Source organism: Aeromonas schubertii (assembly GCF_000820105.1).
Lineage (GTDB): Bacteria > Pseudomonadota > Gammaproteobacteria > Enterobacterales > Aeromonadaceae > Aeromonas > Aeromonas schubertii.
On sequence record NZ_CDDB01000001.1, the window covers coordinates 170,326 to 226,316 of the forward strand.

52 protein-coding genes, 5 tRNA genes and 2 pseudogenes (2 of these 59 only partly in view) are annotated in these 55,991 nt (G+C 60.4%); 36 read left to right on the forward strand and 23 right to left on the reverse strand.

All coding sequences use genetic code 11. The features are described from left to right. A protein-coding gene (gene der / locus BN1133_RS00685; RefSeq protein ID WP_050664644.1) for a ribosome biogenesis GTPase Der crosses the window boundary here: on the forward strand, positions 1-1,084 show its 3' portion. 410 nt of this gene lie to the left of the window's left edge; only the last 1,084 of its 1,494 coding nucleotides appear in the window; its start codon lies beyond the left edge, outside the window; its stop codon occupies positions 1,082-1,084. A 50-nt stretch (positions 1,085-1,134) separates the two neighbouring features. Next, positions 1,135-1,359, forward strand: a complete 225-nt coding sequence (locus tag BN1133_RS00690; protein ID WP_050664645.1) for a zinc ribbon domain-containing protein — start codon at positions 1,135-1,137, stop codon at positions 1,357-1,359. Positions 1,360-1,430: 71 nt separating this feature from the next. Here the strand turns inward: BN1133_RS00690 and BN1133_RS00695 are convergent, their stop codons facing one another. The 11 genes from BN1133_RS00695 to folD form a co-directional block, all read right to left on the reverse strand. Further along, positions 1,431-1,697: a GrxA family glutaredoxin gene (locus tag BN1133_RS00695; protein WP_005356030.1), complete on the reverse strand. Its 267-nt coding sequence runs from the start codon at positions 1,695-1,697 to the stop codon at positions 1,431-1,433. 78 nt (positions 1,698-1,775) lie between these two features. Then, the gene (gene dacB, locus BN1133_RS00700) at positions 1,776-3,206 is read right to left on the reverse strand and encodes a D-alanyl-D-alanine carboxypeptidase/D-alanyl-D-alanine endopeptidase (protein ID WP_050664646.1); all 1,431 of its coding nucleotides are present in this window, start codon (positions 3,204-3,206) and stop codon (positions 1,776-1,778) included. Positions 3,207-3,215: 9 nt separating this feature from the next. Continuing rightward, entirely contained in the window at positions 3,216-4,982 is a 1,767-nt protein-coding gene (locus BN1133_RS00705) for a DNA repair helicase RadD (protein ID WP_050664647.1), read from the reverse strand. 134 nt (positions 4,983-5,116) lie between these two features. Then, entirely contained in the window at positions 5,117-6,154 is a 1,038-nt protein-coding gene (locus BN1133_RS00710) for an HlyD family secretion protein (protein WP_050664648.1), read from the reverse strand. A gap of 2 nt (positions 6,155-6,156) precedes the next feature. Further along, complete coding sequence (locus BN1133_RS00715) at positions 6,157-6,492, reverse strand: DUF3302 domain-containing protein (RefSeq protein WP_050664649.1); 336 nt, start codon at positions 6,490-6,492, stop codon at positions 6,157-6,159. A gap of 169 nt (positions 6,493-6,661) precedes the next feature. Beyond that, entirely contained in the window at positions 6,662-7,747 is a 1,086-nt protein-coding gene (locus BN1133_RS00720; RefSeq protein ID WP_050664650.1) for an HlyD family secretion protein, read from the reverse strand. Then, entirely contained in the window at positions 7,744-8,184 is a 441-nt protein-coding gene (locus BN1133_RS00725; protein WP_050664651.1) for a hypothetical protein, read from the reverse strand. The genes BN1133_RS00720 and BN1133_RS00725 overlap by 4 nt, the downstream gene beginning before the upstream one ends. An 11-nt stretch (positions 8,185-8,195) precedes the next feature. Then, complete coding sequence (locus tag BN1133_RS00730; RefSeq protein ID WP_050664652.1) at positions 8,196-9,389, reverse strand: OmpP1/FadL family transporter; 1,194 nt, start codon at positions 9,387-9,389, stop codon at positions 8,196-8,198. Between the two features lie 50 nt (positions 9,390-9,439). Next, positions 9,440-11,467 carry an alkyl/aryl-sulfatase gene (locus tag BN1133_RS00735; RefSeq protein WP_050664653.1) on the reverse strand — a complete coding sequence of 676 codons (2,028 nt, stop codon included), beginning with the start codon at positions 11,465-11,467 and terminating at the stop codon, positions 9,440-9,442. A gap of 138 nt (positions 11,468-11,605) precedes the next feature. Continuing rightward, positions 11,606-12,526, reverse strand: a complete 921-nt coding sequence (locus tag BN1133_RS00740; RefSeq protein ID WP_050664654.1) for a LysR family transcriptional regulator — start codon at positions 12,524-12,526, stop codon at positions 11,606-11,608. Positions 12,527-12,537: 11 nt separating this feature from the next. Continuing rightward, entirely contained in the window at positions 12,538-13,392 is an 855-nt protein-coding gene (gene folD, locus BN1133_RS00745; RefSeq protein ID WP_050664655.1) for a bifunctional methylenetetrahydrofolate dehydrogenase/methenyltetrahydrofolate cyclohydrolase FolD, read from the reverse strand. Positions 13,393-13,604: 212 nt separating this feature from the next. On the opposite strand from folD, the gene BN1133_RS00750 reads away from it, so the two are divergent. From BN1133_RS00750 to BN1133_RS00765, 4 genes are all read left to right on the forward strand, one after another. Then, a tRNA-Pro gene (locus tag BN1133_RS00750) sits at positions 13,605-13,681 on the forward strand. A 38-nt stretch (positions 13,682-13,719) separates the two neighbouring features. Continuing rightward, positions 13,720-13,796, forward strand: a tRNA-Arg gene (locus BN1133_RS00755). A gap of 15 nt (positions 13,797-13,811) precedes the next feature. Beyond that, positions 13,812-13,887: transfer RNA gene (locus tag BN1133_RS00760), tRNA-His, on the forward strand. A 43-nt stretch (positions 13,888-13,930) separates the two neighbouring features. Then, positions 13,931-14,014, forward strand: a tRNA-Leu gene (locus BN1133_RS00765). 449 nt (positions 14,015-14,463) lie between these two features. Here the strand turns inward: BN1133_RS00765 and BN1133_RS00770 are convergent. Then, positions 14,464-14,540: transfer RNA gene (locus BN1133_RS00770), tRNA-Pro, on the reverse strand. 176 nt (positions 14,541-14,716) lie between these two features. Between BN1133_RS00770 and tadA the strand changes: the two genes are divergently transcribed. Both tadA and BN1133_RS00780 read left to right on the forward strand, forming a co-directional pair. Next, positions 14,717-15,244, forward strand: coding sequence for a tRNA adenosine(34) deaminase TadA (tadA, locus tag BN1133_RS00775; protein ID WP_050664656.1), 528 nt, complete (start codon positions 14,717-14,719; stop codon positions 15,242-15,244). A 103-nt stretch (positions 15,245-15,347) separates the two neighbouring features. Further along, on the forward strand, positions 15,348-19,022 hold the full coding sequence (locus tag BN1133_RS00780; RefSeq protein ID WP_050664657.1) for a DEAD/DEAH box helicase: 3,675 nt from the start codon (positions 15,348-15,350) through the stop codon (positions 19,020-19,022). Positions 19,023-19,031: 9 nt separating this feature from the next. On the opposite strand, the gene BN1133_RS00785 is transcribed toward BN1133_RS00780, so the two are convergent. Beyond that, complete coding sequence (locus BN1133_RS00785; protein WP_050664658.1) at positions 19,032-19,991, reverse strand: DNA replication terminus site-binding protein; 960 nt, start codon at positions 19,989-19,991, stop codon at positions 19,032-19,034. A 289-nt stretch (positions 19,992-20,280) separates the two neighbouring features. On the opposite strand from BN1133_RS00785, the gene BN1133_RS00790 reads away from it, so the two are divergent. The 6 genes from BN1133_RS00790 (at position 20,281) to BN1133_RS00815 (ending at position 25,422) form a co-directional block, all read left to right on the forward strand. Continuing rightward, on the forward strand, positions 20,281-20,490 hold the full coding sequence (locus BN1133_RS00790) for a DUF1127 domain-containing protein (protein WP_050664659.1): 210 nt from the start codon (positions 20,281-20,283) through the stop codon (positions 20,488-20,490). 113 nt (positions 20,491-20,603) lie between these two features. Continuing rightward, on the forward strand, positions 20,604-21,614 hold the full coding sequence (gene astE, locus BN1133_RS00795) for a succinylglutamate desuccinylase (protein WP_050664660.1): 1,011 nt from the start codon (positions 20,604-20,606) through the stop codon (positions 21,612-21,614). 234 nt (positions 21,615-21,848) lie between these two features. Beyond that, positions 21,849-22,937 carry a pyruvate dehydrogenase (acetyl-transferring) E1 component subunit alpha gene (gene pdhA / locus BN1133_RS00800; protein WP_050664661.1) on the forward strand — a complete coding sequence of 363 codons (1,089 nt, stop codon included), beginning with the start codon at positions 21,849-21,851 and terminating at the stop codon, positions 22,935-22,937. Further along, the gene (locus tag BN1133_RS00805; RefSeq protein WP_050664662.1) at positions 22,930-23,913 is read left to right on the forward strand and encodes an alpha-ketoacid dehydrogenase subunit beta; all 984 of its coding nucleotides are present in this window, start codon (positions 22,930-22,932) and stop codon (positions 23,911-23,913) included. The genes pdhA and BN1133_RS00805 overlap by 8 nt, the downstream gene beginning before the upstream one ends. Beyond that, positions 23,910-25,010, forward strand: coding sequence for a dihydrolipoamide acetyltransferase family protein (locus BN1133_RS00810; RefSeq protein WP_050664663.1), 1,101 nt, complete (start codon positions 23,910-23,912; stop codon positions 25,008-25,010). The genes BN1133_RS00805 and BN1133_RS00810 overlap by 4 nt, the downstream gene beginning before the upstream one ends. 202 nt (positions 25,011-25,212) lie before the next feature. Beyond that, complete coding sequence (locus BN1133_RS00815) at positions 25,213-25,422, forward strand: cold-shock protein (protein ID WP_005302803.1); 210 nt, start codon at positions 25,213-25,215, stop codon at positions 25,420-25,422. Positions 25,423-25,529: 107 nt separating this feature from the next. On the opposite strand, the gene BN1133_RS00820 is transcribed toward BN1133_RS00815, so the two are convergent. Further along, complete coding sequence (locus BN1133_RS00820; protein WP_050664664.1) at positions 25,530-25,778, reverse strand: TIGR02647 family protein; 249 nt, start codon at positions 25,776-25,778, stop codon at positions 25,530-25,532. A gap of 179 nt (positions 25,779-25,957) precedes the next feature. On the opposite strand from BN1133_RS00820, the gene BN1133_RS00825 reads away from it, so the two are divergent. Beyond that, positions 25,958-26,515 carry a hypothetical protein gene (locus BN1133_RS00825; protein ID WP_050664665.1) on the forward strand — a complete coding sequence of 186 codons (558 nt, stop codon included), beginning with the start codon at positions 25,958-25,960 and terminating at the stop codon, positions 26,513-26,515. A gap of 69 nt (positions 26,516-26,584) precedes the next feature. Beyond that, on the forward strand, positions 26,585-26,980 hold the full coding sequence (locus BN1133_RS00830) for a DUF2750 domain-containing protein (protein WP_050664666.1): 396 nt from the start codon (positions 26,585-26,587) through the stop codon (positions 26,978-26,980). Positions 26,981-27,029: 49 nt separating this feature from the next. Here BN1133_RS00830 and BN1133_RS00835 read toward each other — a convergent pair. The 4 genes and pseudogenes from BN1133_RS00835 to BN1133_RS00850 all read right to left on the reverse strand — a co-directional run bounded on the left by BN1133_RS00835 (position 27,030) and on the right by BN1133_RS00850 (position 33,067). Further along, positions 27,030-28,849: pseudogene (locus tag BN1133_RS00835) on the reverse strand (extracellular solute-binding protein). 70 nt (positions 28,850-28,919) lie between these two features. After that, positions 28,920-29,663, reverse strand: coding sequence for a DeoR/GlpR family DNA-binding transcription regulator (locus tag BN1133_RS00840; protein WP_050664667.1), 744 nt, complete (start codon positions 29,661-29,663; stop codon positions 28,920-28,922). Positions 29,664-29,733: 70 nt separating this feature from the next. Further along, a complete protein-coding gene (locus BN1133_RS00845; protein ID WP_050664668.1) occupies positions 29,734-32,166 on the reverse strand; it encodes a formate C-acetyltransferase/glycerol dehydratase family glycyl radical enzyme in 2,433 nt (810 codons plus the stop codon). Positions 32,167-32,170: 4 nt separating this feature from the next. Further along, complete coding sequence (locus BN1133_RS00850; protein ID WP_050664669.1) at positions 32,171-33,067, reverse strand: glycyl-radical enzyme activating protein; 897 nt, start codon at positions 33,065-33,067, stop codon at positions 32,171-32,173. A 123-nt stretch (positions 33,068-33,190) separates the two neighbouring features. Here BN1133_RS00850 and fsa point away from each other — a divergent pair, with 123 nt between their 5' ends. Together fsa and BN1133_RS00860 are read left to right on the forward strand one after the other, a co-directional pair. Beyond that, positions 33,191-33,844, forward strand: a complete 654-nt coding sequence (fsa, locus tag BN1133_RS00855) for a fructose-6-phosphate aldolase (protein ID WP_050664670.1) — start codon at positions 33,191-33,193, stop codon at positions 33,842-33,844. Between the two features lie 80 nt (positions 33,845-33,924). Further along, entirely contained in the window at positions 33,925-34,110 is a 186-nt protein-coding gene (locus tag BN1133_RS00860; protein WP_050664671.1) for a hypothetical protein, read from the forward strand. A gap of 2 nt (positions 34,111-34,112) precedes the next feature. Here the strand turns inward: BN1133_RS00860 and BN1133_RS00865 are convergent, their stop codons facing one another. After that, positions 34,113-35,288, reverse strand: coding sequence for an HD-GYP domain-containing protein (locus tag BN1133_RS00865; RefSeq protein WP_050664672.1), 1,176 nt, complete (start codon positions 35,286-35,288; stop codon positions 34,113-34,115). Positions 35,289-35,443: 155 nt separating this feature from the next. Between BN1133_RS00865 and rsuA the strand changes: the two genes are divergently transcribed. Further along, positions 35,444-36,136 carry a 16S rRNA pseudouridine(516) synthase RsuA gene (rsuA, locus tag BN1133_RS00870; protein ID WP_050664673.1) on the forward strand — a complete coding sequence of 231 codons (693 nt, stop codon included), beginning with the start codon at positions 35,444-35,446 and terminating at the stop codon, positions 36,134-36,136. A gap of 35 nt (positions 36,137-36,171) precedes the next feature. On the opposite strand, the gene BN1133_RS00875 is transcribed toward rsuA, so the two are convergent. After that, positions 36,172-37,062: a DMT family transporter gene (locus BN1133_RS00875; protein ID WP_050664674.1), complete on the reverse strand. Its 891-nt coding sequence runs from the start codon at positions 37,060-37,062 to the stop codon at positions 36,172-36,174. Between the two features lie 166 nt (positions 37,063-37,228). On the opposite strand from BN1133_RS00875, the gene BN1133_RS00880 reads away from it, so the two are divergent. Then, positions 37,229-38,806: a peptide ABC transporter substrate-binding protein gene (locus tag BN1133_RS00880; protein ID WP_231686219.1), complete on the forward strand. Its 1,578-nt coding sequence runs from the start codon at positions 37,229-37,231 to the stop codon at positions 38,804-38,806. A gap of 10 nt (positions 38,807-38,816) precedes the next feature. Beyond that, complete coding sequence (yfcE, locus tag BN1133_RS00885; protein WP_050664718.1) at positions 38,817-39,359, forward strand: phosphodiesterase; 543 nt, start codon at positions 38,817-38,819, stop codon at positions 39,357-39,359. A 3-nt stretch (positions 39,360-39,362) separates the two neighbouring features. Here the strand turns inward: yfcE and flgN are convergent, their stop codons facing one another. From flgN to flgA, 3 genes are all read right to left on the reverse strand, one after another. Continuing rightward, on the reverse strand, positions 39,363-39,779 hold the full coding sequence (gene flgN / locus BN1133_RS00890; protein WP_050664676.1) for a flagellar protein FlgN: 417 nt from the start codon (positions 39,777-39,779) through the stop codon (positions 39,363-39,365). Continuing rightward, positions 39,776-40,099 (reverse strand): flagellar biosynthesis anti-sigma factor FlgM, encoded by a 324-nt coding sequence (gene flgM / locus BN1133_RS00895; protein ID WP_050664677.1) that lies wholly within the window; start codon positions 40,097-40,099, stop codon positions 39,776-39,778. The genes flgN and flgM overlap by 4 nt, the downstream gene beginning before the upstream one ends. A 71-nt stretch (positions 40,100-40,170) precedes the next feature. Beyond that, positions 40,171-40,779 carry a flagellar basal body P-ring formation chaperone FlgA gene (flgA, locus tag BN1133_RS00900; RefSeq protein WP_050664719.1) on the reverse strand — a complete coding sequence of 203 codons (609 nt, stop codon included), beginning with the start codon at positions 40,777-40,779 and terminating at the stop codon, positions 40,171-40,173. A 226-nt stretch (positions 40,780-41,005) separates the two neighbouring features. Here flgA and BN1133_RS00905 point away from each other — a divergent pair, with 226 nt between their 5' ends. From BN1133_RS00905 to BN1133_RS00975, 15 genes and pseudogenes are all read left to right on the forward strand, one after another. Beyond that, on the forward strand, positions 41,006-41,917 hold the full coding sequence (locus BN1133_RS00905) for a chemotaxis protein CheV (protein WP_050664678.1): 912 nt from the start codon (positions 41,006-41,008) through the stop codon (positions 41,915-41,917). A 19-nt stretch (positions 41,918-41,936) separates the two neighbouring features. Continuing rightward, positions 41,937-42,761, forward strand: a complete 825-nt coding sequence (locus tag BN1133_RS00910) for a CheR family methyltransferase (RefSeq protein WP_050664679.1) — start codon at positions 41,937-41,939, stop codon at positions 42,759-42,761. A gap of 60 nt (positions 42,762-42,821) precedes the next feature. Next, positions 42,822-43,220 (forward strand): flagellar basal body rod protein FlgB, encoded by a 399-nt coding sequence (flgB, locus tag BN1133_RS00915; RefSeq protein ID WP_050664680.1) that lies wholly within the window; start codon positions 42,822-42,824, stop codon positions 43,218-43,220. Continuing rightward, positions 43,220-43,639, forward strand: a complete 420-nt coding sequence (gene flgC / locus BN1133_RS00920) for a flagellar basal body rod protein FlgC (protein ID WP_050664681.1) — start codon at positions 43,220-43,222, stop codon at positions 43,637-43,639. Before flgB ends, flgC begins: the two co-directional genes overlap by 1 nt. A 13-nt stretch (positions 43,640-43,652) precedes the next feature. Continuing rightward, positions 43,653-44,420, forward strand: a complete 768-nt coding sequence (locus BN1133_RS00925) for a flagellar hook assembly protein FlgD (protein WP_050664682.1) — start codon at positions 43,653-43,655, stop codon at positions 44,418-44,420. A gap of 12 nt (positions 44,421-44,432) precedes the next feature. Continuing rightward, on the forward strand, positions 44,433-45,800 hold the full coding sequence (gene flgE, locus BN1133_RS00930; RefSeq protein WP_050664683.1) for a flagellar hook protein FlgE: 1,368 nt from the start codon (positions 44,433-44,435) through the stop codon (positions 45,798-45,800). Between the two features lie 139 nt (positions 45,801-45,939). Next, positions 45,940-46,686: a flagellar basal-body rod protein FlgF gene (gene flgF / locus BN1133_RS00935; protein ID WP_050664684.1), complete on the forward strand. Its 747-nt coding sequence runs from the start codon at positions 45,940-45,942 to the stop codon at positions 46,684-46,686. Positions 46,687-46,700: 14 nt separating this feature from the next. After that, positions 46,701-47,489: a flagellar basal-body rod protein FlgG gene (gene flgG, locus BN1133_RS00940; RefSeq protein ID WP_050664685.1), complete on the forward strand. Its 789-nt coding sequence runs from the start codon at positions 46,701-46,703 to the stop codon at positions 47,487-47,489. Between the two features lie 13 nt (positions 47,490-47,502). After that, complete coding sequence (gene flgH / locus BN1133_RS00945) at positions 47,503-48,174, forward strand: flagellar basal body L-ring protein FlgH (protein ID WP_050664686.1); 672 nt, start codon at positions 47,503-47,505, stop codon at positions 48,172-48,174. 8 nt (positions 48,175-48,182) lie between these two features. After that, entirely contained in the window at positions 48,183-49,280 is a 1,098-nt protein-coding gene (locus BN1133_RS00950; RefSeq protein ID WP_050664687.1) for a flagellar basal body P-ring protein FlgI, read from the forward strand. Positions 49,281-49,329: 49 nt separating this feature from the next. Then, positions 49,330-50,367, forward strand: coding sequence for a flagellar assembly peptidoglycan hydrolase FlgJ (flgJ, locus tag BN1133_RS00955; protein ID WP_050664688.1), 1,038 nt, complete (start codon positions 49,330-49,332; stop codon positions 50,365-50,367). A gap of 3 nt (positions 50,368-50,370) precedes the next feature. Further along, positions 50,371-52,365, forward strand: a complete 1,995-nt coding sequence (gene flgK, locus BN1133_RS00960; RefSeq protein WP_050664689.1) for a flagellar hook-associated protein FlgK — start codon at positions 50,371-50,373, stop codon at positions 52,363-52,365. A gap of 5 nt (positions 52,366-52,370) precedes the next feature. Beyond that, the gene (gene flgL, locus BN1133_RS00965; RefSeq protein WP_050664690.1) at positions 52,371-53,576 is read left to right on the forward strand and encodes a flagellar hook-associated protein FlgL; all 1,206 of its coding nucleotides are present in this window, start codon (positions 52,371-52,373) and stop codon (positions 53,574-53,576) included. A 230-nt stretch (positions 53,577-53,806) separates the two neighbouring features. Next, positions 53,807-54,684: pseudogene (locus BN1133_RS00970) on the forward strand (flagellin N-terminal helical domain-containing protein). A gap of 638 nt (positions 54,685-55,322) precedes the next feature. Continuing rightward, positions 55,323-55,991, forward strand: partial view of a flagellin N-terminal helical domain-containing protein gene (locus BN1133_RS00975; RefSeq protein ID WP_050664691.1) — the 5' portion only. 195 nt of this gene lie beyond the right edge of the window; the window shows 669 of its 864 coding nt (coding positions 1-669); the start codon lies at positions 55,323-55,325; its stop codon lies beyond the right edge, outside the window.

Below are 55,991 nucleotides of genomic sequence, written 5' to 3' on the forward strand. Positions count from 1 at the left end.
GGGTGACGTTTACCAGATCGCGGCGGCGCACGGCCGCGGCGTGCTGAGCCTGCTCGAGCTGGCCCTGGCCCCCCACCTGGAGGCCCTGGTGGCCGAGGGCGACGAGGAGCCCGAGGAGGAGGAGTTCGACGAAGAGGCCCTGGTGCGCATGCTGGCGGAAGGGGAGTTCAACCCCTCCGACGAGGAGGAGAAGCAGGATCGCTACGCGGATCTGCCGGTCAAGTTTGCCATCGTCGGTCGTCCCAACGTGGGCAAGTCCACCCTCACCAACCGCATGCTGGGTGAAGATAGGGTCATCGTCTACGACATGCCGGGGACCACCCGCGACTCCATCTACATCCCCCTCGAGCGCGACGGCAAGAAGTATGTGGTGATCGACACCGCCGGGGTACGTCGCCGCGGCAAGGTGCACGAGACGGTGGAGAAGTTCTCCGTCATCAAGACCCTCAAGGCCATCGAGGATGCCAACGTCTGCCTGCTGGTGATCGACGCTCGCGAGACCATCACCGATCAGGATCTCAGCATCCTCGGTTTCGTGCTCAACTCCGGTCGCTCCGTGGTGCTGGTGGTGAACAAGTGGGACGGCCTGGATCAGAAGGTCAAAGACGACGTGAAGAGCGAGCTGGACCGCCGTCTGGGCTTTATCGACTTCGCCCGCGTCCACTTCATCTCCGCCCTGCACGGCAGCGGTGTGGGCCACCTGTTCGAGTCCATCGACGAGGCTTATGTGTCGGCGACCCGCCGTACCAGCACCGCCATGCTGACCCGTATCATGCAGATGGCCCAGCAGGACCACCAGCCGCCCATGGTGCGTGGCCGCCGGGTCAAGCTGAAGTATGCCCACGCCGGTGGCTATAACCCGCCGCGTATCATCATCCACGGCAACCAGGTGGACGATCTGCCGGACTCCTACAAGCGTTACCTGATGAACTACTTCCGCAAGTCCCTGAAGATCATGGGGACGCCGATCCGGATCGAGTTCCAGGAGGGGGCCAACCCGTTCGAGAACAAGAAGAACGTGCTGACCCTGAGCCAGGAGCGTCAGCGCAAGCGCCTGATGAAGCTCAAGGGCAGCAAGAAGTAATTCAGACGGCCGCCCCTCGGGGTGGCCGTTTACATTGAGGAGAAGTGACGATGAGCACGGTACAATGCCCCGGTTGCGGGGAGGGGATCGACACCCGGGGCCGGGAGGTGACCTGTGGTCACTGCCAGCGTCTGGTGCGGATCCTGCCTCTGTGCCCCGATTGTGGTGAGCCCCTGGAGCGGCTCAAGGCGTGTGGAGCGGTGGACTACTTCTGCAACCGCTGCAACAGCCTCATCTCCAAGTCGCGGGTCAGGTTTGACGCCACCCTGGCGTGAGTGGCCAGCCCCTGGCTCCTGATAGCAAAAGCCCCGGTCATCTGGCCGGGGCTTTTGCTTTGTGAGAGGGCTTACTCCTGGTAGAGCCCCAGGTTGGCCTTGGCATAGGCCTCAAAATCGGTGCAGCCACCGATGTGCACCTCGTCGAGGAAGATCTGGGGCACAGTGTTGACCGGCTTGCCGGCGCTCTTGGCCAGGTCTTCCTTGGTGATCCCCTCGGCGTGGATGTCCACGTAGCGGAAGTTGAAGTCGTCGCGTTGGGCCTTGAGGGTCTCGGCGATCTGCTCGGCGCGAACACAATAGGGGCAGCCGGGACGGCCGAAGATGACTGCAAACATGTTGATTCTCCAATTTCATCGGGCCCGCCCAGCATAGCGAGGGTAAGCCCGGTGGGGAAGTGCAAAGATCCGATGCCCTTATTCGGCGATCTGAATCGCCTGGTTCTGGTAGATGCTCTCGAGCACCCCCTTCTCGAAGGTGGTCCAGGGCCAGCGCGCCTTGCTGGCGCGATAGCGTTCGTGGGTGGCGGGATCGAGGGACAGGGAGTTTTGGAACATCACAAACGCCTTGCGCTGGCCATTGGCCGTGTCCATGAAGCCGGCCAGGTTGGAGGCCCCGGTGACGGTGCCGGTCTTGGCATGTACCCGGTTCTTCATGAAGGGGGCGGTGACCGAGCCACGCCAGGCCAGGGTGCCGTCCACCTGGGAGGAGGGGAGCAGACGAATGAAGTCCAGGGTGGCGTCGTTGCGCTGGATATAGGCGAGCACCTCCAGCATCTGGCGGGCGCTCACCAGATTGTGGGCAGAGAGGCCGGAGCCGTCGGCCAGGCTGGCGTTGTCCAGGTTGATCCCCACCTTGCCGAGGATGGCGCGCACCGCCTTGGTGCCGCTTCTGAAGCTGCCCGGCATGTTGTAGTAGTGGCGGCCGACGGTCTTGAGGAAGGTGTCGGCATAGAGGTTGTCGGAGCGCTTGAGCATGTGCGACAGCAGCTCAGGCAGGGCCTTGGAGCTGTGGCTGGCCAGCGTCTCGGCGCCGACCGGGGCCTGATGGGTCAGGCGCAGGGCTCCGTCGTGGCTAATGCCGGCACGATCCATGGCCCAGCGGATGTTGTCCCAGCCCCAGGCCTCGAGATCGTAGATGGCAAAACGCAGCCCCTGGGGATCCTTGCTCGGGGCGATACAGCCGCGCAGGTCGTAGTGGTTGCCGCGTGCCATCTCCACCTCGAGGGCGCAGGACTGGCGGGCCATGTCCCCGTAGGTCATCACATCCACCTCTTCTGCGCTGATGCTGATGGGCACGCCAGCCGGGCTGCTCGCGCTGGCGGGGCGGCCAATCTGGGTCGCGGTGACGGTACCGTAGGCGCAGTTCTTGTCGATGATGACGGCCCCCACAGGGGCGGTGAAGCAGAGGGATTGATCCCCCCACGACCAGCCGTTGCCGCGCTCATAGCCGTTGTAGGCGCCGGTGTTGACGTAGACGTTGCCGGTGATGCGCTTGATGCCGAGTTGTTTGAACAGGCTCAGCAGGTCCATGCGTCCCAGGGTGGGGTCACCGACGAAGTTGATCCAGAGATCCCCGTTAAGGGTATCGCCGCTCTTTGCGCCCGGCTTGGCCTGGATCTCGGTGACAAAGCGAAAGTCGGCGCCGAGCTCCAGGCGTGCCGCCAGGGCGGTGATCACCTTCATGGTGGAGGCCGGGGTCATGAGATCGTCGAGGTTGTGCTGATATTCGAGGCCGTTTGCGCCCATCACGGCGATGGCGGCATGGCCCCCCTTGGGAGGGGTCAGCGGTGCGGCCTGGACCGCGACGGAGGTGAGGGCGCAAAGCCCGATCAGAAAGCGCTGCATGAAGGATCCTTACTCGTCCCGGGCGCTGTCGGCAGTACGGTAGCGCCCCTGGTAGTCGAAAATTTTCTCTTTGATTTGCCAAAAGCGTCCCGACTGGCGAGCTATCACGAAGTCGGGATGCCGAAACTGCGGCTCGGCGGCCAGCACCGCATCGAGGGTGGCGAACTGGGGCTCCAGGCCGGGAGCGCGCCAATGATGACGCACAAAGACCTGCTGAAACAAGCGCCGCGCAGCCGGCGTGGCGAAAGAGTAGTAGTCGGTGAGGGTGGTACCGTCCTCGTCGTGGTAGGTCACCTCGAGCCTCTCCCCCTGTTTGCCCTCCCCCTTGGCAAGGGAGAGCCCGCTACAGCGGATCACCATGCACCCCTTGAGGTTGAGGGCCGCCTTGAGCTGGTCGTCCGGGTCGACCAACACCTGATCGCAGGCGTGGCAACGGCGCGCGGCGATGTCGTTTTCCGCGCCGCAGCCGGGACAAATCTTGGCGCGAAAACGGTAATCGCACTCCTCGCGCGTCCCCTCGTCATTTTCCAGAAAGCCCTGGCAGCGCCGGCCATAGTGTTCGATGACCTTGCCCTCTTCGTCGACCTTGCCCCAGAAGGTGTTGGCAAAGCCGCAGGCGGGGCAGAGCACCTGTACCGGCACATTGTCCCCCTTGGGGCGTGGCTCTCCCACCTCGGGGTCGAACAGCTTGATGTTGTTACCGGCGTAATCGACCACCAGGCAATCTTCCTTGCCGGGGGCCAGGCGCAGGCCGCGTCCGACGATCTGCTGGTAGAGGGAGACCGAATCGGTGGGGCGCAGCAGGGCGATGAGATCCACGTGGGGGGCGTCAAAGCCGGTGGTGAGCACAGAGACGTTGACGAGGTATTTGAGCTCGCGCGCTTTGAAGGCACTGATCAACGCGTCGCGCTCCGGCCCCGGAGTGTCACCGGTGACCAGGGCCACCGCCTCGCCGGCCTCGCTCAGACGGGTGGCAATTTCACGGGCGTGCTCCACGGTGGCGGCGAAGATCATCACCCCCTGGCGATCGCTGGCGTAGTCGCGGATCTGCTCGAGGATATGGGGGGTGACCCGGGCCTGGCGTTTGAGCTCCCGATTCACCTCGGCGTCGTCGAACAGACCACCCGGGCGAGCGGCCAGCTTGCTGAAGTCGTAGTGGACTATGGGGGCATCGATGAGGCGAGGCGGGGTCAGGTAGCCGTTTTTGATCATAAAGCGCAAGGGGAGCTCGAACACGCAATCCCCAAACAGACGCTCGCCACGGCTCTTGACCATGCCGTGATAGTGGCGCCGGTAGATCCACCCCAGCCCCATGCGATAGGGGGTGGCGGTGAGGCCGAGGATCTTGAGATCCGGGTTGGCCATGCGCAGGTGAGCGATCACCTGGTGGTACTGGCTCTCATCGTCCAGCGACACCCGGTGGCACTCGTCGATGATGAGCAGCGAAAACGCGCCGTCGAAGGCCTCCAGGTTGCGCGCTACCGACTGCACCGAGCCAAATACCACCTGGGCACTCGACTCCTTGCGCGAGAGCCCGGCGGCGAAAATGTCTGCCGTCACTCCCCAGGCCTCATACTTGGCGTGGTTCTGCTCCACCAGCTCCTTCACATGGGCCAGCACCAGTGCCCGGCCGCGCGCCTTGCGGGCCAGCTCGGCGATCACCAGGCTCTTGCCGGCGCCGGTCGGCAGCACCACCACGGCGGGATCCTGGTGACGGCGAAAGTGGCGGATCACGGCATCGACCGCGTCTTGCTGATAGGGGCGTAGGGTAAACATGCGCACCGCTCGGGCTGGAAAACAGGGGGGGCCATTATAGGCCAAGCGGGTAGCAGGGGAAGCCGCGGCGAAGGGGTTATCGACGCGAGACAGTAGGGAAAGAGGCGGCAGACGAGAGCCTGCCGCCGAGGGGATTAATGGAAGGGGAAGATGTAATTCATCCAGCTGGCCATGCGCAGCAACACCTTGCGCATCACGGAGACGTGATGGAAGTGATGGGTATAGATGGCCGCCTGGCCGCTGGCACCGGCGATCACCTGATACTCCTGCCAGCGCGGGTCGGTGATCTTGATGCGAACCGGCAGGCGACCGGGGCGCACCGCCGAACTCTGATCCAGCAGGGCGGCATTGGCCTGCACATTACCGGCGGCGATGGCGGGAATGACCGCTTCGACCTCGCCCTTGAAGATCATGCCGGGGATGCCGTCGATGACCACCTCGGCCTCGTCACCCACCGCCAGACGCTGCATGCTGTTTTGCCAGAACCAGCCGACATAGGCGTTATCCTCCTCGTGGATGAAGGTCATCACGGGACGGTACATAAAGGGGGTGGCGATCATGCCAGGACGCAGGGCCAACTGCACCACATGGCCATTGCTGGGGGCGTAGACCACGGTCTGCTCGAGCTGGTAGTTGGCTTCGCGCAGTTGGGATTGCACATCGACCAGGGTCGCCTGCTGCTGATCGAGCTGGGCCGCCAGATCGTCGACGTTGGCCTGGCTCACGTCCAGATCCCGTTGCTTGCCGATGCCGCGGCGCATCAGTTCGCTGGCACGATCCCTGTCGAGGCGTGCCGAGCGCAGGCGTGCCTCGATGGATCGGACATGTTCCTGATTGGCGTTAACCCGGGCTTCCAGACTGGAGACCTTCTGGCGGAAGGGCTCGTCGTCGATGCGAAACAGCACGTCACCCTTCTTCACCTTCTGGTCCGGTTTGACCGCCACCTCGGTCACCCGTCCCTTGACCAGAGGGACTATGGGGGTCGAAACGTAGTAGTTACGGGCCATCTCCGAGTAGGGGTGGTTGTAGTTCATCAACATGATGAGGGTGCCGATGATGGCGATCCCCCCCAGGACGGCGGTGGGAACTGTCCACTTGTTGAGGGGGATGCGGAAGATCTTGAAGATGGCGACGCACAGGGCCGTGTAGGTAAGAACCAGTAACAGATCCATGATTATTCCCCCTTGGCCTGGTTCATGTCGTCGAGGCGGCTGCGCAGGGCGGCGACCTCCTTCTGCAGTTCGGCCAGGGTATCTTCATCCTTCTGCAGGCGTTGGCCAAAGCCCCAACCTCTGTCTTCCCGGTAGAGGGTTGCCCAGATCCAGAGGAAGGGCCACAGCACATGCAGGGTAAAGAGACTTACCCAGCCGGCCACGTGGATTGCATCCTGATGGGGGTGGTTGCGGTGCTTGGCGATTTCATAAGGTATGTCGTGGATGACGATGATGCCGTAGAACATCACGATCGCCACGAAGAAAAGCAGCCCGAGGGCAAAGTAGTCCAGAGCCATCTCTGATTGTCTCCATTTCAAGCCAGGCCTGATCTCCTGTCAGGCGCTAACTTCATCATTACAGAAAGAAAATTTGACACAAGCGCTCTTAATCGGAGCTGTCTGTTTTATTGATAAATGTGATGTGAAAGGGAGAAGAGCGCGCGGGTGAGAGACCCGGCGCGCGCGTTTAGAGGGAGAAGAGGTAGGATTTCATCGCCTTCAGGCGGACGGTGGCGCCCCCTATGATGTCGATAAAACCGAGCAGTGGGTGAGGTTTGCGGGCCGATATCCAGGCCGAGCCCGTGGTGCCGATGGGCAGGGCGATCCCCTCCGGTTCGCTGAACTCCAGAATCACGGTACGGCCATGACTGGATGCGTTGTTGGCCACGTGCTGGCGAACGTGTTGATCCCCCTGCATGGCACTCTGCTGAGCCTCGCCCGTGCCGGTGCGCACCGAGTGAACACGAGCGCGAAAGATGCGTCCCGGATAGGCATCCACATAGAACTCGGCAAACTGCCCCGCCTCTATGCTGCGCACGCTCTGATCCGGCACCCGAAACTCGAGAAATTTGTGCCGGGTATCGTAGAGGTGCATGTTGCCGGTGCGGGAGCCGGCGGCGATATTGACCACCGACACCTGGCCATCGAAGGGGGCCCGGATCACCTTCTCCTCATCCCGGCGAGCCTGCAGGTTTCGTTCGACCGTCAGGTTCTGGATCCTGGACTCCAGGGCGCTGACCTTGGCCACACTGGCTGCGTATTGGGCCACGTCCGCATCGATCTGGCTGGCCAGCTGATCCCGACTCTGCTCGCTGGCATAGTCACCGAGACGTGTCAGCCGGGCCATCTCCCGTCGATTGAGCTGCAACCTGGCGTCGATGGCTTCCTGCTGGTGGCGCTCGGCGGCTATCTGAGCCCGCTCGGCGACGATCTGGTGGTCGAGGGCGCTAACCTTGCCCCGGCTCTCCCAGTTGGCCAGGGTGTAGAGGGGTTGCCCCTGGCTGACTGTCTGGTTGTGGACCACCTCTATGGTATCGATCTGATGAAACCGGGTGGTCCCCAGCAGGGGGCTCAGCACGGCATGGGGTGCCTTGATGGTGGCCGAGTCGGTGAAGTCAACCGGTGCCAGATGGCGTGAGATGGCCAGCAGGGTCAGGCCGATCAGGGCCCCCACAGTGGTACTCCAGAAGCCGGTCTTGAGGTTCCAGGGCAGGATGCCGAGTTTGACCAGCAGCCAGACCAGCAGGATATAGGGGAGCAGGATCTCTTTCATGCTTTCTCTCCCGTCGCCCGGCTCTGAAGGCCGCGCGAGATGATGTGGCTGAGTTTCTCGGAGATGAGGTCCCAGCGACCGAAGGCGATGATGATGGCCAGCACCCACCAGGTCTTGTCGATAAAGAGGCCGCACAGGGAGAGGGCAAACACCAGGGTGATGTGGGCCGACTCGGCCAGCTTGGCCTTGTGCACCGCCACCTCATGGAGCTGCCACAGCAGGTAGAGGGTATAGAGCAGCACATAGAGGGTGATGAGGGTGATCACTCCCATGAAGAGGGGAGAGTCGAGCAGGAGCATGATGGCAGGATGCGTGCTGGCCAGGCTCTTGCCTTCGGCCGGATAGATGACGGCGCCCCGGGTGAAGAGCCCCACCAGCCCCACGGAGACCAGGAGGAGGGCGAGGCGTCGCCCCCAGGTTTTGAGTGCAGTGATCATGGCCGCGTTACTCAGAATTGGTGATTGATGCCGATGTTGACGAAGTGCAGCCGGCTATTGTCATAGCGGGTGTGCAACTCTCCATTGGGACCGCTCAGATCGAGGGGAAGATCCCCCAGCCAGACCAGGGTGTAGCCGGCGCTGAGGCGAGTCGTCGGGGTGAGCCGGTAGTCGGCTCCCAGCCCCAGGCGCCAGGCCGCCGAGAGGGGCAGCGCTGCACTGCGATCGGCATCCTCGACGGGAGAGCTGTCGTAGGCGATGCCGGTGCTCAGCTGCAGCGCCTCTGTGGCCTGGAACTGGGTACCCAGGCTCAGGTGCCAGGTGTCCTTGTAGTTCAGATCCCGGGTCTGTTGCACCCGGCCGTTGAGCAGGGCCACATCCACTTCCCCGAAGCGTGACCACTGCTGCCAGTTGGTGCTGGCCAGCAGGGCCCAGCGATCGTTTACCTGCTGATAGAGGCTCAAGGTCAGGGTCTGGGGCATGGCCAGAGTGACCCCCAGTTGATTGAGGCCCCTATCCGGTTGCCATGGGCTGGAAGGGGTGAGGCTGGCTTCCCCTTGCAGGTTCCACTCAAGCTCAGAGGTATAGCTCAGACCCAGGCGGCTGGTCTGGCTTGGCTCATAGAGAACCCCAAGCATATAGCCATAGGCCCAATCACCCTCTTCATAGGTGAGTTGGCCGTCGCCACCAAGCAGACGGACGGCCTTGGCCGCCTCGACGGTGCCATGAGAGGCGAGCAGGCTGGCGCCGACCGACCACTGCTCATCGATGCGGTAGGAGAGGGCGGCGGTGGCCATGATACCGGTGAGGGTACCCTCCTGGCTTTGGTAGCGCCCCTGCCAGTTGGGTGCGTACTCGAGCCCAAGGCCATGGCTGCCGAAGAGGCCAACGCCCCCATGCCAGCGCTCATCGAACTCATGGGTCAGATAGAGGCTGCCGAGGGGAGCCGTCTGTACCGCGTTGCCGCCGTCGGCGGCCTCCAGATGGCCCTGAACCCAGCCACCGTTGACCTGGATCTGGGTGCCCTCGAGGCGACTCATACCGGCCGGGTTGCTGGCCAGGGTCGAGGCGTCCTGGGCGCGGGCAGCCGCGCCGGCGTTGGCCAGCCCCATATTCTGGGAGCCGGTCTCGTAGAGGGAGAGGCCCCCTGCCAGGGCCGGGGTGGTACTCAGGCAGAGCAGCAGGAAGGAGGATCTTGTCATCATGATTGACTCACAGTCGAAAGAGCCCGCCCTGGCGGGCGGGCTCAATGGGATTAACGGTTGATGGGAGAGACGCCGGTCTCGCTCAGACCGTGGCTGTGGCCCTTGTGATCGTTGGGGGTGACGATGTTGAACCAGAACTCGAAGCTGTCGAGGTAGCCGCCGAGCTTGCGCAGCTTCTGCTCGTCACCCACCAGGGTGAGGCGCCCCTGCTCATGCAAGCTCTTGAGGCTGGCTTTTTGCAGCATGAACTCGGTCAGGTCTGCCCGCTTGAGAGTGAGGTTGACGTCTGCCTTGTCATCACGATAGCCCTTGATGTGGCTGAAGTTACCGTTCTGCACCCGGATCTGGTACTCCTCCTTGGTGTCGGAGAGCACCAGGTTGGCGCTCAGGGTATAGCCCTCTTTGGCCACCCGGTTGCCATCCATGCGCACCGCCACATAGTCGAGGAAGTCGGAGATGGGCATGGCGGCAATCATGTCGGCACTGGCCCCCTTGGTGGCGACCCCTTGCGGCACGCCGTTGCGCAGCTCGAAGGCCCCCATCAGGAAGCTGTTACGCTCGCCGGCCGATTCGCTCTGATAACCCAGTTGCTCGAGGCAGTTGGCCTGCTGCTGACGGGCCTTGGCGTTGGTCGGCTCGGCGAAGACCGCGTGGTTGACCACCTCGGCACACCAGCGGTATTCCCCTTTATCGAAGGCGCGCTTGCCCTCGGCCACCACCTTGTCGATACCACCCATGGCGGCTACATAGCGTACGGCGGCCTCTTTGGGGGGCAGAGAGAGCAGCTTGGCCGGGTTCATGTCCGAGTAACCGAGGTAGCGGTTAACCACCGCCTTGGCGTTGCGATGATAGCTGCCGTGATAGCCGCGGTTGTACCACTCCTTGGAGAGGGCATCGGGCACCTTGAACTCGTCCTGGATCTCGTCGATGGTTACCCCGTGGTTGGCCAGACGCAGAGCCTCGTTGTGGATAAAGCCGTACATGTCGCGCTGCTTCTCGAGGAAGCTGACGATCTGGGCGTTGCCCCAGCGTGGCCAGGTGTGGGAGGCCATCAGCACCTCGGCCTGGTTGCCGAACATATGCAAAGACTGGTTGATGTAGCTGCTCCACCCCTTGGCATCGCGCACCGGGGCACCGCGCAGGGTATAGATGTTGTGCAGGCCGCCGACGGTGTTCTCGGCCGCCCAGTAGGTCTTGAACTGGGGTAGCCAGGTGTTCATCTCCACCGGCGCCTCTGTGCCCGGTGTGCTTTGCATCACCATGGTGATGCCATCGACGGTGATCTCCTCGATGCCGGCACCAATCTCTTTGGTCGGCTTGATCAGGGTCAGCTCACCCAGGGCGACGCTCTTGCCGATGGCCGCATCCACCTGGCCGGTGGCACTCTTGGGCAGCACGTTGCCGTACTGATAGGTGGCTCGCCGCGCCATGGCGTTGCCCGCCAGCACGTTCTCGCTGATGGCATGCTCGGTAAAGCCTTCCGGTGCGATCACCTGGACTTTGCCGGCGTCCACCTCTTGCTGGCTGATGACGCCCTTGACCCCGCCAAAGTGATCCGCATGGGGGTGGCTGTAGATGACGGCCACCACCGGGCGCTCGCCCAGATGCTTGTTGACCAGCGCCAATGCCGCACGGGAGGTCTCGGGGACGGTCAGGGGGTCGAAGACTATCCAGCCACTCTTGCCGCGCACGAAGGTGATGTTGGCGAGATCATAGCCACGCACCTGGTAGATGCCATCGGTGACTTCATAGAGGCCGTGGTTGAGGTTGAGGGTCGCCTGACGTTGCAGACTGGGGTGGACGGAGGCGATGGGGCCCGCTTTCTTCAGGAAGTCATAGGAGCCGAGTTCCCAGACCACCTTGCCGTCGGCATTCTTGATGAGCAGGTCCTTCTCCTGGGCGATCAGTCCCTTGGTCGCATAGTCGAAATCGTCAATCTTGTCGTTGGGGAGTGTCTTGCCAACCGATGCCAAAAACTGGGCGGTATGAGGAGTGGCAGAGCCCGGGGTGGCAGGGGCAGCCACGGCGTGGCCAATAGAGAGAGTCAGCAGGGTGAGGGCCAGGGGGGACAACTTCATGGGGTATCTCCAGACTTGGTTGTTTTGAGCCCAGTCTAGGGAGAGGGGAAGGCGGGATCATTCGGGTGAACGATAAACAACCATTAAGTGTGGATTAAATTGTGCTCAATGAGTCCCTGTCTTTTTTGTGGGTTTTCATCAGGGAAACTGAATCGCCCGGCACTGCTGGCGGATCTGTGTTTGCAGCCAGTTGAGGCCCGGGTCCTGGTCCTGGGATTGGTGCCAGCACATATAGAGGGGGCAGTCGTCGCTCGGCCAGGGGATGGGGAATCCCTTGAGCGCGAGGGCGTCGCTGACCAGGGCCAGGTGCCAGCTGCTGGTGATGGTCAACCAGTCGGTCTGGCCGACCATGACCAGGGCCGAGATGAGGGCGTTGCTCTCGTAGGCGATATTGCGCGGTGGCAGCTCTACATGGGCCAGGGTGCGAACGACCCAGTCATCCCGGCGCCGCACGTCCCACACCACATGTTCTTCGGTAAAAAAGTCCGCCATCTCGAGGTGATCACCAATCCTGGGATGATCCCGACGGCACACCACCCGGGTGGGATACTCGAGCAGCAGTTCGCTGCAAAATCCCTTCTCCTCATGGGGCGTGCTGCTGAGCACCAGATCGATATTGTGCAGACGCAACGCCTGCAGCCGGGAGGGCTCATCGAGCAGGCTGGCGACCGACTCGAGGCGACAGCGCGGTGCCTGTTCGGTCAGTGTCCTGAGCAGGGGGGGGAGCAACATCATGTCGAGATCGGGGTGGCTCGCGATACGAAAGTAGCGCTGGCTGGTGGCCGGAATGAACTGCTCGCTCTGGCGAATGGCCCGCTCCATGGTATGCAGGGAGTCGGACGTTTCCCGGTGCAGGCTGAGGGCGCGGGCGGTGGGAGTGATACCGCGCCCCAGCCTGACGAAGAGAGGCTCGCCGATCTGGTTACTCAGTCGGGTGATGGCCTGGCTGATGGCGGCAGGGGTCATCTCCAGCTGCTCTGCCGCCGCCGAGACACCACCGGATGTCATGACCGCATTGAAGACCCGAAACAGGTTGAGATCGAAATGGGTGCCTGACATCCGTTTGCTCCTTAGTCGTGATACTGCTCGCAGGCTTCGAGGGTGTTCTCGATGAGAGAGGCCACCGTCATGGGACCGACGCCGCCGGGGACGGGGGTGATGAAGCTGGCGTGGCTGCGGGCGGTTTCAAACTCCACATCGCCGACCAGGGTGCCATCGGCCAGACGGTTGATCCCCACATCGATCACCACAGCGCCCGGTTTGACCCACTCGCCGGGAATAAAGTTGGGCTTGCCGACGGCCACCACCAAGAGATCGGCGCGGCGTACATGGGCCTCGAGATCCTGGGTGAAGCGGTGGCAGGTGGTGGTGGTGCAGCCGGCCAGCAGCAGCTCGAGGGTCATGGGACGACCGACGATGTTGGAGGCACCCACCACCACGGCGTGCAGCCCATGGGTCTTGATGCCGGTGGTCTCGATCAGCGTCATGATCCCCTTGGGGGTGCAGGGACGCAGGGCCGGGATGCGCTGGGCCAGACGACCCACATTATAAGGATGGAAGCCGTCCACATCCTTGTCGGGGTGAATGCGCTCGATCACCAGGGTGGTGTCCATGTGGGCGGGGAGGGGCAACTGCACCAGGATTCCGTCCACCTCGCCGTCGTTGTTGAGGCGATCGATCAGATCCAGCAACTCTTCTTGAGTGGCGTCGGCACTGAGGTCGTAGGAGCGGGAGACAAAGCCCACCTCTTCACAGGCACGCCGCTTGCTGCCGACATAGACCTGGGAGGCGGGATCGCTTCCCACCAGGATGACGGCCAGTCCCGGGGCACGCTTGCCGTGTAACACCCGCTCCTTGACCCGGGCCGCCACCTGGCTGCGAATCGTTTGCGCCACCAGTTTTCCATCAATCATCTTGGCTGACATAATCCTCAACTCACCGTCATTTGAAGGGCGGCGCATTGTCGCATTTTTTGTCATCCGCTGACAGATGCTTTGTACGCGCGAAGGCCCGGCGCGTAAGAAGTAGCCACTTGAATTTACTGGCAGAAAAAGTCATTGACGCTGGCTTTCACGCTTGGGTATTATGCCGGCCCGTTGCCTGATACGACCTTGGTCGGTATGCTGGCAAGCGGCATCGGTGATTAGCGCAGTCCGGTAGCGCATCTGGTTTGGGACCAGAGGGTCAGAGGTTCGAATCCTCTATCACCGACCACTTTATACAGGTGGAATGCCTGATACGATGAAGACAGTGCGCCCTTAGCTCAGTTGGATAGAGCAACGGCCTTCTAAGCCGTGGGTCACAGGTTCGAATCCTGTAGGGCGTGCCATTTTTCATTGCTGTGGTGGCTGTAGCTCAGTTGGTAGAGTCCCGGATTGTGATTCCGGTTGTCGTGGGTTCGAGTCCCATCAGCCACCCCACCCTCTTTATGCAAGATGCCCTGGCCTCTTGCAGCCCTTCTCGGCGGAAGTGGCGAAATTGGTAGACGCACCAGATTTAGGTTCTGGCGCCTTAGGCGTGTGGGTTCAAGTCCCTCCTTCCGCACCATGTTTGAAATGAAAGAACCGGATCACTGTCTGTGATCCGGTTTTTTTTATCTCTGTTCTCAGCCACAGACTCCTCGCGAGCTCGTTTTGGCGAGCGAGACAAACAACCCGGCTTGATGCCGGGTTGCTGCGCTGGGTCATTCATCGTCCGGTTCGGCCAGATCGACGATGTCGAGTCGTACCACCTGGGTGTCGCTCTCTTCGTCAGGGGTGGGGGTGGTCGAAGGGGGGTTGGTCATCTAGCTTGCCTCGTCATCGTGAATAAGCAAGCCGGCGGGGTGGATTCCTGCCACCGAGTCACGTCCCTGGGAGCCAGCTCCGGCGTGAGAGCGCGCACATTATCGGGATGACCATGCAGAGTCAAGTGGTTCTGCCTAAAAAATCACCTGGTCAGAGGAGCAGGTAAAAGCAAAAGGCCCTCTCTTTCGAGAGGGCCTTTCGGGGGAATGATGGTCGGCGTGAGAGGATTTGAACCTCCGACCCCTGACACCCCATGACAGTGCGCTACCTGGCTGCGCTACACGCCGACGTGGTCAGCCTTGCTGACGGGGACGAACTCTAAAGGACTCGCTTCTCGAGCGCAAGTCCTTTTTTATCAAGGTCATGCCGTTTGCTTCTTTCTTGTTCAAGGCGCTCAAAACTTGGGTTGTCGAGCCGCTTTTGCCATAATCCCGCGACTCAATCACAGAGCCTGAACCACGAGATGAACGAGAGAGAAGAGTGCCGCGACGAGCGGTGGATGCGTCACGCCATGATGCTGGCCACCCGCGCCGAGGCGATAGGTGAGGTCCCCGTCGGGGCCGTGGTGGTGCTTGGGGAGGAGGTGATAGGGGAAGGGTGGAACCGCTCCATCACCACTCACGATGCCTGTGCCCACGCAGAGGTGATGGCCCTGCGCGCCGCCGGGGAGAAGATGGGCAACTATCGCCTGGTGGGGGCCGAGCTGTTTGTCACCCTGGAGCCCTGCTGCATGTGCGCCGGTGCCCTCATCCATAGCCGGGTTGCCCGGGTGGTCTACGGGGCCTGCGATCCCAAGACCGGAGCCGATACCTCGGTGTTTAACCTGCTGGCCGACCCGCGTCACAATCATCGGCTGACGGTCAGCCGTGGTGTGCTGGGGCAGGCGTGCGCCGCCCAGATCTCCGCCTTCTTTCAGCGTCGTCGCAGCGAGCAGAAAGCGGCGAAGGCGAAGGCCCGCGCCGCGGTACCCTCTGACGAGCAGGGGTTGTGAGCCTTGGCCCCGCATTTTTTGTGCTCTTTATCAGACAATAGGGTCGAGTCGAGGCGGCTTTGGCGCTAAAATCAGGCCTTTTACGCTGTCTGGATCCCGTTTCGTGTCACGCCTCTCCCCCCTGCAATACGATATCCTGACGACCCTGCTGGTTCGCCGTCCCCTCTCCACCACCCGTCTGGTCGCCCTCTTTCCTGCCTGTACCCAGGCGTTGGAGGCCCTGGTCCTCGAGGATCTGGTACGCGAGCGGGGGGAGGGGGTATGGGCCATCTCTGCCCTCGGTACCCTGACGCTGTTGCTGGCTATCCGGGAGGGCGCCGCGCCGGCTCCTCTCTGGCCCGAATCCTTGGGATGGATTGCCGCCCTGCTCGATGGCAAGGGCACTCCTCCCGCCAAATTGCCCCACGCCCTGTTTGAGATGCTCGATGAGAGCGATGCCCTGAGCCTGCTCGAGGGGGCCTCTCCCGCCTGGCAGCAACTGATGATCGACTATTGGTCGGCGCAGGCCCTGCTGGAGGCTCGCCCCATCGAACTGGATGGTCGCCGTCTTGGCAAGGGGGCGCAGAGCAGGCTGTCGCTCTGGCTGGAGGAGGAGTCCTGGTGGCTGGCCGACGGTCAGCATCTGCCCCATTGGCCGGATCTGGCCCAGGGCTGGCAGCAGGAGCTCGATCAGGGAGCCTGGGTCCAGCTCGGTGCCCAGCGTCCCCGCGAGCCCCTCTTCTCGGCCCTGGTGTGGCTCGGTGTGCTGCAGCAGCACGATCCGGCCCTGGCCGCCAGCGAGCGCAAGAGCGTGCTGCGTCAGTGTGGCCATCAGGCGGCCCTGCAAGATGCCCTGCGTCAGTGGGATGGCGAGCGCCACTCGGTGGGCTTGTTCGAGATGCTGCAACTGCCCCCCGACGAAGTCTTCTGGGGGCATCTGTGGATCGATCTCTGCGCCATGAGTCGTCATGGGGAGAGTGGCTCTGCCCTGCAGGCCCTGCGCAAGTGGTCCCTCGACGAGCTGCTGGCGGCCTCGCCCCGTCATCGACTGATGGGATTGTGCCAGGATCTGCTGCGCCTGCTCACCGGTCGCCCTGTGGTCGCGGGCCCCCTGGTCGGCATCGACACCTGGCAGGAGGAGGCCGAGCCGCTCAAGCCGGCTGGCTGGCTCAACTGGCTGCAGGGGCTGGGACGCAGTGCCGGTGCCAGCAAGGTCAAGGAGCGGCTGGTGTGGAACCTGCTGCTGGAGGGGCCCACCCTGGAGTGCCGGGTGCAGAAGCTGGGTGTCAAGGGGGAGTGGACCGCCGGGCGGCGGGTCGAGCTGGCGCTGGTCTCTTCCCAATACCCCGCCCTGTTGGGGGAGGAGGACTGGGCCCTGCTGCGCCAGTATGGCAAGGAGGAGCGTCACTGGTCCCACGACTTCTGGACGCTGCTGGCGGCCCATCCCCATCTCTACAACGCCCAGGGGCAACGCCTGCAACTGGCCCTGACCCAGCCCCTCATCTATCTGACTGCTACCGGCCAGGCCCGGCTCTTCCCCGAGGTGGGCAGCGGTGCCAGCATAGTGCCCCTGGCCGGGGATCTGTGGCAGGTGGTGCGCCAACCCGAGTCTCTGCGCGAGTTGCTTCCCGCCGAGCGTCGCTGGCCTGTGGAGCAACTGCCCCGGGTGGCCGAGGCCCTCGGACAGCTCGAGGGGCTGCACTGGTGCTGTGAGGACGCGGCCCTTGGCGGCAATGCCAGGCTGATTCCCTGGCCCGGTGAGGCCGGAGTGCAACTGGACTGGCGCAAGGGGGTGCTGCACCTGGCCTTCGTCACCCAGGGGGAGCAGACCCCGGCGTTGCCACTGGCCCACGGAGATGCGGTGGTACGCAGCGATGTGCGAGGCAATGACTACTGGCAGCGGGATCTGGTGGCCGAGCGCGAGGCATGGCGTGAACTGTGCCAGCGCCTGGCCCTCGATATGCCGCGCCTGAACTGGCAGCTTGAGGAGGAGGCCGCCATCGAGTTTCTCGCCGCTCTCCCCGAGTGGGTGGCCGGTGGCGTGCGAATCTTCTGGCACGAGGAGAGTCAGCGACTGCGCTCCCTCGATGAGACCACCCTGAGCCTGCGGATCGAGCAGCGTCAGGAGTGGTTTGCCCTGGAGGGGAGCCTGGCCCTCGACGAACATCAGGTGCTCGATCTGCGGCTGCTGTTGCGTCAGTTCCGCCCGGGCCAGAAGAGCATCATGCTCGACGAGCAGACCAGCGTCATCATCAGCGACAAGCTCTCGGAGCGGCTCACCCTGCTTGGCGCCATGCTCGATGATGAGCAGAGGGTCAGCCGCCGCCTCGCCTATCCCCTGATGCGCCTGCTCTCGGCGGTCTCGACCCAGGGGGACGAGGCGTGGAATCAACTGCAGGATGAGTGGGCCCAGCCGGCCGAGTGCCCGGATGAGCTGCTCACCCCGCTGCGGGACTATCAACGAGAGGGGGTGCAGTGGATGGCCTCCCTCGCCAGCCACGGTTTTGGCGCCTGCCTCGCCGATGACATGGGCCTTGGCAAGACCCTGCAGGCCCTTACCGTATTGCGACTGCGTGCCAGCGCGGGACCGGCCCTGGTGGTGGTGCCCAAGTCGGTGCTCACCAACTGGCAGGAAGAAGCCGCCCGGTTTGCTCCCGAGCTTGAGATAGTGACCCTGGATCAATCCTGGGGGGGGGCCCATCTGGTGCAGGGGGCCCATGCCGGCCAGGTGGTATTGATCAACTACGGCCTGTTGCCGAGCCTGGGGGATGCCCTGGAGCGGGTGAGCTGGGCCTCCCTGGTGATCGATGAGGCGCAGCAGATCAAGAATGCCGGCACCCAGCGTGCCAAGATCCTGACCCGGCTCGAGGGGGCGTTTCGTCTCGCCCTCTCGGGCACCCCGGTGGAGAACCACCTGGGGGAGCTGTGGAGTCTGTTTGCCTTCATCAACCCGGGCTTGCTTGGCAGCCAGCGTGATTTCAAACGCCGCTTCGGTCGTGCCAGCCGGGATCCCCAGCACATGGCCCTGCTGCGATCGGTCATTCACCCCTTCGTGCTGCGCCGCCTCAAGCAGGAGGTGCTCGCCGAGCTGCCCGAGAAGACCGAGATAGTCCACCACATCACCCTCTCCCAGGCCGAGCGTGAGCTCTATGAGGCGACCCGGCGCGAGGTGGTGCAGCAGATCCAGAGCAGCGACGGGCGAACCCTGATGCATGTGCTCAGCGGATTGACCCGACTGCGCCGCCTCTGTTGTTCGCCGAGCCTGCTACTGCCCGAGTGGCAGGAGGCCAACAGCAAGCTCGATGAGGCGATGGCCCTGCTCGAGGAGGCGATCGACGGGGGCCACAGGGTGTTGGTGTTCAGCCAGTTTGTGGATCTGCTCACCCTGCTGCGTCGCCGGCTGGAGGCGCGGGGTTGGGAGTACTGCTACCTCGATGGGGCCTGCTCCATGAAGGAGCGTCAGCACGCCATCGAGCGTTTCAGAAGCGAGTCGGTACCCCTGTTTCTCATCAGCCTCAAGGCGGGGGGCACCGGACTTAACCTGACCCAGGCCGATACCGTGCTGCACCTGGACCCCTGGTGGAATCCGGCGGTAGAGGATCAGGCGAGCGATCGGGCCCACCGCATGGGACAGACCCAGCCGGTGACCGTCTACCGTTTGGTGTGCGAGCAGACGGTCGAGGAGAAAATTGTGGCCCTGCACAGCGAGAAGCGTGCCCTGGCCGACAGCCTGCTGAGCGGCCAGTCCCAGGCCGGGCCACTGGATCTCGAGAGTTTGCGTAATCTGCTGCTGGGGTAGGTCGCCTATTCACTTCTCCGGGAGCGGCTCGTCGCGCACATAGAGGTGCAGTCGCTCTATCAGCAGCCGCTCAGCCCCGCGTCGGTCGTTGCGGGGCTGGCGTGGCTTGTTGGGGTAGTGTCCCAGCGGCTTGGCCTTGAGGGGGGCGTCACTGCAGACGATGAGTGGCAGGCTCGCCTTGACCTGCTGCTTGGCGCTCTCCCTGTCACCCCAACGCAGGTTGGCCATGGGGTGGGTCTTGACCGGACGACGAATGCGCAGCTCGGCCCCCGGGGGGAGGCGCTTTACATCCACTATCTCCCGCTCGACCCGTCCTATCCACTCCTCCTTGCCGATGATGGCCGGCACATATCCCTTGCTGCGCTCGAGCATGGCGATCACCTCCTGACGACCCAGCTTGCGGATAGCCTGCTTGTCGGCCCAGGTAAAACCGATGGTGAGCAGTTCACCACAGTAGAGCGGTAACTGGCGATAGACCTGCAGGGTGATGGTGCCCGGCAGCGCCTGATGGACCAGCTGAAACTTGTCATCCCGCTCTCCCGCCTGCTGCACTTCCTCCTGAAACAACCCCTTGAGGCAGTTGATCCGCTCGATAAGCGGTGCCAGGGTGACGGCCGCCGCGGCCGGGTAGTGGAGCAGGCCCGGCAGCCGCAAGGTGGACTTGGTGGAGCAGCCCGGACGCAGGGTATGCTCGCCAAAGGCGGCGATGGCGGCCGCCCTGGCCTCTTCTCCCTCCAGGGTGGCCACTTCGATGCGCACGATGGGATCTTCTTCTCCCCCCTCCGGTACCGGAGGAAGCGGGTGTACCCTGGCCATTTTCAAGGGGGCCTGGGTAAGCGCCTGGCCGAGCTCGACCAGAGTGCCCTCCAGCTCGTGCATCAGGTGGCGCAGACGGGCGACGGGGGTAAAGGTGACGGGCAGATTGACCGCCTCACCTGTTAAAAAAAGATCGTTTTCGTTTCTTTTCATTAACATATCTCTGTGGCGCCGCACTCGTGCCGGGAGGGCCGACAGGGAGGGCGGTGCATGCTTCCTGTCATCGAATGCATAGTTAACCACCTAGGTGCCAGCATAAAATGCTGACAGGGTCGTCCTGGCGGCATTGAATAATTAAAGTTCTTTTATATCAATTAATTGCACCCATTTCGAGGGGTGTCATTTTCATTAGTTTTACTAATGAATTGTATTAAAATTCGTCAATTGAGACAGATGAGCCCCTCTCCTAGACTTTGCCGCAACAACACCGAGGAGAATCATCATGGCTGACATCACCTATATCGAAGCCGGTTACGAGCACAAGGGCGAGCAGTCCGTGGTCGCCCGCATCAAACACACCCTGCTGACCTGGCTCGAGCGCAGCCGCAGTCGCCGCCAGCTGGCCGAAATGCCGGAATACCTGCTGCGTGACATCGGCCTGTGCGAGTCCGATCGTTATCAGGAGAGCACCAAGCCGTTCTGGCGTGGTTGATGGTCGGGGCACGGATGCCTCGTCGTTTCATTACTGTTTGATATTCTTGAATAAGTTGTGATGCCTCTGCGCCTGGCCCTATAATCGGCCAAGTTGCGTACAGTGAGGTAAGCATGATCCCCGATCACGACTTTCTGGCCCTGAGCCGCGCCAATGAGTGGCAGCTCGAGCCCTTCTCCTTCTCCCTGCCCCATGGTGACCGCGTCGAAGTGTGGGACACGGGAGTGCTCTGCCTCGAGCCAGCCTCCCCGGGCGCCAAGGCTCTGATCCTCTCCAGCGGCATCCACGGTAACGAGACGGCCCCCATCGAGATCTGCAACGATCTGCTGCGGCGCCTCCTCTCGGGTGAGCTGCGTGCTCGCCACCGAACCCTCTTTCTCTTTGGTAATCCGGCGGCGATGAACCTCGGGGTGCGTGAGGTGGAAGAGAACATGAACCGCCTCTTCTCGGGCGCCCACAGCCGGGGACCGGGTCTGTGCAACCGTGAGCGGATGCGCGCCAAACGCCTCGAGCAATATGTGGCCCGCTTCTACGAAGGGGCAGGGGAGGTGCGTTGCCACTACGATCTGCACACCGCCATCCGGGGCTCCCGTCACGAAAAGTTTGCCGTCTACCCCTTCCTCGGGGAGGGCCGCGAGTACAGCCAGGAGCAGGTGCGTTTCCTCGGTGCCTGCGGTGTGCGTACCTTTCTTCTCTCCGAGAGTCCCACTACCACCTTCAGCTACTTCAGCACGCGGGAATTTGGGGCCCATGGATTCACCGTCGAGCTGGGCAAGGTGCGCCCCTTCGGGGAGAACGACATGACCCGCTTTATCGAGGCCAAGTTGGCCCTCGAGGCGCTGGTGACCCGTGACCAGGTTCCCCTCGAACCCTGGCGTGCCGACGATTTTCTCTTCTTTCGTATCAGCCGGGTCATTAACAAACGCAGCGAGGCGTTTCGTTTTCTGTTTGCCGACGATGTGGAGAACTTTACCGAGTTCCCCCGCGGTTTTCTGCTGGCCGAGGATGGCGAGTTGCGCCACCAGGTCGAGGCCGAGCGTGAGGCGGTGGTCTTCCCCAACGCCAAGGTAGCGGTGGGCCAGCGTACCGTATTGATGGTGGTGCCGACCCGGCTGTGGCCATAAGCCTTCCCTTGTCGAGCGCCTGAGGGCGCTCTTTTTATGGGCGTGTCCCGGGCTTAAGTCGCACCATTTGCGGTATTGACGTGCCAAGATTGATAAAAATTCATTAACTTCACTTTTTTTAAGAACTTTCTACTGGTCTTACCTGGTCGAATCCCTTTGCTTTGTTGTTAACAAGGTATTTACATTCAAGGGGTCATCAGAATCGGTGACGATTTGAACGGCAAGGAGCCAGTTATGACCCATGTCGAGATACCCCTCCTGCGTTACCTCGATGAGGAGGGGCGCCCGGTGGCCGATCTGCCCACCTGGCTGGACAAGGCGTTGGCGCACACCTTCTACCGCAACATGGTGGCGGTGCGCAGCTATGACAAGAAAGCGATCGCTCTGCAGCGAACCGGCAAACTCGGTACCTTCCCCTCCCACCTGGGGGCGGAAGCGGTCGGGATTGGGGTCGGTCTCGCCATGGGGGAGCAGGATGTCTATGTTCCCTACTACCGTGACATGCCCACCCTCTATGTGCGCGGGGTGGGGATGGAGAAGAACCTGCAGTACTGGGGGGGGGATGAGCGTGGCAGCTATTTCACCAAGCGCGACGGTACGCCCTCCGAAGACCTGCCCATCTGTGTTCCCATCGCGACCCAGATCACCCACGCCTGTGGGGTGGCCTCTGCCTTCAAGTTAAGGGGAGAACCCAGGGTCGCCGTGGTCACCATAGGGGATGGGGGGACCTCCAAGGGGGACTTCCTCGAAGGGCTCAATTGTGCCGGTGTCTGGCACCTGCCCATGGTCATCATCATCAACAACAACCAGTGGGCTATCTCGGTGCCACGCAAGCTGCAATCGGCCGCGCCCACTCTTGCCCAGAAGGGGATCGGGGCCGGTGTGCACAGCCTGCAGGTGGACGGCAACGACGTGGTGGCCGTCTATGATGCGGTCAAACGGGCACTGGAGCGGGCCCGTACCGGCAAGGGACCGACCCTGATCGAGGCCATCAGCTATCGCCTCGGGGATCACACCACCGCCGACGACGCCACCCGCTATCGGGATGCCCAGGATGTTGAGGCCGCCTGGAACAAGGAGCCGGTCAAGCGGCTGCGCCAGTTCATGGCCGAGCGGGGCTGGTGGAACGAAGAGGCGGAGCAGGCCCTGCTGGCCGAGGCCGGTGCCGAAGTAGAGCAGGCTGTCGCCCGCTACGAGGCGCTGCAGGCCCAGCCGCCCGAGGCCATGCTCGACTACCACTACGCCGAGCTGCCGGCCGAGCTGCTGCCACAGCGTGAGCGCATTATTGCCAAGGCCATGCGGATGGAGGCGGGTCATGAGTGAGGTGAGTCTTCTCGAGGCCATCAACATGGCCCTGCATCACGAGATGGAGCATGACCCGGATGTGGTGGTGCTGGGTGAGGATGTGGGGGTCAATGGCGGGGTCTTTCGCGCTACCGTCGGTCTTCGCGACAAGTTCGGCTTCAAACGGGTTATCGACACCCCGCTGGCCGAGGGGTTGATCGCCGGGGTGGCGGTCGGCATGGCCACCCAGGGGCTCAAGCCCGTGGCCGAGTTTCAGTTCCAGGGCTTCATCTTTCCGGGCATGGAGCAGATCATCTGCCAGGCGGCGCGCATGCGCAACCGCACCCGCGGACGCCTGAGCTGCCCCATCGTCTATCGCTCTCCCTACGGGGCCGGCATCCATTCGCCGGAGCACCACAGCGAGAGCATCGAGGCCCTGTTTGCCCACATCCCCGGGCTGCGGGTGGTGATCCCGTCGAGCCCAAGACGGGCCTATGGCCTGCTCCTGTCTGCTATTCGCTGCCCGGATCCCGTGCTCTTCTTCGAGCCCGACCGCATCTATCGTTCGGTCAAGTCACGGGTGGAGGATGACGGAGCCGGTTTGCCGCTGGATGTCTGTTATACCTTGCGCCCGGGGCGTGACATCACGGTCGTGGGATGGGGGGCCTGCCTGCAGGAGATCCAGCGTGCCGCCACCGTGCTGGCCGAGCAGGATATCCAGTGCGAGGTGATCGATCTGGCCACCATCAAGCCGCTGGACATGGCTACCATCCTCGCCTCGGTGCGCAAGACCGGGCGCCTGCTGGTGGTGCACGAGGCATGCGGCAGCTTCGGCGTGGGGGCCGAGATCGTCGCCCGGGTCTGTGAAGAGGCCGCGACCGTCCTCAAGGCCCCCCCCAAGCGCCTGACCGGGGTGGATGCCGCCGTGCCCTACTATCGCAATGAAGCCTATTACCTCATCGACGAGCAGGACATCGTCGATGCGGCGCGCAATCTCATGGAGAGCTGGACATGAAATTCTTCAAGTTACCGGATCTGGGGGAAGGGCTGGCCGAAGCCGAGATCGTCGAGTGGAAAGTCAAGGCCGGGGAACGGGTCGAGGTGGATCAGGTGCTGCTCTCGGTCGAGACGGCCAAGGCGCTGGTAGATGTGCCCTCACCGGTGAGCGGCGTCATCGCCAACCTCTGTGCAAATGAGGGTGACATACTGCACATTGGTGCCCCTCTGGTCGAGTTTGAGGGGGGGGAAGACGATGGCACCGTGGTTGGCAAGGTGCACGGTAGTAGCCAGGTGCTGGAGGATCACTTCGTGGTCGGTGCCGTGGCTGCCGGTGGCAGCCTGACCCAGGCCATGCCGGCGGTGCGCCGGCTCGCCTTGCAGCTGGGGGTCGATGTGGAGCACCTCAAGGGCAGCGGCCCGGCAGGCCTGGTCACCGAGGCGGATGTACAGCAGGCGTTCGAGGCCCAGGGGGGAAGCCACAACGAGATCCTCAAGGGTGCGCGCCGGGCCATGGCCAAGGCGATGACCCTTTCCCATCAGAGTGTGGTTCCCGTCACCATCACCGATGAGGTGGACTTGCGCGCCTGGCGCAGCGACGAGGATGTCACAGTGCGTCTCATCAGGGGGATCGGGGTGGCATGCCGCGCCGAGCCGTCGATGAATGCCTGGTTCGACGGTGAGACCCTGACCCGCCGCCTGTTTGATGAGGTGAACGTCGCCATTGCCGTCGACTCCCGACACGGTCTCTATGTGCCCGTGATGGAGAACGTGGCCGATCGCGCCGGCGCGGATCTGCGCGGTGGGCTCGATCGCATGATTGCGGACGTGAAGGCGCGCGCCGTGCCGCGAGAGATGTTGCAGGGAGCGACCATCACCCTCACCAACTTCGGTGCCATCGCCGGTCGCTACGCCAGCCCCATCGTGACGCCACCCCAGGTGACCATAGTCGGTGCCGGCAAGTTGTTTGAGAAGGTGGTGTTCGTCAACGGTGAGGCGCGCCCGGTGCGAGCGTTACCCCTTTCGGTCACCTTCGATCACCGTGCTTGCACCGGTGGCGAAGCGGCCCGTTTCCTGCGTGCGCTGGTCAATGCGCTCGAGTCGGCAAACGGTTAAATACTGCCCCGCATTTAAGCGGGGCAGAATTCGTTTGCTAATTGGCCAAGGCCACGTATAATCAACCGAGCTTGAAAAAGGCGTCATTTATGTCAATGAGTTCGATGTTCTGCATCTCTTCCTGTTGTTCATAAGTCACTCCCGTTTCGAAGCTTTGTCCGCCGAAAGGCACGAGTTATTTTTGAATACAGGTTTAAAAGATATGTCTAACATGATCACCGGTACCGTTAAGTTCTTCAACGAAACCAAGGGCTTCGGCTTCATCCAGCAAGAAAACGGCCCGGACGTGTTCGTACACTTCAGCGCCATCCAAGGCAACGGTTTCCGTACCCTGGCTGAAGGCCAGCGTGTACAGTTCTCCGTGACCCAAGGCCAGAAAGGCCCGCAGGCTGAGAACGTAACTGCTCTGTAATTGCACAGAATTTAAAAAAGCCGCTGCCTGGCAGCGGCTTTTTGTTTGTCCTCTTTCGGGGGGAAAGAGAGAGGGGGTCGCATTGCGACCCCCTCTTTTATTCGTTTTCAGGCCCCTTTCAAGGCGGCCAGCAGATGCTGAAGGTGTTCGAGTTGGGTGCGGCCGAAGGGGGTGAGATAGCCGCCATCGGGAGAGGCGATCAGGCCACGATCGTAGAGTCGGCGCGCCGCATCATGCAGTCCCTGGGGGCTCTCCTTGTGCAGTTTGACCCCTTGATCCAGATTGGCCGGGTCGTAGCAGGCGAGCACTTTGAGCTCATCGACCAGTTCGTGGGAGATGTGATTAATGCCAAGCATGGCGTTACTCCTTAAATGGGATCCTGTGGGCACCTTAGCACCCCGAGCGCGGGTGGAATGAGGGCTGCCTCAAACTATTGCAGATGTCCGGTGCGATCGCTGCTTTATTGACCCGTCGCGGGCCGGGTGTGCGGGCTTTCATGCTATGATGCCCCCCTCGACGAATTCCGGAGTTTTCCATGCCTCGTATCGTGCTGGTTTCCCTCTTGCATCAGCTCTCCCCCCGTTTTCCCCACTACGCCAATTCGCGGCTGATCAAGCAGCTGGACATTCATGGCGGCCGCCTCTGGCTTCCCCCCCTCGGGAGCGCCGATGTGAGGGCGTTGCGCCAGGGGGCCGGTGCGCGCACGGTGAACGAACTACCGGATCTCAAGGGGGGGTGGAGCTCCGTTACCCCGGTGGCCAAGAGCCGGGACGAGGGAGTGGTGGCGCTCGCCCAGTACGATGAGGAGCTGCTCGGTAACCTCGACATCTATTGGCAGTCACCGGAGAAGATCAATCGCCCCATCACCGACAACCTGTTCGAGCTGCGTCGTGAGCTGGTGGATGAGGCCATGCCCATGCTGAAGAAGGGGTGGCAGCTGGGGCTCGAGGCCCGTCTCAAAGGGATTCTGAGCGCGGCTCGGGGCGGCGAGGATCAGTTGGTGTTTGCCGAGGTGGAGTGTGCTTACTGGTTGCGCAGCCGTCTCTGTGAAGAGGCTGGCATCGAGCTGGTATGGCCCGAGATCGCCGGCTGATCTGGACAAGGGGACGGGGTCGTGTGACCATAGCGCCCCGATTTTCTCCCCCTTAAACGGATGGCCACCATGAGCTACACCCTGACCGATACCGAGCGCAATGCGGCGCTCAGCCTCAACGCCGACTATCGCTACGATCACTTCATCACCAAGCTGGTGGAGCACGGTGAGCTCTACGTGCTGACCGATGAGCACGGCGTCATGATGCTGACCACCGAGGATGAGGACTGCATTCCGGTGTGGCCGCACCCCGAATACGCCGAGGCGTGGGCCGACGGCGAATGGGCGGATTGCAAGCCCCAGGCCATCACCCTCAAGGTGTGGATGGATCGCTGGATCGCCGGCATGGAAGAGGACGAGCTGTGCGTGGCCGTGTTCCCGACCGTCGATCAGGAAGGGATCGTGGTCGAGCCGGGCGAAGTGGCCGATGCCATCGAGAAGAAGCTGGCCAAGCGCACCAAGTAAGCGTCACCGCCCATCAAATGCCCCGCATCGCGGGGCTTTTTTGTGCTCGTCACTTGTCGAGGCGATAGGTCTCGTCGACCCGGGTGACTGGCTCGAAGGCTCTGCCCTCCTTGATGGCGGCACGGGTCTCCTCCTTGACTCTGGGGTCGATCCAGAACAGCCCCCCGTAACTATATCCTGAGCTGGCGCCGTCAAGGGGCCAGTAGAGAGTATCGGATTGGGGCGTACCCGGGACCTTGGGCAGGCGTACCCAGCGCCAGGCTCCCTCTCGGGTGTAGGGTACCTGATAGGCGGGCACGAAGCTGGCAAGCTCATAGAGGCGTGCCTGGATCTGGCGGGAGAGCTCGGCCTTCCTGGCAAAGTCGAACTCCTTGTCGTAGCGCTCCACCAGGGCCGTCATGGTCTCGTCGTCGATATTCATGATGTTGTTGGTCTGGCTCTGGTGGGCATTCACCTTGTGGAAGAACTCCCAATAGGCCGGATAGCGGCTACCCGACCAGGCCATCCAGGCACTCTGGTGCTTCTTCTCGCGCATCGCCTTGAAGCCGGCGGAGGCATCCATCAGGTTGAGTTCGATGCCGAGCCCGGCCTTCTTGGCCTCTTCCCGCAGCAGGGTCAGGCGCTGGGTGTGCTCGCCGGTGGTGTAGGTGACGGTGAGAGTCAGCGGTGTGCCGGCGGCGTTGCGCAGTATGCCGTCTGGCCCCGGCTGGTCGAAGCCTGCCTTGGCAAACTCGGCGCGCGCCAGCTTGGGATCGAACGGGCGGGCCCTGAGGTCTGTGTTGGTGAAAAGGCCCTGGCCACTGCCGTAGCTGTTGAGGCGCTGGTAGTCGCCGCGCAGCAGCTGATTCAACATCTTGTCGACATTGAGGGCGTAGTGGATGCCGGTGCGTACATGGATATTGCCCAGCAGGGGATCGTCATTGTTGAGGTAGAGTCCCATGGGGGATTGGGGAGTCTGGTTATAGAGCCAGGTGCGCTCTATGTACCCCTTCCTGAACTCGGCAGTCTTGCTCTTGTCGTGCCACCAGGCCGGGATCACCATGGTGAAGGTATCGATATCCCCGCGCAGAAAGTGCTGCCAGGCGATGTTGATGTCGCGCAGCACCAACACCCGCACCTGATCGACATTGAAGCGGTGCTGGAAGTAGCGCTCATTCTGCCCCCACCAGTTTTTCACCTTGCTGAAGGTGATCGATTTTCCCTTCTTCACCTCGCTGATGCGATAGGCACCGCTCACCGGCAGCACGGTCCAGTTGGTCTTCTTCACCCAATCCGGGGTGAGGGTGATGGCATGGCTCGGCTCCGGCGAGAAGGGGAGTGAGTCGAGCAGATCTTCGCGGCTCTTCTCGGTGCCGCTGGTGATGGAGAGGGTGCGATCGTCAAACTTGGTCACGTCCACTATCTGGGTCGAGTAGTAGTTGTTGTACCAGGGGTCACCAATCTCCTTGCCGCGCAGCATCTTCAGGGTAAACAGGAAGTCGTCGGCGGTGATGGGCTCGCCGTCGGACCAGGTCGCCTTGGGGTTGATGCGAAAATACATGGTCTTGTGATCGCTGCCAAATGCCCACTGGCTGGCGATCATCGGTATCGGTTTGCCGCTGACGGGATGGCTCGCCAGCAGTGGCAGCCGACTGTCGCGCAGGAAGGCGGCGAAGCCGCCGTTGGCATCCGGTCCATAGTTACGAAAGGTCAGGGGAAAGCTGGTCATGAAGGTGGTGAAGACCCGCCCGGGATGGCGGCCGGATCGGCGAAGGTGGTGTCGTTGTCGTTAGTCTCCCAGACCAGATCGGGGGGGAGGGTGGCGCTCCAGCCGAGGCTGGCCCAGCAGAGGGCCAGAGCGGCAGTCAAACGGGGAAGAGAGAGAGGCATATCCATTGCTCACTGGTGAAAACGAGTCCCCATGATGAGCAGTCGACGGGCCCCGGTCAATCAAGCTGACTCAGGCGGTGACCAGAGAGAGGATGGTGCCCTGCGCCGCGAGTTCATGACGCATGGCCTGGGGGAGGGCATCGTCGGTGACCACTCTGGCGATGGGACCTGCATCGAGGCGGTATGGCTGGATCGCCCCAAATTTGCTGCTGTCGGTGATAACGATGTTCTCGACCCCCTTGGCCAGAACGGCATTGACCACTTCACAGCGCATGGCGTCGCGGCTGGTGAAACCACTCTCTCGTTGAAACCCGTCCACGCCGACGAAGGCCCTGGCGAAGTGCACCTGCTCGATGCAGACCCGGGTGAGGGGGCCGACCACGCTCTCGCTTTCATGCTGATAGAGGCCGCCGAGCAGGATCACCTGGGCGTCCGTCTCCTTGAGCAGGTGGGCGATATAGCTGCTTACCGTGATGATGGTGACCCGCTTGCGCCTGGCCAGATGGCGGGCCAGCAGGGCGTTGGCGCTCCCCCCTTCGATAAAGACGGTTTCTCCCTCTTCCACCAGCTGAGCCGCGCGTTCGGCGAGGCGTTCCTTGAGGGGGTAGTTGATGCTGATGCGGGCGTCCAGGGCATCGGTCTCGGTTGCGACGGCAAAGCCGTGTACCCGCCTGAGCAGGCCCAGCTTCTCGAGGGCATTGAGATCGCCCCGTATGGTTACCTCAGAGACGCCGGTATGGCGTGCCAATTCGGCCACGCTCATCTTGCGGGCCTGATGGACCAGGGTGAGGATCTGTTGATGGCGTGGATTCATAGGGTCACTCGGTTTAGGGCTCCCATACCGTCATGGCGGCCGTGGCCGCCATGAAGACCCGAACTTGGGTCTAGAGGGTATGCTCGGTGCGGGCGATGATATCATCCTGCGCCTCGGGCGATAAGGCGGTAAAGAAGGCCGAGTAGCCGGCCACCCGCACCACCAGATCCCGATAGCGATCCGGATCTGCCTTGGCCGCCAGCAGGGTGTCTCGCGAGACGATGTTGTATTGCACGTGCCACCCCCGGTGCACCTCGAAGAAGGTGCGCAGTAGCGCCATCAGCTTCTGTTTGTCGGTCTCATGGGCCAGGCTGGCGGGGCTCAGCTTCTGGTTGAGCAGCACGCCACCGAGGATGGCGCCGGTCGGCAGCTTGCCCACCGAGTTGAACACCGCCGTCGGCCCCAGTCGGTCAGAACCTGACGCAGGGCTCGCCCCCTCGGCCAGGGGAGTGCCGGCGTGACGCCCGTCCGGGGTGGCGGGGGTGGCGGCACCGAAGGGCACGTTGGCCGAGATGGAGGAGGTGCCGGCATAGTAGGTGCCGCCGATCGGGCCACGTCCGAAGCGGGTGTTGTGCAGCCCCGCCAGCTCATCCAGGTAGCTATGGTAGGCGCGCACCAGCAGGGGGTCGACCCCGTCGTCGTCGTTGCCGTACTTGGGGGCCCCGTGTTGCAGTCGCTGGCGCAGCAGCTCTCCGTCGGGGCCGGCAAAGTCCTGCTCGAGGGCGGTGGCGAGGGCCTGCTGGCTCACGCTCTCCTGCTCGAACACCAGGCGCCGGATTGCCGCCAGGCTGTTGCCGAGATTGGCGATCCCCACCTGCAGCCCCGATACCCAGTCGTAGACGGCGCCCCCCTGCTTGATGGTTTTGCCCCGCTCGATGCAGTCGTCCACCAGGGTCGAGCAGAGGATGTCGTGGGCCTGCTGCTCGAGCACGGTGTCGACCACACAGTCGATTTCCACCGACTTGCGGGCGAAGTAGCGCACCTGGCGATCCCAGCTTGCCATCACCTCGTCAAACGAGGCGAAGCTCCCCTCACTCAGGCGCCGCGCCTCGGGCAAGAAGACCCGCTTGGTATTGGCATCGCGTCCACCATCCAGGGCCGCGAGCAGGATGCGGGCGAAGTTGATAAAACTCATGCCGGTGCAGCGATAGCCCCACCTGCCCGGCACCGCCGTCTCGATGCAGCCGATGGCCGCATAGTGGTGGGCATCCTCTTCACTCACCCCGAGACGAATAAACTCCGGGATCACCCGCTCGTCGTTGTTGAAGGCCGGCATGCCGAAGCCACAGCGGATCACCTGCAGGCAGGCCTCCAGGAAGTCGTCGCTCATGCCGGCGTGGTAGCGCACCGAGAGGTTGGGCTGGGTCGAACGCAGCCGGCCGCAGGACTCGAGGATGGCGTAGGAGAGGCCATTGACGGCATCAAGGGCCTGCCCATTGACCCAGTTCTGGCCGCCGATGGTGACGTTTTGGTAAAGGGGGCTGCCGGCGGAGGCCTTGGAGTGGGAGCCGGAGCGGATCTTGTTGACCTCGAGCAGCTTGAGCCAGCAACTCTGCAGCAGCTCCAGGGCGTGCTCCCGGGGGAGGGTCTTACCGAGCTCAACCTCGCGGCGGTACCAGGGGTAGAGGTATTGATCCATGCGGCCGAAGGAGACCGAGTGTCCGTTGGACTCTATCTGTAGCAGCAACTGGATGAAGTAACAGAGCTGCAGCGCCTGCCAGAAGGTTTCGGGAGGGCGGTGGGCAATGTGGGCGCAGTTGGCGGCGATCTGGCGCAGCTCGCCCTGTCGCCAGGGGCGCGTCTCGGTGCTGGCCATCTCGGCGGCGAGGCGGGCGTAGCGTTTTATCTGCTCGCTCACCGCCGTCAGGGTAATGGCCACCGCCTGCAAGAACTGCTCGCGTTCGAGATCGCCCTGATCGCTTAAATCCAGCCGGGTGCGGCGCGCGGCGACCTTGTCGGCGAGACCATCGACTCCCAGAGTGAGCAGGGTCGGGTAGTCGACCGCCAGGTGGGCATCCCCCGAGGTCATGTTGCCCTCGGCCTTGATGATGCCGCTCTCCAGCAGCGCTTTTTGCTCGTCGGTGAAGATGCCGAGGCAGCGATCCTGTACGGTGCGGCCACGCCAGAAGGGGATGAGGGCGTGGATCGTCAGCTTGTCCGCCTCGCTCACGGCGAAACCGGCGCCGGGACGGTCGGCCAACTCGTCGATCTCCTTTTCAATCCAGCCCACCGTGTATTCGGGAAAGAGCGGCGCGGCGCGCACCTGGCTTGCCTGGTTACCGACGATGAGCTCATCGTGGTCGATCCACAGGGTTCGCTCGCGCAGGTGGTGGGCCAGGGCCAGGGCTCGGCGCACCGGCAACGGGCGTGCGGCGTGGGTCTGGTAGGCCTCGGTATAGTGGCGGGCGCGCTCGGTGCAGAGCGGCGGGCGAGTGATGTGGACGAGGCGCGCCTTGTGGGTACGAATGCGGTCACTGAGGGTGGTGAGATCGAGCTGGGTCATGGTCTTATCCTCGCAAGACAGGGGTGAGGTGGTGGCGTTTGGCCTCGGCCTCGGCGAAGGCAAGCAGGGCCGGATCATCGAGGGGGGTGAGCGGGGCCTGGTAGGGGAGGCCGAGCTGGGCGTACTTGCCCATGCCCAGGATGTGGTAGGGGAGAAAGTGGATCTCGCGTACCGTGCCGAGCCGGGCTGCGGCGGCGACGATGGCACTCACACTGGCACGGTCGGCATTGAAGCCCGGGATCAGGGGTACCCGGATCTGCATCGGCACCCCCTCGGCGGCCAGGCGTGCCAGGTTGTCGAGCACCCGGCTGGCATGGCCGCCGGTCCACTGGTGAAAAGCGGGCTCCTCTACGTGCTTGAGGTCGGCCAGCAGCAGATCCAGGTAAGGCAGACTGGGGGCAATGTGGGACCAGGGAATGTGCAGGCAGCTCTCTACCGCCGTGTGGATCCCCGCCTCCTTGCAGGCGGCGAGCAGGTCGCGGCAGAGGATATGCTGCAGGAAGGGTTCGCCTCCGGAGAGGGTGACGCCCCCGCCGCTGCGCTCGAAGAAGGGGCGGTCACGCAGCACCCTGGCCAGCAAGGTTGCCACCGGTTGACGCTCACCGCAGACGCGCAGCGCTTCGCTCGGACAGAGGCCACGCAGGCGCTCGGCTGCCTCCTGGCCGGGTCGAGTGAGTCTGCGTGGGCCCTCGCTGTCACGCACGATTGCCTCGGGGCAAGCGTCGGCGCAACGCCGACAGCCCTCGATGCAGCGTTCCGGCTCGAGTAGGATGTCGGGGCCGGGCGCGCGGCTCTCCGGGTTTTGACACCAGCGACAGGCGAGGGGGCACCCCTTGAAGAAGACGAGCGTACGGATCCCGGGGCCGTCGTGGGTCGAATAGCGTTGCAGGTCGAAGATCATGGGGCCTCCTTGTGTCTTTATCTTCATCTTTCGTTCGAAAGCTGACTTGATCTCGATCATTAAAATGTGCGATGCCTTGGGCCAAGATGTGCCCGGTTGTTTCGCTTCTGAAGGGAGAAAAAGATGGAGCTCTATCTCGATACTGCCGACCTGGCCGCCGTGCGCCGCTGGGCCCGCATCCTGCCGCTGGCCGGCGTTACGACCAACCCGTCCATCGTGGCGCGTGCCGGTTTGCCGCTGCGCGAGTTGCTGCCGGCCCTGCGCGATCTGCTGGGACCCAAGGCGCGACTGTTTGCCCAGGTGATGGGAAAAGGGGAGACAGAGATGGTGCGTGAGGCCTTTGCCTTGCGCGAGCTGGACCCGGACCTGGTCATCAAGGTGCCGGTGTGCGAGGAGGGACTGGCGGCGATCAAATGTCTGGCCGGCAATGGGGTGCCGACCCTGGGCACTGCCGTCTACACCCCGCAGCAGGGGTGGCTGGCGGCGCTGGCCGGCGCTCACTACGTCGCACCTTACGTCAATCGCCTCGACGCCCAGGGTGGGGATGGTCTCAAGACGGTCGATGAGCTGCAGCGCTTGCTGGCTCTGCACGTGCCGGGCAGCAAGGTGCTTGCCGCTTCGTTCAGAACGCCGCGTCAGGCTCTCGATTGCCTGCTGGTGGGGTGTCAGTCCATCACACTGCCGGTCGATGTGGCCGAACAACTGCTGGCCGTGCCGGCAGTGGAGGAGGCCATCGCCCGTTTCGATGCCGACTGGCGGGGAGCGTTTGGAGGCTGATCTCCCTTTGTGATACGCCCCTCGTCGGGGGGGCGTATCAACGGCTAATCTTGAGGAAGAGCAACCTCAAGGAGGCCGGTATGAGCGAGCATACTCTACTTCCCCATGGGGAAGACTTGCGACGGGCCGTGCGTTGGCTCAATGAACAGCACCGCTACGACGGGCATGCCATCGAGGAGGCGAGTCAGCGTTTCTGCCTCTCGCCTCTGGATGAGGAGTTTTTGTTGCAACACTGGCTGCAACCCGGCGCCGATGCCGGGCGCTGAGCTCAGGAGATAAATTTCTCGAGAGAGATGCCGTAGTCACGGGGCTCTACTACCGCCTCTATGGTCTCGGTCGAGCGGGTCAGATCGAGCAGTTTCACATCCAGATAGTGGCGCGCGGTAGCGTGGTAGATCACCTTGACCAGAGGCTTCAGGGGCTCTTCGTCGTTACGCTCCATGACGATGGCCAGCCTCTGGTTGGAGAGCAGAACCAGAGTACCGACCGGATAGACGCCCAGGCACTTGATAAACTTCTGTACCAGCTCGGTATCGAAGTGGGTTCCCGCTCCCTTGAGCAGGATGCGAAAAGCCTGGGTGGGCTGCATCCCTGCCTTGTAGACGCGATCCGCCGTCAAGGCATCGTAGACATCGACAATGCCGCTCATGCGGCTATGCAGTGACAGGGCTTCCCCCTTGAGCCCCAGCGGGTAACCGCTTCCATCCAGCCGCTCATGATGGTTGCCTGCCACCTCCAGCATGACGGGGGTGATCCCCGGTGTTTCACTCAAAATCTCGCGACTGTGTACCACGTGCTGGCGCATGATCGCGAACTCTTCGTCGGTCAGCTTGCCCGGCTTGTTGAGGATGGCGTCCGGAGTCATGATCTTGCCCACGTCGTGCAGCAGTCCACCCAGGGTCAGCTCCTGCAGGGTCGTGCGCTCAAGCCCGAGATAGCGCCCGAAGTTGGCCAGCAGGATGGCCACGTTCATGGAGTGCTCCATGAGATAGGCATCCTTGGCGCGGATGCGGGCGAGGCAGAGCATGGCATCCCCATGGGTGAACATGGTATCGACCATCTCCTCGGCCACTTGCGCAAGGGGGGCTATGTCGATGGGCTCCCCTTGTTTGAGCTGGCTGAGCAGCTTCACTTGCAGGGTGCGTGCCTCTTTGTAGAGACGCCGGATCCGCAGTGCCCCGGCCTCACGACTGCGCTCGTTGCGCTCGGTGGCGGCTTCGTTTTCTGCGGGAAGGGGGTTTTGCTCTTCCAGGCGACTGCGGGAGAGATCGACCGTGACCTCGAGAACCCCAGAGTTGATCAACGCCGTGATCTGATGGGGGGTGCGCACAAATCCTCTGCTGGAGATCGCCTTGCTACCACTTTGCCGGACGATTTCAACGACATACATGCCGGGACGCAGTGTGGAGACGGGAAGGGTAATGAGTGAATTCGCACGGGTCATGAATGGTGTCGCAGGTTGCGCCGTTAAGTGAGATCACTGTGAAGAAGTTTAACATGATGCGACTGGTAAACCGCATTTATCCATCGCTGGAGTTGTCGTGGTCACGCCGTATAATGTCGGACCTTTTATATAGCGACAGGATCACGGGGAAGCTGATGCGTCTCGATAAATTTATCTGTGATTGTTCAGATTTGACGCGCTCCCAGGCGGGCAAGGTCATTCGTCAGGGGGAGGTCAAGGTCGATGGCGAGGTGATCAAGCAGCCCGCCTTCCATATCGATGAGCAGAGTCTCATCGAGTTCGATGGCATCGAGCTTACCCTCTGCCTGCGTCAGCGCTACTTCATGCTGCACAAGCCCGAGGGCTATGTTTGCTCCAACGACGATCCGGATCACCCCACGGTTTTCTTCCTGATGGATGAACCCTCCATGGGCAAGTTGCACGTGGTGGGCCGACTCGACCTCGATACCACCGGGCTGGTGCTCATCACGGATGATGGCCAGTGGTCGCACCGCATCACCTCACCGCGCCACGAGTGTGCCAAGACCTATCACGTCTGGCTGGCCGATCCGATCGCGCCGGGAACTACCGAGCAGTTTGCACAAGGCATCCTGCTGCGCTCGGAGAAAGAGAAGACCCGTCCCGCCCGGCTCGAGATCCTTGGGGAGTGTGAGGCTCGCCTGACCATCCACGAAGGCAAGTACCACCAGGTCAAGCGGATGTTCGCCGCGGTCGGCAACAAGGTGGTCGGTCTGCACCGCGAACAGATCGGGGCGCTGCGTCTGGATGACGATCTGGCACCCGGCGAGTATCGTGAGCTGACGGCTGACGAGATTGCCGTCTTCTGATGGCCAGGGCCCCGCACTGCGGGGCCCTTTCGTATTCAGGTGCCGAGCACCAGGGCGATGCCGCCCGAGGTGAGCAGGGCGCCCAGCCAGGCGGGCAGAGCCGGCCGTTGACCGGTGTGCCACCAGAGCAGGGGCAGCAGTACCACCGGGGTGGTGGAGGAGAGGATGGAGACCATGCCCACGTCTCCATAGCGCAGGGCGACCAGGATCAGGGTCATACCCAGAGCCATGGCCAGAAAACCGTTGAGGCTGATAAGGCCGAGGATTTCCCGGTTGAGGGGGCGCAGCGGCATGGTCAATGGAATGCGTAGCCATCGTAGCAGGCTGTGGGCCATGAGGGCTGCCGACATCCGGGCCAGGGAGGCGGTAATGGGGTCTATGGTCGGATCGCTCATCACTGGCTTGGCGATGACGGCACTGCTGCTCTGGCACAGGGCCGCCAGCAGGCCGAGCCCGACGCCGGTCAGCAGAGAGCCGCGAACCGTCTCCCACTCATGGCCCTGACCGCGCCGCCCGAAGGTGATGGCGAGCCAGACGCCGCAGAGCACCAGCGCGGCTCCCCAAAGGCGAGGGCCGGCCAGTGTCTCGCTAAACAACCAGACCCCGAGCAGGGCCGAGAAGAGGGCGTGGCAGGAGAAGAGCAGACCGCTGCGGCGTGGCCCCAGGCGGTTCATGCAGGCAAACAGGGCTGTGTCGCCGATGAAGATGCCGATAAGGCCGGAGAGAGCCAGGGTGGGCCAGGCGCCGAGTGGCAGGCTCTGCCAGCCACCGGTTAGCAGGCTGCCAAACCCCAGCATCAGCGTCACCATCAACATGCGCCAGCGGCTGTAGGCGAACGCGCCCAGATGGCGGGCCGGCTTGACCGAGATGAGGGCGGCGATGGCCCACAGGGTGGCTGCTGCCAGGGCGCACCACTCGTAACCCATAAAAAAACTCCTGAAATATGCCCGAAGGACTCCCTCTTCGGCGCGAGCCCGCTACAATACGGCCCCGCCGTTGGTAGAACAAGCGCCATCGTGGTGGTTGATGGGATTCAGTGATGTGGTGAGAGGTAGTAAGGTGCGAATTTCCGGACTCTATGGCGTGGTATTGCTGGTGGCTGGCCAGTTGCTGGCGGCCGAGTCGGCGACAACACCCATCCCCCAACCGGAGCGGCAGGTTCTGGTCAGAGGGAATGGGGCAGAGCCGGATTCACTTGATCCGGCACAGATGCGCAGCGGCTTTGCCGCCGAGGCGATCCTGACGGATCTGTTCGAGGGGCTGGTGAGCGAGAGTGGCGAGGGGGGGATAGCGCCTGCTCAGGCCCTGCGTTGGGAGCAGAGTGACGATGGTCTGGTATGGCGTTTCTTCTTGCGACCCGGTTTGCGCTGGTCCAATGGAGAGCCCTTGGGGGCGTCGGACTTTGTCTATGCCTGGCGCCGTCTCATCGACCCGGCCACGGCCTCGGCGTCAGCTTCCCTGATGTTGGCGACAGGCATCAACAATGCGGCGGCCATTTATGGGGGGGCACTGGCACCGACGGATCTCGGCGTTGAGGCCGAGAGTGAGCAGGTGTTGCGGGTCACCCTGGAGCGACCCGTGCCTTATCTTTTGCATCTGCTGAGTCAGCGCGCGTTTGTGCCCCTTCCGGGCGCGGTGATCGGTCGTTTTGGCAGAGCCTGGACCCAGCCAGCCCACATGGTGAGCAACGGCGCTTACCGCCTGAGTGCCTGGATACCCAATGAACGGATCGAACTCACCCGTAACCCCCATTATTGGGATCCGGCCAGTGGTCGCATCGGGCAGGTGAACTATTTGCCCCTCTCTTCCCTCAACGAAGAGCGGCTGGGCTACGAGGCGGGCCGCATTCAAATGACGCACCGGGTGCAACCCGAGTATTACCAGCAGATCTTGCAAGCGGCCCCCGAGCGCCTCTGGCGGCTCCCCCTCTTTGGCACCTACCTCTACAGTTTCAACCTGCAGCGCCCCGAATTGGCCCGTATCGAGGTCCGGCGAGCGCTCTCCCTGGCCATCGACCGGGAGGTGCTGACCCAATACGTGACGGGGCAGGGGGAGCAGATCGCCTGGTCTCTGCTGCCGCCCATGCCGGGTTATGTGGCCGCCGCCAGAGAGGAGGCGGACTTGCCCCGTGCCGAGCGGCTCAGGCAGGCGGCAGCGCTGCTCAAGCGGGCAGGGATCGGGCCCGATCACCCCTTGCATCTCTCATTGACCTACAACCACTCTGAGCTTCAGAAAAAAATGGCGCTTGCCGTCGCCGCCATGTGGAAACCGCTGGGAGTCGAGCTGGCCTTGCGTGGCAGGGAGTGGGATGCCTATCAGGAGGCCAAGGATAGCGGGGACTTCACCATAGCCCGCTCCTTTGCCTTTGGTGATTATGTAGAGCCTTCGGCGCTGCTCAATCTCTTTCGCTGTGGTGATCCGCAAAACGAGAGCGGCTACTGTAACCCCGGCTACGATGCGTTGCTGGATCAGGCATCGAACACCCTGGATGAGGCCGGGCGGACCCGTCTCTATCAGGAGGCAGAGCGGCGCTTGCTGGCGGATCAGCCGATTATCCCCATCTATCACTATCACCAGATGCGGCTGGTGGATCCCGCCCTGCGGGGGCTGCCGACTCAAAATCTCAAGGGAGAGGTCGCCTCCAAGGATCTCTATTTCATCAAGCAGTGAGGTAATGATGATGAAGATTGCCCTGTTAGCCGACATACACGGTTGCTTGCCTGCACTGGCGCGCGTATTGGCCCATCTTGAGCGGCGGGCGCCGGACCATATTGTCCTGCTCGGCGACCTGCTCAATCATGGACCCCGCAACCCGGTTCCCGAGGGGTATCAGCCTGCTGCCGTGGCCGACCGCCTCAACGAGCGGGCCGGGCAGATGATCGCGGTGCGCGGTAACTGCGATTCCGAGGTCGATCAGATGTTGCTGCGTTTTCCCTGCACCGCCCCCTATAACCAGATGCTGGTAGACGGGCGGCGCTGGTTTGTGACCCACGGCCATCTCTATCGCCCCGATGAGGTTTCGTTGCCTGATGGCTCACTCTATATCAGTGGTCATACCCATGTTCCCCAATTGGAATCGCAAGGAACTCGAGTACGGCTCAATCCGGGATCGATCACCTTCCCCCGTGGGGAGTGGCCGGCCAGTTTCGGTTGGTATGAGGAGGGGAGAATGCAGATCCTCGAGGTCGCGTCGGGAGATGTTATCGCCGAGCTGGTGTTGTGAGGATCAGGCTTTGATACCGCGGGTACGAGTGCCCGCGTGGGTATTACCCTTGGCGTCGTAGGTGAGACTGCTGCGATCTTTGAGCTGGGTGAGCAAGCCTGCGAGACGGCGGTTGGCGGTGATGTTGAGCTCGAGCAGCTTGCCGTTGATGTCATTTTGTTCCTGACAGGCCTGTAGCTGCGTGGTCAAACTGTTGATCTCGTTCTGAAAACGGCTCAACACCGTCTTGATGTCGGGTTGTGCGGCAATCAGGTGGTCGATGGCCTGGATCTGGTTGGCCAGCTCCTGCTTGCGTTTGAGGAGATCGGGGAGAGAGAGCGCCTGACGCTGCTCGAGGAGGGCGTGTTCCTCTTTGAGCAGCGTCAGCATATCCGCAAGATGGGTACTTTGAAGCGTCAGCAGAGAAGGAAGGTCGTTCATCCGAGCAACTTGTCCAGTTGTCCCTCGAAGGAGGCCATCTTCTTGGCTACCCGCTGGCTGTCGACCTGATATTCACCCGAGGCGATTGCCTTCTTGAGGCTCTCGACACGGCTTTCGTTGCCACCGGCCCCGCTGGAGAGTGTCTTTTGCATCTGCTGTAATTGCTGTGCTTCGCTGGTCAGAGAGACCGAATCCTGGCGTGTTGCGCTGGTACGGCTATCGCTTGCAACGCCGTTTCCTGCCTTGTTGGCGGCAGACTGGCCAGTGCCGCTGCTTTGCAGGCGACTGTTAGCCAAGTTGTTGATGTTGTTGATAGCCATAATCTAATCCTTCGTCTGCTGAGTCTTGCTTACCCAGTATATCGGCGTTCGGCGAGCAACCTTTAGCAAAATTAATGCAGTACGATTACGGCCTGGCCGACGGCGATCACCTTGGCCTTGACCTCGCGACCTGAGTGAAGGTTGGTGACACGGATCATGTCTCCGAAGCTTCCATCTTGCAAGGCACTGACCATTGATTTTATTTGTAAATTTTCCGTTTGAGCAACCAGGGTGATCTGGTCGCCTTTACAGATGACACAGAGTTGGCTGGTCCGCACCGGTTGTCCCGGTCGCAGCTCTCGCTTGCTACGCGCCCCATAGAGGCGCTCCGGCTCGAGGGCGTAGTCACCGCGCAGCATCTGCTCATCCTGATAGGTGATGGTCAACTTGTCGGCGGTCAATAGCTCTCCCTTGCCGACCACTTCGGTGACGGTCACAAAGGGCTTCTGAACCGACACTCTGACGGGAAGGTAGAGATCCCACGTCGGCTGCTCTTCGCATTTCAGGTAGACCGTCGTGTTGCGGCGGATCGTCATGTTGCCGGGCAGGGTAACCGACAGATGCTCAATGCATTCGCTCAAGGGCAGCCGGTTATCGATGGGGCCAGCCTTGACATCAATCCTGGCAGTGGGGGCGCTCTCTATGTTGGCCAGCACGAAGCCTTCGGCCGCACTCTGCAGTCTGCTGATGGTGGATTCTGCCACCTGCGCCACGGCACAGGCCGGAATCAAGAGTAAGAACAAAAGCTTGCTAATCATTTGAAACAGCTGGCCGATAAAGAAATTGTTAACCCACATCAGATCAATTAACTATGCTTGCTCAAAGACGGGTAACTGAACTTTGACGCCAAGCAGTCTCAAATGCCCATGCATGAATGGTGCCAATGCTTTGTTAAGGGAGCTTCCTATGGCCAGTATTCTGGACTCGGTCAACCAGAGAACCCAGTTGGTGGGTCAGAACCGACTGGAGTTGCTGCTGTTTCGGCTTAATGGTCGTCAACGGTTCGGAATTAACGTCTTCAAGGTTCGCGAGGTACTGCAATGTCCGCCGCTCACCGTGATGCCAAAAATCCATCACTGTATTCGCGGTGTTGCGCACATTCGGGGCCAGACGATTTCGGTCATCGATCTCAGCATGGCCACCGGTGGCCGTCCCATTGCCGATCTGACCAAGTGTTTTATGATCATTGCCGAGTACAACCGGTCGGTGCAGGGTTTCCTGGTCAACTCGGTCGAACGCATCATCAATATGAATTGGGAATCTATCCTGCCTCCCCCCAAGGGGGCTGGACGTATCAACTACATGACAGCGGTCACTGAGGTCGATGGTGAGTTGGTCGAGATCCTTGACGTAGAAAAGATCCTCAACGAGATCTCTCCCATCTCCACCGATGTGAGCGAGGAGATCCGTGAGGCCAGTGCAGCCCTTCCCCCGGCAGATCGCCCCGTGTTGGTGGCCGATGATTCCTCGGTGGCTCGCAAACAGGTGCAACGGGCACTCGAGGCTATCGGTATGAAGTGCATCCTGGCCAAAGATGGTCGTGAGGCACTCGACATGCTGATCGACATGTCAAAGCAGGGCCCTATCAGGGATCAGATTGCGTTGGTGATCTCGGATATCGAGATGCCCGAGATGGACGGATATACCTTCACAGCAGAGATCCGTAACAATCCTGCGCTCAAGGATTTACATGTTATCCTGCACACTTCCCTCAGTGGTGTATTCAACCAGGCCATGGTGCAAAAGGTGGGGGCCAACGATTTTATCGCCAAGTTCCAGCCCGATGTATTGGCCAAAGCGGTCCAGAATGCACTCTAGACAAAGAAGAAAGAACTGAATGAAGACACTGTCAGATGATGTATACAAACAGTTCAGTGCCTTTCTGGAGAGCCAGAGCGGTATTGTACTGGGTGATAACAAACAGTATCTGGTCAAAAGTCGCCTCTCCCCCTTGTTGAGTCAGCACGGGGCTGCGAGTCTGGACGAGCTGATCACACGCTCCATGAACATTCGTGAGCGTGACCTGAAGATGGCGGTCGTTGATGCCATGACCACCAATGAAACCTTGTGGTTTCGTGATACTTACCCTTTCCAGCTGTTGACCGAGAAACTCTTTCCCGAACTGGGCAAGAGCGGGCGAGTGGTAAAAATCTGGTCTGCGGCATCATCCTCGGGCCAGGAGCCTTACTCTATCGCCATGACGGCCATTGAGCAGCAGATGAAAAAGCCGGGCACCCTGCCGGGCGGGGTACAGATCGTGGGCACCGATATCTCGGCCTCCATGCTCAATCAGTGCAAGGAGGGGATCTATGACAGCCTTGCTCTGGCACGTGGCCTCTCTCCCGAGCGCAAGAAGATGTTCTTCGAGCCTCACGGAGATAACAAGATGAGGGTGGTTGAGCGAGTCAGAAAATTGACATCTTTTCGCTACCTCAATCTGCTGGAGAGCTACAGCCTGCTCGGTAAGTTTGACATTATCTTCTGCAGAAATGTGCTTATCTATTTCTCACCCGAGGTCAAATCCAAGATCCTCAATCAGTTTGCAAGCAGCCTGAATCCGGGTGGCTATCTGATGCTTGGTGCATCCGAATCACTGGCAGGCCTGACCGATCGTTTCGAGATGGTGCGCTGCAATCCCGGCATCGTCTATAAAGTCAAATAATCCCTTCGTGTAGATCTTGGCATGCCTCTTGCTGCTCATTGAGCAAGCAGGAGGTGTGTCATGGCCATATCATTCGACAAGGCATTCGGAGTTCATCAATACACGCTGGGGATCCGTTCCCGACGTGCCGAGGTGATCGCCAGTAATATCGCCAATGCAGATACTCCGGGCTTCAAGGCTCGGGATCTCAACTTTGCAGATGCGCTCAAAGAGGCCAAGTCGGGTCAGGGCTTTGCACTCGCCACGACCAATGAGCGGCACATTCCCCTCTCGCTGGGGGGGGGCGCCGCACTTCAATATCGTTCGCCCCTGCAACCTGATACGGGTGATGGCAACACGGTGGATCTGCAGCAAGAACGTAGCGATTACATGCAAAACAGCCTCGAGTACCAGACTTCGCTGGAGTTTATGAACAGCAAGATCTCGGGTTTGCTCAAGGCCCTGAAGGGAGATCAGTGATGAGTCTGTTCAAGGTCTTTGATATCGCTGGCTCTGCCATGAGTGCCCAGTCGGTGCGTCTCAATACCGTGGCCAGCAATATGGCAAACGCCGATAGCGTGAGCTCCAGTGTTGACAAAACTTACCGCGCACGCCGGCCAGTTTTTGCCGCTCAGCTGGAGCAGGCCATGTCTGACAAACAGTCCTCCGTCGGGGTGGATATCAAGGGCATAGTGGAGAGTGATGCTCCCCTGCTCAAGGAGTTTAATCCCAATCATCCTCTGGCGGACAAAGACGGTTTTATTTACAAGCCCAACGTCAACATGGTGGAGGAGATGACCGATATGATCAGCGCCTCACGCAGTTATCAGACTAATGTGCAGGTGGCAGATGCGGCAAAGAAGATGCTGCAGCAGACCCTCAATATGGGCAAAGGCTGAGGGGGAGTAATTCATGGCCGATATTAATAGCCTTAATAGTGCGTTTTCGACGGCGAATGCCACCTCTACCTCGGGGACGCTACCCAGTGGCAGCACTCCGACTGGCAAGACGCCCAAGAAGGAGCTGGATCAGGCTGATTTTATGAAGATGCTGACCATGCAGCTCTCCTATCAGGATCCCTTCAAGCCGGTGGACAACTCCCAGATGATCGCCCAGATGTCGTCCATGGCCACGACCGATGGCATCAACCGTCTCAATACCGCGATCGGGGGGCTCAACTCAGTAATGACCTCCAGCCAGGCGCTGCAAGCTTCTTCTCTGGTGGGCCAGCAGGTACTGGTGCCGTCCGATACCGGCTACCTGCAAGAAGGGGGAGCGATCAACGGTGTCATTGCCGTAGGCGATCATGCCAGCAATCTCAAGGTGACCATCAAGAACGAGTCGGGGCAGGTGGTCCGTGAAATTGGTATGGCTGGCGAGCACAAAGGAAATGTGGACTTTGCCTGGGATGGCAAAGACAAGGACGGCAAGGCGTTGCCGGCCGGCAAATATCAAGTCACGGTCAGCGGTACTGTGAATAACAAGGTCGAAACCTTCCCCGCACTCACCTATGCCAAGGTCGACAGCGTCACCCTGGGTAACGCCAATAATCCAACTCTCGTTAATCTGAAGGGGCTCGGGCCGATCCGTCTGACCGATATCCTGCAGATCAGCGGTAACAGCTCCGGAACTCCCACGACGCCGCCGGAGAGCAACAACGGCAGCAGCCGAACCCTCTAAAGGAGAACTGTCATGTCCTTTAATAACGCGCTCAGTGGTGTCAGTGCGGCACAAAAAGATCTGAACGTCACCTCCAATAACATTGCCAACGTCAACACCATCGGCTTCAAGGAGTCCCGTGCCGAGTTTGCCGATGTCTATGCCAACTCCATCTTCGTCAACTCCAGAACCCAGGTAGGTAATGGTGTGACGACCGGTGCCGTGGCACAGCAGTTTCAGCAAGGGGCGCTCAAGTTTACCGAGAACCCGCTCGATCTGGCGGTTCAGGGTAATGGTTTCTTTGTGCTCTCCGACGGCAAGGATAATCTCGATCGTACCTTCACCCGTGCCGGTGCGTTCAAGCTCGATGCCAACAGTTACATCGTCAACAATCAGGGGAACTTCCTGCAGGGTTACGAGATCAACGATGATGGCACCCCCAAGGCGGTGAGTCTCAATGCGACCAAGCCGATTCAGATCCCCGACAAGGCGGGTGAGCCGGTGCGTACCACCACGGTCAATGCCTCGTTTAACCTGCCATCGAATACAGATGCGCTGGATGTAGGTAAATTTGATCCGAAAGACTCCAAGACCTACTCCTCGTCAACCTCTGTGGTCGTCTACGACTCCTTGGGTGAGCCCTATACGGTCACCAAGTATTTTGTCAAAGAGCTGGATACGGGCACAGGTCAAGCCAAGATCCCGACAACCTGGCGTATGTTCCTCTACTCCAACGACAAGCCTATCGATATCGTCGGCGGGGTGGCGACCACGCCGGTTGCTCCGGCCACCCAGCAACCGCTGGGGGCCACGATAGAGTTCACCACCGACGGTAAGGTTAATGCCATTACGCCGGCCCAAATCAAAACCGAACCTCTGGGGGCGCCTGCTGGTGGCGCAGCTCCGGCACCAAATAACCCATCGGGGGCCGGTGTTATCAACAACGGCGCCGATGGTACCCAGCAGGTCGAGATCAAGTTCGGCACCGTGACTCAGTTTGCCTCTCCTTTTGAGGTAAACAGCCTGAGTCAGGATGGCTCGACCGTGGGTCGTCTGACCAAGGTCGAGATCTCCCCTAACGGGATCGTCTCTGCAACCTACAGTAATGCGACGACGGCCAAGGTGGCCATGGTGGCCATGGCCAAGTTCGCCAACGCACAAGGATTGAGCCAGATTGGGGATACCTCCTGGCAACAGTCACTGCTCTCCGGTGACGGGCAGCCGGGTACCCCCAACACCGGTACCTTTGGCTCTATCCGCTCTGCGGCTCTCGAGCAGTCCAACGTGGATCTGACCTCCCAGCTGGTGAACCTCATCACGGCGCAGCGTAACTTCCAGGCCAACTCCCGCGCTCTGGAGGTAAACAGCACCCTGCAGCAGACCATATTGCAGATCCGCTGATCGTCATAGAACTGACACCAAGGGCGCGATGGCGCCCTTTTTTTGTTTATAAATTAATGGCTTACATTTTGATATTTAAGTTGGCATCACTTCTGCATGGATGTTGCCAACCACATGATCTCTGCCAGTGAGGAGTGCCATGGATCATCTGCTCTATATCGCCATGTCAGGGGCCAAGGAGAACATGAACAGCCTGGCCGTGCGAAGCAACAACCTGGCCAATGCCAATACGGTCGGCTTCAAGTCAGACTTTGAACAGGCTCGTAGCATGCAGGCCTTTGGCGACGGATTGCCGTCGCGGGTGTTTGCCAAGACCGAGCGGCCAGGCCAGAACCTGGAGCACGGCATGTTGATGACCACGGGGCGTGATCTCGATGTAGCCCTCGATGGACCGGGTTGGCTGGTGGTACAGGATCCCAAGGGAGGTGAAGCCTTTACCCGCATGGGTAACCTGCAGCTGAGTGCGACCGGGAACCTGCAGACCTCAACCGGACTCAATGTGGTTGACGATGCCGGCAACCCCGTCGTCTTGCCGCTGCCGCTCGAGAAGATAGAGATCAATCGTGATGGCACCATCAATGCGCGTCCCGAAGGAGCTGCGCCCAACCTCCTGGAGGATTTTCAGCGTATCAAGTTGGTTCGTCCGGCCAGTGATGCGGTGGAGAAGGGGGCTGATGGCCTGTTTCGCCGCAAGGATGGCGCCAAAGAGCCGGCATCAGCCGGTGTGGGCCTGATTGCCGGCTCCCTGGAGGGGAGCAATGTCAATGTGGTCGATGAGATGACCAACCTGATCCGTCTGCAGCGCCAGTTTGAGACCCAGATCAAGATGATGAAGACGGCCGAAGAGAATGATGAAGCGCACACCCAGTTGCTGCGTCTCGGTTAACCAAGGAGTACACCATGAATCCTGCACTCTGGATCAGCAAGACCGGGCTGGACGCTCAGCAGGTCAATATCAGCGTCACCTCCAACAACCTCGCCAACGCGAGCACGGTGGGCTTCAAGAAAGGGAGAGCCATCTTCGAAGATCTGCTCTACCAGAACATCAACCAACCCGGTGGGCGCTCTTCGGCTGACACGACACTTCCCTCCGGCTTGATGCTGGGGGCCGGTGCCAAGGTGGTGGCCACCCAGAAGAACCATGGGCAGGGTAACGTACAGACCACCGACAACGCCCTGGATCTGATGGTCAGTGGTCGCGGTTACTTCGAGGTGCAGTTACCTGACGGTAGCTCTGCCTATACCCGTAACGGTCAGTTCACCCTCAACGAGGAGGGGACCATAGTCACGCCAGGCAACGGTTACCGGCTGCAGCCCGAGATCCAGATCCCCGAGAATGCCCAGAGCGTGACGGTGGGCAGTGACGGTCAGGTCTCGGTGAAGCTGGCGGGTGATGGTCAGAGCCAGGTCGTGGGACAGATCAATATCAATGACTTCGTGAATGCCAGCGGGTTGCAGCCCATGGGGGAGAACCTCTTCCTGGAGACCCAGGCCAGTGGTGCTCCCATTCAGGGAACGGCAGGTGCCGATGGCCTGGGGGTCATCAAGCAAGGGATGCTCGAGAGCTCCAACGTCAACGTGACAGAGGAGTTGGTGAACCTGATCCAGGCTCAGCGAGTCTACGAGATGAACTCCAAGGTGATCTCGGCCGTCGATTCAATGATGTCTTATCTGACCCAAAGGTTGTAATGGGAGTGCTGTCATGAAAGCCGTATGGATGCTAGGGTGCCTGTTGCTGGCCGGTTGTACCTCTACCCCCAACACTCCCAGGCCGGATGATCCCGGATTTGCTCCCGTCTATCCGGAGAGCGATCCCGTCTCCGTTCGTCCGACCGGCGCCATCTTCCAGCCGGATCAGATCAATAGCATCTATTCGGATATCAAGGCTCACAAGGTGGGTGATCTCATCACCATAGAGCTCATCGAGTCGACCTCTGCCTCCAAGAAGGCCAATACCCAGTCGGGCAAGGACAACAAATTCAATCTGGATCCGGTTCAGTTGGGCGGGATCCCGGTGACGGCCAGCCCCTATGATCTCTCTGCCTCCATCGGCCAGAATGCCGCCTTCAAGGGTCAGGCCAAGGCGGATCAGAGTAACAGTCTGCAGGGCAGCATCTCGGTGAGTGTCTATAAGGTGCTTCCCAACGGAAATCTCATGGTGCGCGGGGAGAAGTGGATCATGCTTAACAACGGCAACGAGTATATTCGCATCACAGGGGTGATTCGCCCTGAAGATGTCACCTCGGATAACTCTGTCTCCTCCCAGCGGGTGGCCAATGCCCGTATCTACTACGGTGGCACCGGCGATCTTGCCAACAGCCAGGAGCAGGGATGGCTCACCAGTTTCTTCAACGGCCCCTGGTGGCCCCTGTAGGAGGCAGTATGCGTCTACATCAATTCATCATGCTGGGCCTGTGTCTGGTGCTCCCGTTAAGCGCTCAGGCAACCCGTATCAAGGACATCACCTCGGTTGAAGGGGTGCGCAACAACCAGCTGCTTGGTTATGGCCTTGTGGTCGGTCTGCCCGGTACGGGGGAGAAGAACAACGCCTTTACCGAGCAGACCTTCCGTACCATGCTCAACAACTTTGGTATCAAGGTCCCGGATAATCTCAAGCCCAAGATCAAGGATGTGGCACCCGTGGCGGTTCATGCGGATCTTCCTCCGTTTGCCAAGCCAGGGCAGACCATCGATATCACCGTCTCGGCCATTGGTGAGGCCAAGAGCCTGCGGGGCGGCACCTTGCTGCAGACCTTTCTCAAGGGGTTGGACGGGCGTGTCTACGCAGTGGCCCAGGGGAGTCTGGTTGTCGGCGGCCTAGGTGCCGAGGGGGCCGATGGCTCCAAGGTGGTGATCAACACCCCGACAGTGGGGCGTATCGCCAATGGCGCTACCGTGGAGCGTGAGGTTCCCAATGCCTTCAGCCAGGGGGATACCATCACCTTTAATCTGATGCGTGCCGACTTTACCACCGCACGTCGGGTCTCCGATGCCATCAATGCGCTGGTTGGACCCAATACGGCGCAGGCCCTCGACGCGACCTCGGTCAAGGTCTATGCCCCCCGGGATCCGGCGCAGCGGGTCTCCTATCTCTCGACCCTTGAGAATCTGGAAGTGGACCCGGCGGATGAGGCCGCCAAGATCATCGTCAACTCCCGTACCGGCACCATCGTCATCGGCAAAGAGGTTCGCCTCAAGCCGGCCGCCATCAGCCACGGGGGATTGACGGTGACCATCGCCGAAAACCAGCAGGTCTCCCAACCCAATCCGTTGGCGGGAGGAGAGACGACGGTGACCAATAACTCCACCATCAATGTGCAGCAGGAAGATGGTCGAATGTTCAAGCTCGACACGGGGGCTACCCTCGATGACCTGGTACGGGCAGTCAATCAGGTGGGCGTGGCGCCGGGAGATCTGATGGCGATTCTGGAGGCGCTGCAGCAGGCAGGGGCCATCCAGGGTGAACTGGTAATTTTGTAAGAAGAGGGTGGCAAGAGGTTGCCACCGGCGGCAAGAAGTGAGGCATACCATGGCAGGCATCGACAACCAAGGGGTCAATCTGGGTCTGGTGCAGGATGTTCAGAACCTGGACAAGCTGCGTCAGCTGAGCAACAGCAGCCAGGGACAGGAGCAGGCGCTTCGTGCCGCCGCCGGGCAATTTGAAGCCATCTTCAGTCAGACCCTGTTTCAGGGGATGCGTCAGGCGGGGGCCGCACTGACACAAGACAACCCCATGAACAGCAGCTATACCCAGTTTTATGAGGGGATGCTCGATCAGCAGCGGGTTGCCGATATGGCCAGCAAGGGGGGGCTGGGTATCGCCGACATGGTGGTTCGCCAGCTCTCGCCCAAGACATTTCGCCACGATGACGGCCGCACCTTGCGTATGCCGGAGCGTACCGAGCAGGTCTATAAGCCCTATGCCCTCAACCTCGAAGAGCAGAAACAGCTCGGTGAGAAACTTGGCAAAGATTTTGCTGAGAAAGAGGCCAGAGGCATACCGGCCAAGGTCCACACCATGAGAGCCATCCCCCCCATGGGACAGGCCGATGAGAGTAAAGGTGTCACAGCCGGGGCCTCCCGCTTTGATTCACCGTCCGAATTTGTGCATCGGCTGATGCCGATGGCCAAGAAAGCGGCCGCCAAGCTGGGGTTGAGCCCCGCAGTACTGGTTGCCCAGGCGGCACTCGAGAGCGGATGGGGCAAGCGGGTGATCCGTAACGGAGATGGCGAAGTGACCCACAACCTGTTTGGTATCAAGGCCGATCCCCGTTGGGAGGGGCCCAAGGCGGTGGTCAGCACGCTCGAGTATGAGAAGGGGACCCCTTCCAGACAGAAGGCTGCGTTTCGCTCTTATGAATCGTTTGAGGAGAGCTTCAACGATTATGTTGATTTCCTCACGTCGGGCAGTCGCTATCGTGGTGCTTTGGCCAAAGCGGATAACCCGGACCGCTATTTTGAAGCGCTGCAGGCGGCCGGTTATGCCACCGACCCCCACTATGCGCGCAAGTTGAAACAGGTGTTGCGCAGCGATGCCATCACCCAGTACACGGAAACGGAGTCTTGATACATGGCCTATGACCTGCTCTCAATCGGTACCTCAGGAGTATTGGCTCAACAGCGCATGTTGCAGACGACCAGTAACAACATCGTCAACGTCAACAGTCAGGGGTACGTACGTGAACGGACCCTGCTCTATACCAACGGGTACGGTTGGGGCGTTGGTGACAATGTTACCGAGAGGGTGATCAATCAGTATGCCCTCTCTGAGTTTCGTCGTGACACCTCTTCGATGGCATTTGCCAACAGTCGTTATGAGCAGCTCTCGTTGACCGACAGCATGCTCAGTGACAAGGCCAACAGTGTGGGTACTACGATCACCTCCTATTTCAATGCTCTGCATAATGCCAATGAGTCTCCGAGCGACCTGTTTGCCAGAACCAATACCCTCTCCGAGATCGATAACATGGTGAGCCGTTTCCATTCTCAATCGGCTCGCCTGGATAAACAGACCGACAATATCAACAGCCGGATTTCCGACAATGTGGATAAGGTCAATGGGCTTCTCAAGAGTATCAATGAATTAAACGAGGCCATCGTCAAGACCAATGGTGCGACCGAAGAGAACATCATGCTGTTTGATCAGCGTGATGATGCTATTCGTCAGCTCTCGGAGATGATGGATGTTCGGACGGTGAACCAACCGAATGGCAGCGTCTTGATCAATATGGCCAATGGCCAGTCACTGGTGTTGGCCGGTTCATATGCCCAGATGTCGGTTATTCCGGGCGAGCCTGATTCGCGGATGAGTGAAATTAACTGGCAACTGGGCAACAGTACCAGCCAGATCGATTCCACCACTCTGGGGGGAAGTCTGGGAGGCCTGTTCCAGGCCAGAGCGGATCTGGAGCCCACCAAACGTGAGTTGGGGCAGCTGGCGGTATCGATCGCCGATGCGATGAATCAGCAGAACCGCCTCGGGATGGATCTCGACAATGAAATTGGCGGGGATATCTTCTCGCTGACCAGCGCAAAAGGGTTGGAATACAAAAGTAATACCGGATCGGTGCAGGGTACTGCCTCTTTTGTGCCCGGCAAAGGTTCTCAGGTGATGCCTTTTGACTATGAGGTCAAGTTTGGTGCCGCTGGTGCGTTTGAGGTATTTAGCATAGGGGCAGACGGGAAACCGACGTCTGTGGGGACAGGCAGCATGCCTCCCAACAGCTATGAAATAGCAGGGCAGGGGATTCAGCTCGACTTCACTGGTGCCCCGGCCTCAGGGGACAGACTGCTGTTCCAACCCACCAAGCAGGCCGCCAGCGGGATAGAAAAGATTATTACCCGTGGTGAAGATCTGGCCCTGGCGTCTCCACTCAAGGCTGATGCCAATAGTCAAAACCAGGGAAATGGCGCTATCACCATCAACGGTGTGTTCAACACGGGCACCGGCTCGGCATTGGCGGCGAACAACCTGGATCCGACCGCTCCTCAAGTGATCAAAATCGCGGCGAACGGTGACTACCAGGTTTATGCCGGTGATGGCACCACCTTGATAGGGACGGCACCGGCATCCACCAATGGTCAAAATATTCTTGCAGAGTTGAAAGATGCGGGCGGGACACTTGTATATGCCAATCCCCAGTCTGTCCCCGGTTATGACTTCAGTATTACCGGAAAAGTGAAGCCGACGGACCAATTCAACATTGCATACAACCGGGATGGTTTTGCCAACAACGAAAATGGCTTGAAGCTGGCTGATCTCCAGAGTAAAGACCTGGTGAGAAAACAGAGCAGTGCATCGAGTGATGACAAGATGACGTTTGGAGAAGCGAGCTCTTCCATCGTCGTCAATATTGGTAACAAAGCCAGTCAGGCCAAGATTAGCATGGAGGCCAGCAAGGCCAAGCTGCTCCAGAGCCAGACGCTCTTCGAGAGTACCTCCGGGGTCAACCTCGAGGAAGAGGCGGCCAATTTGATCCGTTATCAGCAGGCCTATTCGGCATCGGCTCAGGTGGTATCGACGGCCAAGACCATCTTTGACACCATACTGTCGGCGGTGAGGTAATCATTATGCGTGTCACCACTAACATGATTTACAACCGTAACCTCTCCTCGTTGACCTCTTCTAATGAGCGGCTGAACAATGCCTATGAGCAGTGGCAGACGGGGGACAAGTTCAAGACGGCGGGACAAGACCCGGCAGGGATGAACCAGAAGCTTGAACTGACCAACGAGATCGATCTCTACAAGCAGTACAGTATCAATGGTGGACTATTAGAAAATAGCCTGAGCCATGAGGATACTATTCTCGATGCACTCAACTCGACCATGATGAGTGCTCGAACACTGATCCTGAAGTCAAATAGTGGTGTGCTGAGTCAGGATGATCGTAACTCCATTGCAAGTGAATTGTCTGGTCTGCAAAAGCAGATGTTTGATCTGATTAATACCAAGAATGCCCAAGGGGACTATATCTTCGGTGGTAATCAGAGCCAGAAGCAGCCCTATGTCAAGGACGCGTCGGGGAACTATGTATTCCAAGGGGACACGGGGCAACGTTTTATACAGATATCCCCCACCGTCGCCATCCCTGCAAATGACAATGGATTGGGAATATTTGAATCTGTGCCTACTCGAAGAACCGCAAGTTCTGGTTCGGCTGGCTTGAGCGTAAAAATATCTGACCAAGGGCAGTTCGATAATTATTATCAACAGAACTACAACCCTGTCGGCGGGAATAACTTCACGCTGGAAACGACAGCCGGAACACCCAATACCTATCAGATCAAAGATGGGGGCGGAGCTGTCATCCAGTCCGGGGACCTCTCGGCCGAAGGCACGGTTGCCTTCAATGGTATGGAGTTGAAGGTGACCGGCGCCATCGGAGGAGCCCCCCTGGGATTTGGCCTGGACGTACCCAAAAACGACAACATTCTCAACGGTATGCAGAGTTTTATCGAAGCATTGCAGGATCCGACCGTCGTGCAGGATGAGCTGTTGGCCAAGGCTGCCGATGGCCTGGTGCATCTGGATAATGCAAGGCTTCGCATCGACAGGGCTCAAGGCGATGTCGGGGCCCGGTTGAACAACCTAAAACAGGTGATGGACTCCAACTCCTCTCTGGACGTCTTTAACAAGACGGTGAGGGCCAAGGTATCAGAAGCCGACATCTATGAGGTCATTGCGGCGATTGCGACAGAAGAGGCGGCCTTGAGTGCCTCACAGACGGCATTTAGCCGGATCGGACGTTTGACGCTCTTTGACTACATTCGATAACGCTTATTTGTACAGAAAAAACCCGCTTTCAGGCGGGTTTTTGATTTTTTGCTAAAGGAAATCTGTGCTGGGTCGATACAGTGAACATGGTGGTTATCAATCTGTTCTTGAAAGAAGTTGCTAAAAAAAGCTAAAGGAATCAGATAGGCCGCCGATACAAAGTTAAGTCAGATAAATGACTGGCTAAAAATAAAAAATAAAAGATCTGTTTTAAGCTTAGGAGAATAGTCATGAGTATGTACGTTAATACCAACGTATCGAGCATCAATGCTCAACGTCAGCTTCGTGGTAATAATATGGGGCTGGACACCGCATATCAGCGTCTCTCTTCTGGTCTGCGCATTAATAGCGCAAAAGATGATGCGGCTGGTCTGCAAATATCAAACCGTATGACCTCTCAGATTAATGGTCTCAACCAGGGTAACCGTAATGCAAATGACGGTATCGCCATGGCTCAGACTGCTGAAGGTGCGATGGAAGAGATCACCGGCATGCTGCAACGTATGCGGACCCTCTCGTCCCAGTCTGCCAACGGCACCAATACGACGGCCGATCGTCAGGCTCTGCAACAAGAGGTGGATCAACTCTCCCAAGAGATTACCCGGGTATCCAACGACACCACCTTCGGTGGCAAGAAACTGCTACCGACGGTAATGCCGCCGTTGCCGCAGGGGTGAATATTCAGGTCGGTTCCGATGCCAACCAGATCATCTCCTTCAAACTCTCTTTCTCCTTCTCGGTAGATGGTTTGAAGACGGCTTCTGGTTCGACCCTGGCTACCACAGGTTCAGGGGCTGCGACTCTGGTCGATATCAGTACCTCGACCAATGCCCAGTCTGTATTGGGCGGGATTGACAAGTTGATCCGTCAGGTAGACTCCAAGCGAGCCGAACTGGGTGCCGTACAGAACCGACTGGAGTCAACCATTCGCAACCAGTCCAACATCTCCGAGAATGTTTCCGCGGCCCGCTCCCGCGTGAGAGATGCCGACTTTGCGGTTGAAACGGCTAACCTGACTCAGTTCAACATACTGCAGCAGGCATCCAGTACCATCCTGACTCAGGCGAACGCCCGCCCGCAAGGTGCGCTGTCTCTGCTCAGAGGTTAACAATAAAAAAGAAAGGCGGTTGTTCAGGCCGCCTTTCGGGAGGACGTATCAGAGGGTGTTCGGGATATCATGTCTCTGATCCGCCACAACTATGGTAGTCTTTAAAGCTCAGCGAGCTTGGTATACAAATGTATCCATCACTCGCCAAGAATTCTCCTGAGCTAAAGCTCGTTGGCCGACCTTGTGTCGGCCCTTTTTATATGTGTTCCATAGCAAAGCACATAACGTGCCACTTTTTCGCGTTTATCATGTGCCTCGAGTGGGGCTCTTTGGCAAGCACGCCACTCCATGAGATGAGGATGAGTGACACTATAGCGTCATAGAGTCGTCACCACCCTCCGACGCCCCCGTCTTGAGTCAAAAAAACATCTCAACCGTCCCCCCAGAAGGGAGATGGCAAAAAGTGGTCGGGGGCGGCAATTTTTTTCCTAAAGTTATCTCCATCAATGCCGCTAAACAGGGTAAGCAAAACAAGGGTGTTCGGGACTCCTGAAATTTTGCGCTACGGCAGGTCCGGCTCCGTTCAAGTTGGATCTGCCAATGGAGGCATAGAAGCCTGTTCAACTTCTGTGTCTTCCTGGAGCAAGAGGGCTGGCAAACCGCGAGGCCTGCTCTGTGTATGAATTAGGAGAAATATCATGTCTTTATTTATCAACACTAACGTGTCCTCGCTGAATGCTCAGCGTAACTTGCTGAACAACAACAAGAATCTGGACACCGCTTACCAGCGCCTCTCCTCGGGTCTGCGTATCAACAGCGCCAAAGATGACGCCGCAGGTCTGCAGATCTCCAACCGTATGACCTCCCAGATCAATGGCCTTAACCAGGGTAACCGTAACGCTAACGACGGTATTGCCATGGCTCAGACCGCTGAAGGGGCGATGGAAGAAGTGACCGGTATGCTGCAGCGTATGCGTACCCTGGCATCCCAGTCTGCTAACGGTACCAACACCACTGCCGACCGTACCGCACTGCAGCAGGAAGTCGACCAGTTGTCCGAGGAGATCACCCGTATCTCTAACGACACCACCTTCGGTGGCAAGAAGCTGCTCGACGGTACTGCCGGTGAAGTCAAAATCCAGGTGGGCTCCGACGCTAACCAGACCATCTCTTTCAAACTGACCATCGCGTTCTCCGTCGATGGCTTGAAGACGGCTTCTGGCTCTACCCTGGCAACGAGTGGATCCGGTGCGACTACCAAGGTTGATATCAGTACCTCTACCAACGCCCAGTCCGTACTCGGTGGCATCGACAAGATGATCCAGAAGGTGGACTCCCAGCGTGCACAGTTGGGTGCGGTTCAAAAC

What these genes read in the sequence shown, in the direction of transcription:
- BN1133_RS00690 (WP_050664645.1), top strand. Translation starts at nt 1,135, where the DNA reads ATGAGCACGGTACAATGCCCCGGTTGCGGGGAGGGGATCGACACCCGG.
- BN1133_RS00695 (WP_005356030.1), bottom strand. Translation starts at nt 1,697, where the DNA reads ATGTTTGCAGTCATCTTCGGCCGTCCCGGCTGCCCCTATTGTGTTCGC.
- dacB (WP_050664646.1), bottom strand. Translation starts at nt 3,206, where the DNA reads ATGCAGCGCTTTCTGATCGGGCTTTGCGCCCTCACCTCCGTCGCGGTC.
- BN1133_RS00705 (WP_050664647.1), bottom strand. Translation starts at nt 4,982, where the DNA reads ATGTTTACCCTACGCCCCTATCAGCAAGACGCGGTCGATGCCGTGATC.
- BN1133_RS00710 (WP_050664648.1), bottom strand. Translation starts at nt 6,154, where the DNA reads ATGGATCTGTTACTGGTTCTTACCTACACGGCCCTGTGCGTCGCCATC.
- BN1133_RS00715 (WP_050664649.1), bottom strand. Translation starts at nt 6,492, where the DNA reads ATGGCTCTGGACTACTTTGCCCTCGGGCTGCTTTTCTTCGTGGCGATC.
- BN1133_RS00720 (WP_050664650.1), bottom strand. Translation starts at nt 7,747, where the DNA reads ATGAAAGAGATCCTGCTCCCCTATATCCTGCTGGTCTGGCTGCTGGTC.
- BN1133_RS00725 (WP_050664651.1), bottom strand. Translation starts at nt 8,184, where the DNA reads ATGATCACTGCACTCAAAACCTGGGGGCGACGCCTCGCCCTCCTCCTG.
- BN1133_RS00730 (WP_050664652.1), bottom strand. Translation starts at nt 9,389, where the DNA reads ATGATGACAAGATCCTCCTTCCTGCTGCTCTGCCTGAGTACCACCCCG.
- BN1133_RS00735 (WP_050664653.1), bottom strand. Translation starts at nt 11,467, where the DNA reads ATGAAGTTGTCCCCCCTGGCCCTCACCCTGCTGACTCTCTCTATTGGC.
- BN1133_RS00740 (WP_050664654.1), bottom strand. Translation starts at nt 12,526, where the DNA reads ATGTCAGGCACCCATTTCGATCTCAACCTGTTTCGGGTCTTCAATGCG.
- folD (WP_050664655.1), bottom strand. Translation starts at nt 13,392, where the DNA reads ATGTCAGCCAAGATGATTGATGGAAAACTGGTGGCGCAAACGATTCGC.
- tadA (WP_050664656.1), top strand. Translation starts at nt 14,717, where the DNA reads ATGAACGAGAGAGAAGAGTGCCGCGACGAGCGGTGGATGCGTCACGCC.
- BN1133_RS00785 (WP_050664658.1), bottom strand. Translation starts at nt 19,991, where the DNA reads ATGAAAAGAAACGAAAACGATCTTTTTTTAACAGGTGAGGCGGTCAAT.
- BN1133_RS00790 (WP_050664659.1), top strand. Translation starts at nt 20,281, where the DNA reads ATGGCTGACATCACCTATATCGAAGCCGGTTACGAGCACAAGGGCGAG.
- astE (WP_050664660.1), top strand. Translation starts at nt 20,604, where the DNA reads ATGATCCCCGATCACGACTTTCTGGCCCTGAGCCGCGCCAATGAGTGG.
- pdhA (WP_050664661.1), top strand. Translation starts at nt 21,849, where the DNA reads ATGACCCATGTCGAGATACCCCTCCTGCGTTACCTCGATGAGGAGGGG.
- BN1133_RS00805 (WP_050664662.1), top strand. Translation starts at nt 22,930, where the DNA reads ATGAGTGAGGTGAGTCTTCTCGAGGCCATCAACATGGCCCTGCATCAC.
- BN1133_RS00810 (WP_050664663.1), top strand. Translation starts at nt 23,910, where the DNA reads ATGAAATTCTTCAAGTTACCGGATCTGGGGGAAGGGCTGGCCGAAGCC.
- BN1133_RS00815 (WP_005302803.1), top strand. Translation starts at nt 25,213, where the DNA reads ATGTCTAACATGATCACCGGTACCGTTAAGTTCTTCAACGAAACCAAG.
- BN1133_RS00820 (WP_050664664.1), bottom strand. Translation starts at nt 25,778, where the DNA reads ATGCTTGGCATTAATCACATCTCCCACGAACTGGTCGATGAGCTCAAA.
- BN1133_RS00825 (WP_050664665.1), top strand. Translation starts at nt 25,958, where the DNA reads ATGCCTCGTATCGTGCTGGTTTCCCTCTTGCATCAGCTCTCCCCCCGT.
- BN1133_RS00830 (WP_050664666.1), top strand. Translation starts at nt 26,585, where the DNA reads ATGAGCTACACCCTGACCGATACCGAGCGCAATGCGGCGCTCAGCCTC.
- BN1133_RS00840 (WP_050664667.1), bottom strand. Translation starts at nt 29,663, where the DNA reads ATGAATCCACGCCATCAACAGATCCTCACCCTGGTCCATCAGGCCCGC.
- BN1133_RS00845 (WP_050664668.1), bottom strand. Translation starts at nt 32,166, where the DNA reads ATGACCCAGCTCGATCTCACCACCCTCAGTGACCGCATTCGTACCCAC.
- BN1133_RS00850 (WP_050664669.1), bottom strand. Translation starts at nt 33,067, where the DNA reads ATGATCTTCGACCTGCAACGCTATTCGACCCACGACGGCCCCGGGATC.
- fsa (WP_050664670.1), top strand. Translation starts at nt 33,191, where the DNA reads ATGGAGCTCTATCTCGATACTGCCGACCTGGCCGCCGTGCGCCGCTGG.
- BN1133_RS00860 (WP_050664671.1), top strand. Translation starts at nt 33,925, where the DNA reads ATGAGCGAGCATACTCTACTTCCCCATGGGGAAGACTTGCGACGGGCC.
- BN1133_RS00865 (WP_050664672.1), bottom strand. Translation starts at nt 35,288, where the DNA reads ATGACCCGTGCGAATTCACTCATTACCCTTCCCGTCTCCACACTGCGT.
- rsuA (WP_050664673.1), top strand. Translation starts at nt 35,444, where the DNA reads ATGCGTCTCGATAAATTTATCTGTGATTGTTCAGATTTGACGCGCTCC.
- BN1133_RS00875 (WP_050664674.1), bottom strand. Translation starts at nt 37,062, where the DNA reads ATGGGTTACGAGTGGTGCGCCCTGGCAGCAGCCACCCTGTGGGCCATC.
- yfcE (WP_050664718.1), top strand. Translation starts at nt 38,817, where the DNA reads ATGAAGATTGCCCTGTTAGCCGACATACACGGTTGCTTGCCTGCACTG.
- flgN (WP_050664676.1), bottom strand. Translation starts at nt 39,779, where the DNA reads ATGAACGACCTTCCTTCTCTGCTGACGCTTCAAAGTACCCATCTTGCG.
- flgM (WP_050664677.1), bottom strand. Translation starts at nt 40,099, where the DNA reads ATGGCTATCAACAACATCAACAACTTGGCTAACAGTCGCCTGCAAAGC.
- BN1133_RS00905 (WP_050664678.1), top strand. Translation starts at nt 41,006, where the DNA reads ATGGCCAGTATTCTGGACTCGGTCAACCAGAGAACCCAGTTGGTGGGT.
- BN1133_RS00910 (WP_050664679.1), top strand. Translation starts at nt 41,937, where the DNA reads ATGAAGACACTGTCAGATGATGTATACAAACAGTTCAGTGCCTTTCTG.
- flgB (WP_050664680.1), top strand. Translation starts at nt 42,822, where the DNA reads ATGGCCATATCATTCGACAAGGCATTCGGAGTTCATCAATACACGCTG.
- flgC (WP_050664681.1), top strand. Translation starts at nt 43,220, where the DNA reads ATGAGTCTGTTCAAGGTCTTTGATATCGCTGGCTCTGCCATGAGTGCC.
- BN1133_RS00925 (WP_050664682.1), top strand. Translation starts at nt 43,653, where the DNA reads ATGGCCGATATTAATAGCCTTAATAGTGCGTTTTCGACGGCGAATGCC.
- flgE (WP_050664683.1), top strand. Translation starts at nt 44,433, where the DNA reads ATGTCCTTTAATAACGCGCTCAGTGGTGTCAGTGCGGCACAAAAAGAT.
- flgF (WP_050664684.1), top strand. Translation starts at nt 45,940, where the DNA reads ATGGATCATCTGCTCTATATCGCCATGTCAGGGGCCAAGGAGAACATG.
- flgG (WP_050664685.1), top strand. Translation starts at nt 46,701, where the DNA reads ATGAATCCTGCACTCTGGATCAGCAAGACCGGGCTGGACGCTCAGCAG.
- flgH (WP_050664686.1), top strand. Translation starts at nt 47,503, where the DNA reads ATGAAAGCCGTATGGATGCTAGGGTGCCTGTTGCTGGCCGGTTGTACC.
- BN1133_RS00950 (WP_050664687.1), top strand. Translation starts at nt 48,183, where the DNA reads ATGCGTCTACATCAATTCATCATGCTGGGCCTGTGTCTGGTGCTCCCG.
- flgJ (WP_050664688.1), top strand. Translation starts at nt 49,330, where the DNA reads ATGGCAGGCATCGACAACCAAGGGGTCAATCTGGGTCTGGTGCAGGAT.
- flgK (WP_050664689.1), top strand. Translation starts at nt 50,371, where the DNA reads ATGGCCTATGACCTGCTCTCAATCGGTACCTCAGGAGTATTGGCTCAA.
- flgL (WP_050664690.1), top strand. Translation starts at nt 52,371, where the DNA reads ATGCGTGTCACCACTAACATGATTTACAACCGTAACCTCTCCTCGTTG.